Annotated in this window: 43 protein-coding genes, 1 tRNA gene and 1 pseudogene (1 of these 45 running past the window's edge); 17 read left to right on the top strand and 28 right to left on the bottom strand. The window is 70.1% G+C overall.

The features are described 5' to 3' along the window. Window positions 1-722, bottom strand: partial view of a LysR family transcriptional regulator gene (locus NYZ95_RS00230; RefSeq protein WP_262847560.1) — the 5' portion only. 199 nt of this gene lie to the left of the window's left edge; only the first 722 of its 921 coding nucleotides appear in the window; its start codon is at window positions 720-722; its stop codon lies beyond the left edge, outside the window. Between the two features lie 105 nt (window positions 723-827). Here NYZ95_RS00230 and NYZ95_RS00225 point away from each other — a divergent pair, with 105 nt between their 5' ends. Further along, complete coding sequence (locus NYZ95_RS00225) at window positions 828-4268, top strand: bifunctional proline dehydrogenase/L-glutamate gamma-semialdehyde dehydrogenase (RefSeq protein WP_262847559.1); 3441 nt, start codon at window positions 828-830, stop codon at window positions 4266-4268. A gap of 30 nt (window positions 4269-4298) precedes the next feature. Here the strand turns inward: NYZ95_RS00225 and NYZ95_RS00220 are convergent, their stop codons facing one another. Next, on the bottom strand, window positions 4299-4919 hold the full coding sequence (locus NYZ95_RS00220) for an MBL fold metallo-hydrolase (RefSeq protein WP_262847558.1): 621 nt from the start codon (window positions 4917-4919) through the stop codon (window positions 4299-4301). After that, window positions 4919-6004: an S-(hydroxymethyl)mycothiol dehydrogenase gene (locus tag NYZ95_RS00215; RefSeq protein WP_262847556.1), complete on the bottom strand. Its 1086-nt coding sequence runs from the start codon at window positions 6002-6004 to the stop codon at window positions 4919-4921. Before NYZ95_RS00215 ends, NYZ95_RS00220 begins: the two co-directional genes overlap by 1 nt. Before the next feature lie 104 nt (window positions 6005-6108). Between NYZ95_RS00215 and NYZ95_RS00210 the strand changes: the two genes are divergently transcribed. Further along, complete coding sequence (locus tag NYZ95_RS00210; protein WP_262847555.1) at window positions 6109-6507, top strand: VOC family protein; 399 nt, start codon at window positions 6109-6111, stop codon at window positions 6505-6507. A gap of 51 nt (window positions 6508-6558) precedes the next feature. Here the strand turns inward: NYZ95_RS00210 and NYZ95_RS00205 are convergent. Then, window positions 6559-6631 (bottom strand) — tRNA-Arg (locus NYZ95_RS00205). A gap of 184 nt (window positions 6632-6815) precedes the next feature. On the opposite strand from NYZ95_RS00205, the gene NYZ95_RS00200 reads away from it, so the two are divergent. Continuing rightward, complete coding sequence (locus NYZ95_RS00200; protein ID WP_262847554.1) at window positions 6816-8675, top strand: hypothetical protein; 1860 nt, start codon at window positions 6816-6818, stop codon at window positions 8673-8675. 145 nt (window positions 8676-8820) lie between these two features. Here the strand turns inward: NYZ95_RS00200 and NYZ95_RS00195 are convergent, their stop codons facing one another. After that, window positions 8821-17094 carry a choice-of-anchor D domain-containing protein gene (locus tag NYZ95_RS00195; protein WP_262847553.1) on the bottom strand — a complete coding sequence of 2758 codons (8274 nt, stop codon included), beginning with the start codon at window positions 17092-17094 and terminating at the stop codon, window positions 8821-8823. 373 nt (window positions 17095-17467) lie between these two features. Here NYZ95_RS00195 and NYZ95_RS00190 point away from each other — a divergent pair, with 373 nt between their 5' ends. Together NYZ95_RS00190 and NYZ95_RS00185 are read left to right on the top strand one after the other, a co-directional pair. Further along, window positions 17468-19303, top strand: a complete 1836-nt coding sequence (locus NYZ95_RS00190; protein WP_262847551.1) for a phosphoenolpyruvate carboxykinase (GTP) — start codon at window positions 17468-17470, stop codon at window positions 19301-19303. A 140-nt stretch (window positions 19304-19443) separates the two neighbouring features. After that, the gene (locus tag NYZ95_RS00185) at window positions 19444-19974 is read left to right on the top strand and encodes a phosphatase PAP2 family protein (RefSeq protein WP_262847549.1); all 531 of its coding nucleotides are present in this window, start codon (window positions 19444-19446) and stop codon (window positions 19972-19974) included. Window positions 19975-20052: 78 nt separating this feature from the next. Here NYZ95_RS00185 and NYZ95_RS00180 read toward each other — a convergent pair whose 3' ends face one another. After that, window positions 20053-21075 (bottom strand): LLM class flavin-dependent oxidoreductase, encoded by a 1023-nt coding sequence (locus NYZ95_RS00180; protein ID WP_262847547.1) that lies wholly within the window; start codon window positions 21073-21075, stop codon window positions 20053-20055. Between the two features lie 57 nt (window positions 21076-21132). Here NYZ95_RS00180 and ygiD point away from each other — a divergent pair. Beyond that, a pseudogene (gene ygiD / locus NYZ95_RS00175) lies at window positions 21133-21849 on the top strand (4,5-DOPA-extradiol-dioxygenase); the annotation flags it as partial. A 14-nt stretch (window positions 21850-21863) separates the two neighbouring features. Here ygiD and NYZ95_RS00170 read toward each other — a convergent pair. Together NYZ95_RS00170 and NYZ95_RS00165 are read right to left on the bottom strand one after the other, a co-directional pair. Beyond that, window positions 21864-23399 (bottom strand): MFS transporter, encoded by a 1536-nt coding sequence (locus NYZ95_RS00170; protein WP_504923536.1) that lies wholly within the window; start codon window positions 23397-23399, stop codon window positions 21864-21866. A 149-nt stretch (window positions 23400-23548) separates the two neighbouring features. Then, window positions 23549-24754, bottom strand: a complete 1206-nt coding sequence (locus NYZ95_RS00165; protein WP_262847543.1) for an arginine deiminase — start codon at window positions 24752-24754, stop codon at window positions 23549-23551. A 37-nt stretch (window positions 24755-24791) separates the two neighbouring features. Here NYZ95_RS00165 and NYZ95_RS00160 point away from each other — a divergent pair, with 37 nt between their 5' ends. Continuing rightward, window positions 24792-25196: a DUF4446 family protein gene (locus NYZ95_RS00160; RefSeq protein WP_262847541.1), complete on the top strand. Its 405-nt coding sequence runs from the start codon at window positions 24792-24794 to the stop codon at window positions 25194-25196. Here NYZ95_RS00160 and NYZ95_RS00155 read toward each other — a convergent pair. From NYZ95_RS00155 to NYZ95_RS00120, 8 genes are all read right to left on the bottom strand, one after another. Beyond that, window positions 25193-26146 carry a phosphatase PAP2 family protein gene (locus tag NYZ95_RS00155; RefSeq protein ID WP_262847539.1) on the bottom strand — a complete coding sequence of 318 codons (954 nt, stop codon included), beginning with the start codon at window positions 26144-26146 and terminating at the stop codon, window positions 25193-25195. The two genes, NYZ95_RS00160 and NYZ95_RS00155, sit on opposite strands and share 4 nt — an antisense overlap. Window positions 26147-26301: 155 nt before the next feature. Continuing rightward, a complete protein-coding gene (locus NYZ95_RS00150) occupies window positions 26302-26940 on the bottom strand; it encodes a LysE family translocator (protein ID WP_262847537.1) in 639 nt (212 codons plus the stop codon). An 85-nt stretch (window positions 26941-27025) separates the two neighbouring features. Beyond that, window positions 27026-27799 carry an ABC transporter permease gene (locus NYZ95_RS00145; protein WP_262847535.1) on the bottom strand — a complete coding sequence of 258 codons (774 nt, stop codon included), beginning with the start codon at window positions 27797-27799 and terminating at the stop codon, window positions 27026-27028. Then, window positions 27796-28572, bottom strand: a complete 777-nt coding sequence (locus NYZ95_RS00140) for an ABC transporter ATP-binding protein (RefSeq protein WP_262847533.1) — start codon at window positions 28570-28572, stop codon at window positions 27796-27798. The genes NYZ95_RS00145 and NYZ95_RS00140 overlap by 4 nt, the downstream gene beginning before the upstream one ends. Next, on the bottom strand, window positions 28569-28949 hold the full coding sequence (locus NYZ95_RS00135) for a DUF1048 domain-containing protein (protein WP_262847531.1): 381 nt from the start codon (window positions 28947-28949) through the stop codon (window positions 28569-28571). The genes NYZ95_RS00140 and NYZ95_RS00135 overlap by 4 nt, the downstream gene beginning before the upstream one ends. Window position 28950: 1 nt before the next feature. Next, window positions 28951-29304, bottom strand: coding sequence for a PadR family transcriptional regulator (locus tag NYZ95_RS00130; protein ID WP_308212205.1), 354 nt, complete (start codon window positions 29302-29304; stop codon window positions 28951-28953). A 269-nt stretch (window positions 29305-29573) separates the two neighbouring features. Continuing rightward, entirely contained in the window at window positions 29574-30650 is a 1077-nt protein-coding gene (locus NYZ95_RS00125; protein ID WP_279307186.1) for a sensor histidine kinase, read from the bottom strand. A gap of 10 nt (window positions 30651-30660) precedes the next feature. Then, on the bottom strand, window positions 30661-31344 hold the full coding sequence (locus NYZ95_RS00120; RefSeq protein ID WP_262847527.1) for a response regulator transcription factor: 684 nt from the start codon (window positions 31342-31344) through the stop codon (window positions 30661-30663). An 88-nt stretch (window positions 31345-31432) separates the two neighbouring features. Here NYZ95_RS00120 and NYZ95_RS00115 point away from each other — a divergent pair, with 88 nt between their 5' ends. Beyond that, entirely contained in the window at window positions 31433-31933 is a 501-nt protein-coding gene (locus tag NYZ95_RS00115) for a M15 family metallopeptidase (RefSeq protein ID WP_262847525.1), read from the top strand. After that, window positions 31930-32427, top strand: a complete 498-nt coding sequence (locus NYZ95_RS00110) for a VanZ family protein (protein ID WP_262847523.1) — start codon at window positions 31930-31932, stop codon at window positions 32425-32427. The genes NYZ95_RS00115 and NYZ95_RS00110 overlap by 4 nt, the downstream gene beginning before the upstream one ends. Before the next feature lie 165 nt (window positions 32428-32592). Here NYZ95_RS00110 and NYZ95_RS00105 read toward each other — a convergent pair whose 3' ends face one another. Beyond that, on the bottom strand, window positions 32593-34353 hold the full coding sequence (locus tag NYZ95_RS00105; protein ID WP_262847521.1) for a serine hydrolase domain-containing protein: 1761 nt from the start codon (window positions 34351-34353) through the stop codon (window positions 32593-32595). Window positions 34354-34366: 13 nt separating this feature from the next. After that, window positions 34367-35632, bottom strand: coding sequence for an exo-beta-N-acetylmuramidase NamZ family protein (locus NYZ95_RS00100; RefSeq protein WP_262848649.1), 1266 nt, complete (start codon window positions 35630-35632; stop codon window positions 34367-34369). A 228-nt stretch (window positions 35633-35860) separates the two neighbouring features. On the opposite strand from NYZ95_RS00100, the gene NYZ95_RS00095 reads away from it, so the two are divergent. The 3 genes from NYZ95_RS00095 to NYZ95_RS00085 are packed head-to-tail and all read left to right on the top strand — an operon-like array spanning window position 35861 to window position 37340. Then, complete coding sequence (locus tag NYZ95_RS00095; RefSeq protein WP_262847519.1) at window positions 35861-36211, top strand: putative quinol monooxygenase; 351 nt, start codon at window positions 35861-35863, stop codon at window positions 36209-36211. A 27-nt stretch (window positions 36212-36238) separates the two neighbouring features. After that, window positions 36239-36757, top strand: coding sequence for a hypothetical protein (locus NYZ95_RS00090; RefSeq protein WP_262847517.1), 519 nt, complete (start codon window positions 36239-36241; stop codon window positions 36755-36757). Window positions 36758-36770: 13 nt separating this feature from the next. After that, window positions 36771-37340 (top strand): GNAT family N-acetyltransferase, encoded by a 570-nt coding sequence (locus NYZ95_RS00085; protein WP_262847515.1) that lies wholly within the window; start codon window positions 36771-36773, stop codon window positions 37338-37340. Here NYZ95_RS00085 and NYZ95_RS00080 read toward each other — a convergent pair. Then, window positions 37337-37708 carry a PH domain-containing protein gene (locus NYZ95_RS00080; protein ID WP_262847514.1) on the bottom strand — a complete coding sequence of 124 codons (372 nt, stop codon included), beginning with the start codon at window positions 37706-37708 and terminating at the stop codon, window positions 37337-37339. The genes NYZ95_RS00085 and NYZ95_RS00080 overlap by 4 nt on opposite strands. Before the next feature lie 87 nt (window positions 37709-37795). Here NYZ95_RS00080 and NYZ95_RS20230 point away from each other — a divergent pair, with 87 nt between their 5' ends. Then, on the top strand, window positions 37796-38371 hold the full coding sequence (locus NYZ95_RS20230; RefSeq protein ID WP_262847513.1) for an Ltp family lipoprotein: 576 nt from the start codon (window positions 37796-37798) through the stop codon (window positions 38369-38371). Window positions 38372-38381: 10 nt separating this feature from the next. Here NYZ95_RS20230 and NYZ95_RS00070 read toward each other — a convergent pair whose 3' ends face one another. From NYZ95_RS00070 to NYZ95_RS00055, 4 genes are all read right to left on the bottom strand, one after another. Then, window positions 38382-39374, bottom strand: coding sequence for an IS481 family transposase (locus NYZ95_RS00070; RefSeq protein ID WP_262847511.1), 993 nt, complete (start codon window positions 39372-39374; stop codon window positions 38382-38384). 117 nt (window positions 39375-39491) lie between these two features. Further along, entirely contained in the window at window positions 39492-40202 is a 711-nt protein-coding gene (locus NYZ95_RS00065) for a hypothetical protein (protein WP_262847509.1), read from the bottom strand. Beyond that, a complete protein-coding gene (locus NYZ95_RS00060; protein WP_262847507.1) occupies window positions 40199-41005 on the bottom strand; it encodes a helix-turn-helix domain-containing protein in 807 nt (268 codons plus the stop codon). The genes NYZ95_RS00065 and NYZ95_RS00060 overlap by 4 nt, the downstream gene beginning before the upstream one ends. Window positions 41006-41096: 91 nt before the next feature. Further along, a complete protein-coding gene (locus NYZ95_RS00055) occupies window positions 41097-41843 on the bottom strand; it encodes an SDR family oxidoreductase (RefSeq protein WP_262847506.1) in 747 nt (248 codons plus the stop codon). A gap of 97 nt (window positions 41844-41940) precedes the next feature. On the opposite strand from NYZ95_RS00055, the gene NYZ95_RS00050 reads away from it, so the two are divergent. Both NYZ95_RS00050 and NYZ95_RS00045 read left to right on the top strand, forming a co-directional pair. Beyond that, window positions 41941-42543 (top strand): TetR/AcrR family transcriptional regulator, encoded by a 603-nt coding sequence (locus NYZ95_RS00050; RefSeq protein ID WP_262847504.1) that lies wholly within the window; start codon window positions 41941-41943, stop codon window positions 42541-42543. Then, window positions 42540-43208, top strand: coding sequence for an NADPH-dependent F420 reductase (locus NYZ95_RS00045; protein ID WP_262847502.1), 669 nt, complete (start codon window positions 42540-42542; stop codon window positions 43206-43208). The genes NYZ95_RS00050 and NYZ95_RS00045 overlap by 4 nt, the downstream gene beginning before the upstream one ends. Here NYZ95_RS00045 and NYZ95_RS00040 read toward each other — a convergent pair. Both NYZ95_RS00040 and NYZ95_RS19800 read right to left on the bottom strand, forming a co-directional pair. Next, window positions 43205-43657, bottom strand: coding sequence for a cupin domain-containing protein (locus NYZ95_RS00040; protein ID WP_262847500.1), 453 nt, complete (start codon window positions 43655-43657; stop codon window positions 43205-43207). The genes NYZ95_RS00045 and NYZ95_RS00040 overlap by 4 nt on opposite strands. Before the next feature lie 65 nt (window positions 43658-43722). Continuing rightward, window positions 43723-46272, bottom strand: coding sequence for a helix-turn-helix transcriptional regulator (locus NYZ95_RS19800; protein WP_279307185.1), 2550 nt, complete (start codon window positions 46270-46272; stop codon window positions 43723-43725). Between the two features lie 77 nt (window positions 46273-46349). Here NYZ95_RS19800 and NYZ95_RS00025 point away from each other — a divergent pair, with 77 nt between their 5' ends. Beyond that, window positions 46350-47180: an SDR family oxidoreductase gene (locus NYZ95_RS00025; RefSeq protein WP_262847498.1), complete on the top strand. Its 831-nt coding sequence runs from the start codon at window positions 46350-46352 to the stop codon at window positions 47178-47180. 6 nt (window positions 47181-47186) lie between these two features. Here the strand turns inward: NYZ95_RS00025 and NYZ95_RS00020 are convergent, their stop codons facing one another. The 3 genes from NYZ95_RS00020 to NYZ95_RS00010 all read right to left on the bottom strand — a co-directional run bounded on the left by NYZ95_RS00020 (window position 47187) and on the right by NYZ95_RS00010 (window position 54006). Continuing rightward, window positions 47187-47441 carry a type II toxin-antitoxin system RelE family toxin gene (locus NYZ95_RS00020; protein WP_262848648.1) on the bottom strand — a complete coding sequence of 85 codons (255 nt, stop codon included), beginning with the start codon at window positions 47439-47441 and terminating at the stop codon, window positions 47187-47189. 13 nt (window positions 47442-47454) lie between these two features. Further along, the gene (locus NYZ95_RS00015; protein WP_262847496.1) at window positions 47455-47736 is read right to left on the bottom strand and encodes a type II toxin-antitoxin system Phd/YefM family antitoxin; all 282 of its coding nucleotides are present in this window, start codon (window positions 47734-47736) and stop codon (window positions 47455-47457) included. A gap of 63 nt (window positions 47737-47799) precedes the next feature. Continuing rightward, window positions 47800-54006, bottom strand: a complete 6207-nt coding sequence (locus NYZ95_RS00010) for a choice-of-anchor D domain-containing protein (RefSeq protein ID WP_262847494.1) — start codon at window positions 54004-54006, stop codon at window positions 47800-47802. Between the two features lie 407 nt (window positions 54007-54413). Between NYZ95_RS00010 and NYZ95_RS00005 the strand changes: the two genes are divergently transcribed. Beyond that, entirely contained in the window at window positions 54414-56987 is a 2574-nt protein-coding gene (locus tag NYZ95_RS00005; protein ID WP_262847492.1) for a tetratricopeptide repeat protein, read from the top strand. Window positions 56988-57671: the final 684 nt, after the last annotated feature.

Raw genomic sequence — 57671 nt, 5'->3', positions numbered from 1 at the left:
GCGTTGCCGGTCTCGACGAGCGCGACGTGCGCCTGGAGGTCCGCGGTCTCGTAACGGACGTCGGGCTCGAACCCCGCCGTACGGCACATCTGCAGCGCCCAGTGCCGCGACGCCGCCCCCTGCGGCTCCATCACCCACGGCACGTGGGCCGCGTCCTCGATCTTCTCGATCGCCGACCACGGGTCACCGCTCGGCGGCACGGCGAGGCGCAGCGCGTCGGTCGTCAGCGGGTCGCGGTCGAGCTCGGGGTGCCACGGAGCGGCGTGCCCCGGGTACTGCTCGGCGACCACGAGGTCGAACTCGCGCACCCACGTCTCGTACAGCGCGTCCTCCGGCTCGCGCTGGGTCATGGTCACGCGCAGCCGCGGATGACGCACGGCCAGGTCGGCGAGGAGCTGCGGCATGAAGGCGAGCGCCGCCGACTGGAAGACGGCGACCCGCAGGGTGCCGACCGCCTCGTCGCCGAGCGCGCTCACCTCGGACTCCGCCTGCTCGAGGCGTTGGAGGATCACGTCGGTGTGGCTCACGAGCAGCTCCGCAGCCGGCGTGAGCTGGACGCGACGCCCGGCCTTGCGCAGCAGGGGGACGCCGACCTCCCGTTCGAGCTGGGACAGCTGCTGGGACACCGAAGACGGGCTCTGGTGCAGCGCCTCGGCGACCTCGGCGAGGGTCCCGCGGAGGCTGAGCTCGCGGAGGAGACGCAGGCGCCGCACGTCCAGCATCGTTCACTTCCTCTGAGCAGTAATGGTCAGAAAACGTCACTTTACCTTACGAAAAGTCGCGCGGATACTGGCGTCATCCCCACTCCTTCTTTCCTGGGAGAGAGCATGTCCCCGCTGAGCCCCACCCCGTACGACGTCGGTGTCGACGACGAGCTGGTCCGCGAGGTCGAGGGCCTCGTACGACGGTGGCTGGACGTCGCGGCGACCAAGCCCGTCGACCCGGCCGCGCGTCAGCTCGCCGCCGTCCTCAAGGACCCCGCCGGGCTGGACTTCACCGTGGGGTTCGTCGACCGGGTGATCCGCCCCGAGGACCCTCGCGTCGCCGCCCAGAGCCTCCGCGAGCTCGCGCGCACCACGCCCCGCTTCCTCCCGTGGCACCTGCGTGCGGGCGTACGGCTCGGAGCCGCCGTCTCGGCCGTCGCACCCGGCCTCGTGATCCCGGTCGTACGCCGCGTCCTGCGCCACATGGTCGGCCACCTCCTCATCGACGCCACGGACAGCCGCCTTGGCAAGGCGATCGCCCGGCTGCGTCAGCGCGACGTCCGCCTGAACGTCAACCTCCTCGGCGAGGCGGTGCTCGGCGAGAAGGAGGCCGACCGCCGCCTCGAGGGCACGCGCCGGCTCCTGGCGCGTGACGACGTCGACTACGTGTCGATCAAGGTGTCGGCCACCGTGGCACCGCACTCCCCGTGGGCCTTCGACGAGGCCGTCGCGCACATCGAGAAGAGCCTGCTGCCGCTGTTCCAGCTGGCGGCGCAGGCCCCGACGCCGAAGTTCATCAACCTCGACATGGAGGAGTACCGCGACCTCGACCTCACCATCGCGGTCTTCACCCGCCTGCTCGACCGCCCCGAGCTCACCGACCTCGAGGCCGGGATCGTCCTCCAGGCCTACCTCCCCGACGCGTTGGCGGCGATGCAGCACCTGCAGGAGTGGGCGGCGAAGCGGCGAGCGCGCGGGGGCGCGGCGATCAAGGTCCGCGTCGTCAAGGGCGCCAACCTGCCGATGGAGCGGGTCGAGGCGACACTGCACGGCTGGCCGCTCGCGACCTGGTCGACGAAGCAGGAGTCCGACACGAACTACAAGCGCGTCCTCGGCTGGGCCATGACGCCCGAACGGCTCGAGAACGTACGGCTCGGCATCGCTGGGCACAACCTCTTCGACGTCGCGTACGCGTGGGTGCTCGCCGGGCGCCGCGGTGTCCGGGACGGGATCGAGTTCGAGATGCTCCTCGGCATGGCCGAAGGGCAGGCCGCCGCGGTGAAGGAGACCGTCGGCGGGCTCCTCCTCTACACCCCGGTGGTGCACCCGCGGGAGTTCGACGTCGCGATCGCCTACCTCGTACGGAGGCTCGAGGAAGGCGCGAGCCAGGACAACTTCATGTCTGCGGTGTTCGACCTGCACGACGACTCCGGGCTGTTCGCACGCGAGCGCGCCCGGTTCGTGGCGTCGCTCGAAGCCCTCGACGACACGGTCCCGTCGCCGAACCGCACGCAGGACCGCCGGAAGCCGGTCGACGAGACTCCTCCGACGGAGTTCGCCAACACCCCCGACACCGACCCGTCGTTGCCGGGCAACCGCGAGTGGGCGCGCGTGATCACGCAACGCGTCGCGACCTCGACGCGCGGTGACGACCTGGTCGCCGCCCACCTGGTCACGGACGCCGACGCGCTCGACCGGATCGTCGCCGACGCCGCGGCGAGCGGGTGGGGTGACCGTACGGGCGCGGAGCGGGCGGTCATCCTCCGTCGTGCCGTGGTCGAGCTGGAGCGACGGCGTGCCGACCTCCTCGAGGTGATGGCCTCGGAGTGCGGCAAGACCCTCGACCAGGGTGATCCCGAGGTGTCGGAGGCCATCGACTTCGCCGCGTACTACGCCGGCCTCGCCGAGGACCTCGACCGCATCGACGGTGCGGTCGCCCACCCCGTCCGGGTCACCGTCGTCACGCCCCCGTGGAACTTCCCCGTCGCGATCCCCGCCGGCTCCACGCTCGCGGCACTCGCGGCCGGCTCGTCGGTCGTCGTCAAGCCCGCCACCCAGGCCCGCCGCTGCGGCTCGGTCATGGTGGAGGCGCTCTGGGCCGCCGGCGTCCCTCGCGAGGCGCTGCGCCTCGTGCACGTCGAGGAGAGCGACCTCGGCCGGCAGCTCATCGCGCACCCCGCCGTGGACCGGCTGATCCTCACCGGCGCGTTCGAGACCGCCGAGCTCTTCCGCTCGTTCCGCCCCGACCTGCCGCTGATGGCCGAGACCAGCGGCAAGAACGCGCTCGTCGTCACCCCGCACGCCGACCTCGATCTCGCTGTGAAGGACCTCGTCGCCTCCGCGTTCGGGCACGCGGGTCAGAAGTGCTCGGCCGCCTCGCTGGGCATCCTGGTCGGATCGGTCGCGACCTCGCGCAGGTTCCGTGAGCAGCTGGTCGACGCGGTGAGCTCGCTGAAGGTCGGCTACCCGTCCGACCCGACCTCGCAGATGGGGCCGATCATCGAGCCCGCGTCCGGCAAGCTCGCCCGCGCGCTCACCACCCTCGGCCCGGGCGAGCAGTGGCTGGTCGAGCCCCGCCTTCTCGACGCCGACGCACCCGACGGCGGCCGCCTGTGGTCGCCGGGGGTCAAGACCGGCGTACGACGCGGCTCGGAGTACCACCTCACCGAGTACTTCGGTCCCGTCCTCGGCCTGATGACCGCCGAGTCTCTCGAGGAGGCGGTCGCGATCCAGAACGAGGTCGAGTACGGCCTCACTGCGGGCCTGCACTCGTTCGACCGCGACGAGATCGCACAATGGCTCGCGACGGTGGAGGCGGGCAACCTGTACGTCAACCGGGGCATCACCGGTGCGATCGTGCGGCGCCAGCCGTTCGGCGGCTGGAAGAAGAGCTCGGTCGGTGCGGGTACGAAGGCGGGCGGGCCCAGCTATCTCATCGGGCTGAGCGACTGGGCGACCGCGCCAGCCACCACCACCGCGGACGTCGACGGTGCGCCGCAGCGGCTGCTCGCGCACGCACGCGGCTTCCTCGACGAGAAGGACGCCGCATACCTCGCGCGCGCCCTCGGCTCGGACGCCGCGGTGTGGACCGCGGACCTCGGCGTCGCGAAGGACGTCACGGGTCTGGAGATCGAGCGCAACGTGCTGCGCCACCTGCCGGTGCCGGCCTGGATCCGCCTGGAGGCGGGCTCGCCTGCAGAGTTGCTCCGGGTCGTCGGCGCCGGACTGCGTACGGGCGCCCCGATGCGCGTCTCGACCGCTGAGCCGCTGCCCGAGCCGGTGACCGTCGCGCTCCGTGACGTCGGGGTGACGCCGGTCGTCGAGGACGCCGCTGCCTGGCGGGACGCCCTCGCGGGTCTCCCGGCGGGTCGCGTGCGCCTGATCGGTGGTGACCCGGTGGCGTTCGCGACGGCGACCGGCGGGCGCCCCGAGCTCGCGCTGTACGCGCAGCCGGTCGTCGAGGCAGGACGCGTCGAGCTCCTCACGTTCGTCCACGAGCAGGCGGTCGCGGTCACTGCCCACCGCTTCGGGACACCGACGACGCTGGTCGACGGCCTGCTCTGAGCGGGCCGCCGACCAGCGTGGGCGCGGGCGTCAGCCGAGGTTGGCCTTCTCCGCGCCGATCGTCGTGTCGGCCCCGTGCCCGGTGTGCACGACGGTCTCGTCCGGCAGCGCGAACAGCCGCGTACGGATCGAGTCCTCGATCGTCGGGCGGTCCGAGTACGACCGTCCCGTCGCGCCGGGTCCGCCCTCGAAGAGGGTGTCGCCGGTGAAGACGACGCCGAGGTCCGCGACGTACAGGCAGACCGCGCCCGGCGCGTGACCCGGCGTGTGGAGAACCTCGAGAGTCGTGCCGCCGACCGGGATGCGCTGACCGTCCGTCAGGTCGACGTCCCACAGCTCGTCGGCGTGCGTGAGCTCCCACAGCGGCTTGTCGGCAGGATGCAGGAAGATCGGTGCACCGACACGCTCGCGCAGTGCGGGCGCCACCCGTACGTGGTCGTCGTGCGCGTGGGTGCACACGATCGCCTTGACCGTACGGTCGCCGACGACGGCGAGGATGGCGTCGACGTCGTGCGGGGCATCGATCACGACGCACTCCGAGTCGTCACCGACCACCCAGACGTTGTTGTCGACGTCGAACGTCTCACCGTCGAGCGAGAACGTGCCGGCGACGACACCGTGGTCGACACGCGGGCCGGGCGACGTGCTCATCAGAGCACCACCACCGAGCGCAGGACGTCGCCGTGGTGCATCCGCTCGAAGGCCGCCTCCACGTCGCCGATCCCGATCTCCTCGGTGACGAATGCGTCGAGGTCGAGGCGCCCCTGGCGGTAGAGGTCGACGAACATCGGGAAGTCGCGGCTCGGCAGGCAGTCTCCGTACCAGGACGACTTGAGCGCACCCCCGCGGGAGAAGAAGTCGATCAGCGGGATGTCGGGCAGCTCCATGTCCGGCGTGGGGACACCCACGAGGACGACCGTCCCGGCGAGGTCGCGGGCGTAGAACGCCTGCTTCCAGGTCTCCGGACGCCCGACCGCGTCGATGACGACGTCGGCGCCGAACCCGCCCGTCAGCTCCTTGATCGCCTCGACCGCGTCCGTCTCCGACGAGTTGACCGTGTGGGTGGCGCCCAGGCGCGTCGCGGCATCGAGCTTCTTGGCGTCGATGTCGACGGCGATGATCGTCCCGGCGCCGGCGAGCGCGGAGCCCGCGATCGCGGCGACCCCCACGCCGCCGCAGCCGATCACGGCGACGGACTTGCCGCGGCCGACGTTGCCGGTGTTGATCGCCGCGCCGATGCCAGCCATCACGCCGCAGCCCAGCAGGCCGACGGCCGCGGGCCGCGCCTCGGGGTCGACCTTCGTGCACTGCCCAGCGGCGACGAGCGTCTTCTCGGCGAAGGCGCCGATGCCCAGCGCCGGAGTGAGCGGCGTGCCGTCGGCCAGCGTCATCTGCTGGGTCGCGTTGTGGGTGTTGAAGCAGTACTGCGGCTCGCCGCGCTCGCAGGCCCGGCACTCACCGCAAACCGCGCGCCAGTTCAAGACGACGAAGTCGCCGGGAGCAACCGTGGTGACCCCCTCGCCGACGGCCTCGACGATGCCCGCGGCCTCGTGGCCGAGCAGGAACGGGAACTCGTCGTTGATCCCGCCCTCCCGGTAGTGGAGGTCGGTGTGGCAGACGCCGCACGCCTCGATCTTCACCAGCGCCTCGCCCGGACCCGGGTCGGGCACCAGGATCGTCTCCAGGCTCACCGGCTCTCCGACGGCCCTCGCCACGACACCCTTGACCTCGTGCATCCGTTGCCTCACTTCTCGTCGCTGTCTCGCTGCTCGTTCACGCTACCTTCCGGCTCGCAGATGCTCGGTCCGCGCCGGATTCAGGCGGGCCGTAGCGTGACCGGATGCACCTCGACCTCGTCTCGCTGATCGTCCCCGACTACGACGAGGCGATCAGGTTCTTCGTCGACGTCCTCGGATTCGAGCTCGCCGAGGACTCGCCCTCCCAGACCAACGACGGCCGGCCGAAGCGGTGGGTCGTCGTACGTCCGGCGGGTGGCGGCACGGGACTCCTCCTCGCGCGCGCCGACGGCGAACGCCAGGAGCGCGCCGTCGGCGACCAGTTCGCCGGGAGGGTCGGCCTCTTCCTGCGGGTCGACGACTTCGACGCGTGCGTGGACCCGATGAGGGCGGCAGGAGTCCGGTTCCTGTCCGAGCCTCGTACGGAGCCGTACGGGCGCGTCGCGGTGTTCCTCGACCTGGTCGGCAACCGCTGGGACCTGCTCTCGCAGCACCCTGCCTGAACAGCACGAAGGCCGGCCCCCTCGAGAGGGACCGGCCTCGGTGATGATCTGCGCGCTCGAAGGGATTCGAACCCCTAACCTTCTGATCCGTAGTCAGATGCTCTATCCGTTGAGCTACGAGCGCCCGCTGCGCATTCCTGCGAAGCGACCCCTACTCTAGCGGGTCGTCCCAGGAGACCGAAATCGGGGATGCCCCTTCGTGTGCAAACCACCCGCGAGAACCTCTCCTCGCGATAGGTTTCCCTGGCCGGTGGCAGTGTTCTGAACTGCGCCGATGGCCGCAACCCCCGTAGATCCGAGGTACCCCCATGACCCCACCCGTGCGTGCCCGAAGGCGCCCGCTCACGACCGTCGTCGCCCTGACGGCCGTCACCGCCGCGACGCTGGCGATGACGGGCCCCGCGCTCGCCGACACCCCGACGGCTCCCGCCGTCGGCTCTGCGTGCCCCGCCGCCTTCCCCGCTGCCGAGCTCGTCCGCCCGACCAGCACCACCCCCGGCACGACGGTCGAGGGGCTCACGGTCTCCTCCGGCACGACACCGGACACCGTCACCGGCGAGTTCGTCGGGACTCTCGAGGACGGCATCGCCCCCGGCATCGACATGCTGATCTTCAAGATGTCGGGCTCGCGCATCACCAACGCCGCAGGCGCCGTCGACCGCGGGATCTGGTCCGGGATGTCCGGCACCCCGCTGTACGCCGCCGACGGCCGCCTCGTCGGCGCGGTCTCGTACGGGCAGTCGTACGCGCCGAGCGAGTACGCGGGCGTCACCCCGGCCGCCGACCTCTACCGCGCCGGCTCGTACGGTGCCGCCGCGGCAGCGCCGATCACCTCGAAGGTCGCCTCGGCCATGCGGTCGACCGGTGCCTCCGCCGCCGCCACCTCCGGCTCCATGCGCCGCCTCCCGACGCCCGTGGCGCTGCCGGCCGGGCTGTCGACCGCGAAGGCCAACGCCATCGCCAAGAAGGCGCGCCTCAAGGGCGTCACGTTCCGCTCGGGCAGCGCCAGCGGGCGTACGAGCACGCAGAAGATCCCTGTCGCACCGGGCTCGAACGTCGCCGCCTCGTACTCGTACGGGTCGTTCACGCTCGCCGGCGTCGGCACCACGACCGCGGTCTGCGACTCGACCGTCTACGCGTTCGGGCACCCGATGGACTGGAAGGGCAAGACCAAGCTCTCGCTGCACGGCGCCGACGCCGTCTACGTCGAGCGTGACCTCGACGGCTCGTTCAAGCTGGCCAACGTGGGCGCCCCGATCGGCTCTGTGACGCAGGACCGGCTCGCGGCGATCGTCGGCACCGTGGGGGCGGTGCCCACCGGTGCCAAGATCACGACGACCAACCGCTTCGGCACTCGTACGCGCACCTCGTCGAGCACCGCCGTGTCGCCGGACTGGATCTCCACGCTCGCGGCGATGCAGTCGAGCTACGACTCCTGGACGGTCACCGACGGCACGTTCGGCGGCGAGGCCCGCGCCACCCGCACGATCCGCCTGCGCCGCGCGAACGGGCAGATCCTGACCTACCGCCGCAGCGACATCACTGCCGACCGGTCCGACATCACCGCGGGCGCCGCCGATCAGCTCGCCGGCGACATCGAGTCGCTGCTGTCGAACGACTTCGAGCCCGTGACGATCGTCGACGCCACCCAGACGTCGACGGTCAACGAGGGGTACAAGGCGTACTCGGTCGGCCGCGTCCAGGCCAAGCAGTTCGGCCAGTGGACGACGGTCAACGACGAGGACGGCGTGATGGCGCGCCGCGGCGGCTACCTGCGCCTGCGCGTGACGCTGGTGCGCGACAAGGGCGCGGCCGGCCCCGCGCGCAAGGTCGTGAGCCTCAAGGTCAAGGTGCCTCGCAAGAAGCTCAAGAGCCCGATCGGCCTCCTCTCGATCACCGGCGGCGCCGGCATGGGCCAGGACGAGTGGGAGTACTACGAGGAGTACAGCGAGGAGGCGTACGCAGCCGCGGGCGACGCCACCGGGCTGCCGGGCCTCATCCGCGCGATGTCGACCGCGGAGCGCGGCAACGACGTGACCGCGGTGCTGAGCATGGGCTCGGGCCGCCGCGCGGTCGACAAGACGGCCCGCAAGGCGACCGCCACCGTGGTCAGCGGCGGTGTCATGCTCCCCGTGATCCGCTACGGCAAGGCGCCCAAGAAGCGCTGACACCCGCTCGTACGGCCAAGGGCCCGCACCCCCGTTCGGGGTGCGGGCCCTTCCGCTCGCGAGAGGGTGCCGCGTAGATCGCGAGAGACCCCAGACACCCGGGGTCTCTCGCGAGCGGTGCGAAAGTCTCTCGCGAGCGGGCGAGCTAGTTGGCGGTGGAGATGTCGACGTAGCCGATCTTGGTGTTGGTCCCGCCGAGCGCATCGACCGTGAGCCGCCCGTCCTCCACGGTGACCTCGACGGTCGCGGTCTTGTGCCGTGTCGCGCTGCCGGCGCCGCCGCTCGGGACGAACGCGTCGATCGCCCGCGTGCCCTCGACGTTGAGCGTGTGGATCTCCGGGTCGGAGTTCACGTTCGGGTCGCCGACGGCGACGGTGACGTCGTACGACCCGTTGGGCACCGCGATCTCCCACCGGCCGGCCTGGGGCGTGCCGTTGAAGTTCGGCACGTCGTCGGCCTGCATGTGCATGAACGTGTCGAGGCGCAGGTCCGGCTGCGTCGACTGACGCCAGCGCCCGTTGCCAGGCCCGGTCGTCCCGCCGACCGACAGGTTGAGCGGCTGGAGCGTCGTCTCCCCGAGCCACCCGTACGTCAGGCCCGTGCCCTGGTCGGATCGCGTCCGCGCGCCGAACGCCTGCCCGTAGTCCTTCAGGTACCCCGTCGCGAGCGGCGCCGCCTCGTTGCCGAAGTCGACCTTGACGTCCACCTCCTGCGCGGCGGCCGTCGGGGTCGCCGTCGCGGTGCCGTCACCGGAGTTGCCGAGGCCCTTGTAGACGGCGCGCACCACGTAGTAGTACGTCGTGCCGTTCACTGCCGTCGTGTCGGTGAACGTCGTCGCCGTGATCGGGTCGCTCGACGTCGGTCCGCTGATCAGCGACGCGTCGTTCACCGCGAAGCCCGGAGTCGTCCCGCGCCACACCCGGTAGCCGACACCCACGTCGTACGGGTTGCGGCCCCACGAGAGCGTCACCGTGTTGTTGCCCGGGGTGGCGACGACCTGCGGCGTGGTGATGACCTCGGGACGGAGGTTGGTCACCAGGTAGACGTTGTCCTGGTAGTCGTAGTTGATCCCCGCGTAGTCCATCGAGAGCAGGTACGACCCGGGGACGAGCGTGCCGTCGCGGTCCTTGACCGGCCAGAGACGCACGTGCTGCCCGCACGGTGCGACGCAGCCGTTGTCGATGTCGACCTGCGCGTTGTTCTTGGTGTGGTCGCCGTGCTCGCCGTCGACGGCGAATCCGAAGCTCGCACCGGGCGTGAACGACCCCGCGGCCGGCCCGGCGCCCACGTTGTTGGTGACCCGCGGCAGGAGCGACTGCGCGTACTGGCCTCCCATCCCGAACAGCGTCGTCAGGGACCCCGTCTTGTTCTGCCAGCGCAGCGACGCACCGTTGGGATAGGTGTGGAACCCCGCGAGCTGGCGCACCGTCACCGGCTTGGTGGTGTCGACGCGCGACCAGTACGGCGAGAGGACCTCGTCGCCGATCGGCGCGAACTCGCCCTTGCTCGTGAACCCGTTCGGGATGTTGCTGCCGATCCCGAACGCCTTCGCGATCTGCGAGAGGTTCGGTTCCTGCCCGCCCTCGCTCTGCGACTGCCAGAGGCCGCCGAGCTGGATGACCTGCTGCGGGTTGGTCGCCGCGTTCGACTGGACCGTGAGGGTGCCGTTGTGGACCTTCGTCGACTGGGCGACGAACTTCACCGTGAGGTCGCGGGTCGTCCCCGGCGCCACGGTGAACGGCAGCGCCGGCGGGTTCACCAGCTCGAACTGACCCGTGATCGGCAGCCCGGTCACCTGGAACGCGGCGGTCCCAGGGTTGGTGATCTGCACCGTGCCGGTGTCGGCCATCTTCTGGTTGCCGTCGGCCGTCGTCTGCAGCCGGTTGAACGCGATCTGGTCGGCGAACGGGACGGGGTCGGGGTTCACCGCCTTGAGCACGGCACCCTCGACCTCCGACGGCACGTACGGCTTGACGTTGCGGACGAGCAGCACGATGTCCTGGCTGTCGAAGGGCGAGCCCGGCACCTCCTCGGTCGCCACCACGTACGCGTTGGGCTCGACCGAGCCGTCGGCGTTCTTGTACGGGTAGACGCGGATGTGGTGCGGGTAGGTCGCGTCCCAGGTGTTGAGGGCGTCCTCGGTGTACGCCTTGCGGCCGCCGAAGTACGGCCACTCGGAGTAGAACCCGAAGACCGTCTCCTCACCCGGGTCGATGTTCGTCGTCGAGCCGGTGGGGTTGAGCATCAGCCCCTGCGCCTCGGCCGCCTTGATCGAGAACTGCGGGTGGAGCGCGTTCGGCTTGCCCGCCTCGTACCAGCCGACGTGCACCGCCGGGTCGTTGTTCTGCGGCCCGTACGCCGCCAGCGGCGTGATGCTGATCGGCGCGTCGAAGGCGGCCTTCTGGAAGCGCTGCGCCGCGATCTCGTCACCGATCGGCCCCTGCGTCGCGGGCATCGACGCGTTCGCCGGGTCGGGGTCGCCGACGTTGATAGGGATCTGCAGCGTGTCCATGATGCGCTGCAGCGACGGCTCGTTGGCGCCACCGAGCCCGGCCGCCGCCAGACCGCGCAGCGCGACCGTACGCGGGCCGGCGGACGTCGCGACCTGCAGCGTCGCCGCCTTCACGCCGACCGACGTGGGACGGAAGGTGACCGCGATCTGCGCGGACGCGCCGGGCGCGACCGTGATCGGCGCCGCGTTGGGTGTGGTCGTCGCGAACATCGCCGCGTCGGTCCCGGCGAACGTCAGCCCACCGGCCGGGATCGTCAGCGTGTCCGTCCCGGTGTTGGTGACGGTCGCCGACGCCGCCGGGGACGTCGCGTTCACCGGCCCGCTGAGCACCACTCGCGGCGTGACGTCCGCCCCGGGACCGCCGACACCGCCGCGCGGCTTGACGAGCGAGATCGTCCCGTTGCCGAGCTGCGTGACGTACAGGTTGCCGTTGGCCGGGTCCTCGGTCACGTCGAGCGGCTGGTTGAAGCCGGTCAGGCCGGTGGTGCCGACCTTGCGGTTCGACAGCGTGCCGTTGGCCGCGACGTCGAACGTCACGATGTCCTGGCCCTGGCTGTAGCGGACGTAGAGCAGCTTGCCGCGGAGCGCTCCTCCGAAGGCGTTGCTCTTGTACTCGATGACGCCGTTGGCGCTCGCGTGCTGGCCCGCGTCGAACACGCCGGCCAGGTCGTAGTTCGGGTCCGCTGCCGTCCCCACGGGGTAGCGGGCAGTCTCGAACGGATCGGTGCCGGCGGTCGGGTTGCCGTTGTTGAGGATGTACTCGCAGCGGCTCGGGTTCGGGTGGCCGTAGTACTTCCCCTGGCGGACGCGGAAGACGTAGTCGGTCTCCGCGTTCGGGTTGTTGGTGATGCCCGCGATGCCGGTCGGCCCGCTGTAACCCCCGTCGGGGCGCTTGGCGCAGTGCGAAGGCAGCGTCGTCGGGACGGCCGGGACGTTGCCGCCGGCGGCCGAGCCGTTCGTCGGCACGTACAGGCTGCCGTTGCTGTGCCAGACGAGGTCGTACGCGTTGCGGATGCCGCTGCCGTAGACCGTCACCGGCGCGTTCGCGGCGAACGGGTCGTACGCCTCCGGCCGCACGTCCAGCGGCAGCTGGGCCGGCAGCTTCGTCGGGTCGACGCGCAGCGTGGCCGCCGACAGCGGGTGCTCCTCGCGGTTGCCCCACGTCCCGTCGGCCCCGCCCATGGCGTTGTTCGCGCCGACGTTGAAGTAGACGGCGCCGTCGGGTCCGAACGCGACCGAGTTCGCCTCGTGGTCCTTGATCGAGCGTGGCAGGCCCGTCAGCACGGCGGTGTAGGTGCCGAGGTTGGGCCCGGTCAGCTTCGCGAGGCGACCGCTGAGGTCGGGCACGTTGTTCTGGCCGACGTACGGGGCGTTGTCGGTGATCCAGAGGATCGGGTTCGTCGGGGTCGAGGCCGGGTCGAACGCGAGCCCGATGACCGTACGGGTCCCCTTGACGTACGTGTCGCCGCTGGCTGCGCTGTTGGAGTAGTCGCGGACGGTGGTGATCTTGAACCGGTTGGTGAGCTTGCCGTCCGCCGCGATGTCGAAGCGGTAGAGGTCACCCGCCAGCGTCGCGGCGTACATCCGGCCGTCGGGGCCCTTGGTGATGCTCGAGTAGCCCATCTCCGCGCCGGTCGCCGCGGGCGCGCCCGAGTCGGACTTGTCGAACGCGACCGGTCCGCCGCCCCCGGTGGTCTCGCCGGTGGTGAACACGCTCGAGTACGGCAGGAACGCGTGCCCGGCGACGTCCTTGACGGCGTCGGTGACGGTGTAGCGGTAGAGCGTGTTCGCCTCGAGCGCCTGCTTGGGCGAGAGGTTGATGACGTCGGCGCCACCGCTGGTGATGACGTTGGCGTCGACCGTGGTGCCGTCCGACACCTTGGTCAGCGTGACGCTGGCGCCGCTCAGCGAGCCCGGGGCAACGCCGCTGCCGACCAGGTTGAGGTCGTTCACGACGCTGCCCGTGGGCGAGAAGCCGGTGGCGAGGTTGGCCGGCGTCGACGTGCGCACCGAGGGCCGCAGCGACGCACCGGCGACGCTGTCGACCGTCACCCAGTTGATCTTGGTGTTGGTGCCCCCGCTCGGCGAGACCGTCAGCCTGCCGTCGGTCACGTTGACCGTACGGGCGGCCGTGGCGTGCTTCGTCGGCGACCCGGCCGCGCCGGTGGGGACGTACGCGGCGACCGCGTTCTGGTCCTCGACGTTGAGCCAGTGGACGGAGTCGGTCGCCGTGCCGGCGTCACCGACCGAGACCTCGACGCGGTACGCGCCGTTCGGCACCTCCATCTCCCAGTACGCCGGGATCTTCACACCCTGCGACGCGTTCTCCGGCAGCTGCATGTGGATCAGGCCGGCACGCAGCACCGGGGTCCCGACGGGTGCGCCGCCGGCAGCGCCGTCGAGGCGGTTGCGTCCGTTGCCGACGATGCTCAGCGGCTCGACCGTGCCGAGGCGCATCCACCCGTACGCCAGCCCGGTGCCCTGGTCGGCGCCGGTCCGGACGCCGTACGCCTGGCCGAAGTCCTTCAGGTAGCCGGTCGGCGGCGCGCTGGCCTCGTCGGCGAAGCGCACCGCACGGTGCACGTCCGGCTCGGACGGCGCGTCGGTGCTGACGATCGACAGGTGGTTCATCTTGGTGTTGGTGCCGCCGATCGCGTCGACCGTGAGGCGGCCGTCGGTCACGTGGACGACGCTGGTGCCCGTCTCGTACTCCTTCGCGGCCGACGCCTGGAAGCCGCCGACGACGGTGACGCCCTCGGCGCGGATGGTGTGCAGGCTGTCGTACCCGGTGCCGCCCGGCTGGTCACCGACGCTGACGCTGACCTCGTACCAGCCGTCGGGCACCGCCCGCTCGAACGCCCCCGCCGTGAGGGTGCCGTTGTTCGGGTTGGCGTTGGCGATGTCGCCGTACTGCAGGTGGATGAGCCTGTTCTGCAGCGCCGTCACCGGAGCCGTACGGGTGCGGACGCGGGTGTTCTTCGTGAGGTCGAGCGGAACGTGCGTGGCGGTCGCGAGGCTCGCCTGCGTGACCCAGCCGATGCCCGCCGCGTCGGTCCAGGCCGAGCCGTCGTTCTTGGTCCAGCCGGCGGGGACGGCGTTGTCGGCGGTCGTGGTGAAGACGTACTTCTCGTCGACGTCGCCCGGCGGCTCCGGCTCGTCGGTGCTGTCGACCTCGACGTAGTTGAGCTTGGTGTTCGTGCCGCCGACGGCGTCGATCGTGAGCCGGCCGTCGGTGACCTCGACCGTCTTCGTCGCCGTCTCGTACTCCTTGGCGGTGGTGCCCTTGAACGCGTCGATCGCCTTGACGCCCTCGACGTTGACGGTGTGCGTGCTGTCGTAGCCGTTCGCGCCACCGCTCTGGTCGCCGACGGAGACCTTCACGGCGTACCAGCCGTCGGGCACCGCGAGCTCGAACGCGCCCGAGACCGTGTTCTGCCCGCCCTGCAGCGGCGGGGTCGACGTGCCGTACTGGAGGTGGATGAGGCTGTTCTGCAGCGCGGTCACCGGCGCGGTCCGCGTACGGAACCGCGTGTTGGTCGTCATGTCCAGCGGCACGTGCGTGGCGACGCTCAGGCTGTCCTCGCGGACGAAGCCGTTGCCCGCGGCGTCGGTCCACGGGGTGCCGGTGTGCTTGGTGTAGCCGGCGACGCCGGGCCCGGACGCGGGCTGGAACACGAACTTCTCGTGGACCGGCTCCGGCTCGGGCTCGGGTGTGGTGACCTCGACGGTCTCCGACGCGGCCGAGGCGTTGCCCGTCTTGTCGACGGCGACCACCCAGTACGCGTACGCGGTGCCGGGCGCGACGGTCGTGTCGACGTACTCCGAGGCCTCGACCGCGGCGATCGGCGGGTCGTCGGCGAGCGGTGCGGCCGCTCCGACCACGGTCCGGTAGACCGCGTAGTGGTCGAGGTCGGCCTCCGCGTTGTCCGCCCAGTCGAGCGCGACCTGGCCTTCGCTCGCGGTGGCCTTCAGCCCGGTCGGCGCAGCGGGAGGCGTCGCGTCGAGCGGCGTCGCCGACGCGCTGGCCGAGGCAGGAGACCGGTTGCCGTGGCCGTCCACGGCGACCACGACGTAGAAGTAGGTCGTGCCGTTGGTGACGTCCTCGTCGGTGAAGCTCGCCGTCGGCAGGAGGCCCGGGCCGCCGATGCCGTCGCCGGTGGTCGGGACGTCAGCGGTCGTCGCCCGGTACACGCGGTAGCCCGCGAGGTCGACCTCGGGGCCCGCCGTCCAGGTCAGCGCGACCTGGCCGTCGGCAGCGGTCGCGGCGAGGCCCGTCGGCGCGGCCGGAGCCGTCATGTCCGTCGGGGCCGCGTCGACGCCTGCCGACAGCGGCGAGTCGTTGCCGCTCTCGTCGAAGGCCGACAGCGCGTACGTGTAGAGCGTGTCGTTCTCGACGTCGTCGTCGGTGTAGCCGGTCGCACCCGCGCCGAGCGTGGCGATCGCGACGTACGTGCCGGCGCCGGTCTTGCGGAACACGGTGTAGCCGTCGAGGTCGTCCTCGCCGTTGGCGGTCCAGGTCAAGGCGACCTCACCGTCTCCCGCGGTGGCCGCGAGGCCGGTCGGCACGGCCGGCGGCGTCGTGTCGTCCGGCGGGTCGGAGACGGGGGTGGCCGGCACCGCGTTCGACGGGGCCGACTCGTTCCCGGCCTTGTCGCGGGCGCGGATCACGTACAGGTAGTCGATGCCGTTCTCGGCGCTGGTGTCGGTCACGGTGGTGACGCCTGCACCTGCGGTGATCTCGATCGCGATCCCGGTGCCGTCGGCGCGGGTCCGCGTGATCACGTACCCGTCGAGGTCGGGCTCGGTGTTCGCGGTCCAGGTCAGCGTCACCTCGCCGTCACCGGGGGCCGCCTCCAGCCCCTTCGGCGTCGCGGGTGCGCTCTTGTCCAGCGGGGTGGCCGCGACCAGGGCCGGCGAGGAGGAGTTGCCCGAGGTGTCGCGGGCGACGAGGGAGTAGACGTACGCGGTCCCGTTGACGGCGGTGCCGTCGGTGGCCGTGGTCGCGGTCTTGGCGAGGTTCCAGGTCTTCGGGCCGTCGCCGCCGCCGGTGCGGCGAAGGACGTAACCGGCGAGGTCGGCCTCGGTGTTCTTCTTCCAGGTCAGCGTGACCTTGCCGTCACCGGCGTCGGCGACGAGCCCGCTCGGGGTCTTGGGAGCGACCTTGTCGCGCGGCGTCGCACGGACGGCCGCGCTCGGGCGCGAGGCGTTGCGGCGGTGGTCGACCGCCACGACCGCGTACGAGGAGGTGGTCCCGTTGGTCAGCCCGGTGACGGTGTAGCGCGGGGTCGTGACCTCGCGGACGAGGCGACCGTCCCGGTAGATCCGGTAGCCACGCAGGTCGAGCGCGTAGGACGCCTTCCAGCTGAGCGCGACGGCACGGTCACCGGCGACCGCGCGTAAGCCGGTCGGCTTGGGCGGTGCCGTCCGGTCGGGGGCCTTGACGTACTCGGCGCGGACGGCGCCGGCGCCGGACTTCTTCACGTACCGGACCTCGAAGGTGTGCATGCCCTTGCGCAGCTTGCGCACACCCGCGGCGTACCGGCCCTTGGTCGAGGTGGCGACCGTACGCCCGTCGATGCGCAGCACCGCCTTGGCGGTGGCGCGCGCCCGTAGCTCGTACGAGCCCTTCACCTTGCGGGTCGTCGTCCAGCGCACGGAGAACGGCTTGCGCTTGGCCGGGTACGTGGCGGCGACGCGCTTCTCGCAGCGCGTGACGACCGGCTTGCCCTTGAAGGAGGTGCCCTTGTAGTACTGCGCGAGCCAGCGGCCGGACTTGGCGCACTTGCTCGCGCTCGGAGCGGCGGAGGCGGGATCACTGAGGCCCGGTGCGAGAGCGAGCAGCGCGGCGACGAGAGCGAGAGCGAGGACGGCGGCGAGGGGACGGCGGGGCTGAACGACCGTGTTCATGGGCTGCTCCGGGAGGGCCGAGGAAATGAAGAAACCCTAGAAACGCCTTCCGGGCGGTGTCCGGAAAATCTAGAAACCTTACATTTGGGCTACTGCCCCAATTCGGCCGGTCGTCGGGAGTTTTGTCGGGCCGATCAACTTAAAAGCGCAGGTCAGAGCGGGTATGTGATGTAGTTCACTAACGCGACCCCCGAGTAACAAACCTCTCGACGGGGCATACATTGACAGCACGGCGCACGCGATTCGGACCGGTCGAACGGCTGAGACCACGTGCGCCGAGACCACCTATCCACATCAGCTGGCCGGTCACAGGATGACGCGGACAGTGCGATCAACACGCTTGAATCGCGATGCGAGAAGGACAACACACACCATGGCCGCAGACATCACCACCGGCGACCCCCTCACGACCACGTACCGCTCGACGCATGCCGAGCTCCAGGCGTGGGTCGATGAGGTTGCCGCGCTGACCAAGCCCGACTCGATCACCTGGATCGAGGGGACCGCCGACGAGTGGACCCGCCTCACCGACGAGCTCGTCGAAGCCGGCACCTTCGTGCGCCTCGACGAGACCAAGAAGCCCAACTCCTTCTGGTGCGCCTCCGATCCCACCGACGTCGCCCGCGTCGAGGACCGCACCTTCATCTGCAGCGTCGACGAGGCGGACGCAGGCCCCACCAACAACTGGATGGCGCCCGCGGACATGAAGGCCCTCATGACCGAGCTGTACGACGGGTCGATGCGCGGCCGCACCATGTACGTCATCCCGTTCGTCATGGGGCACCTCGACTCGGCGCACCCGATGTTCGGCGTCGAGATCACCGACTCCGCGTACGTCGTGGCGTCGATGACCGTGATGGCGCGCGTCGGCCGCGAGGTCCTCGACAAGATCGAGGCCACCAACGCCTCGTACGTGCCCGCGCTGCACTCCGTCGGCGCCCCGCTCGAGCCCGGCCAGGCGGACGTGCCGTGGCCGTGCAACGACACCAAGTACATCGTGCAGTTCCCCGAGGAGCGCATGATCTGGTCGTACGGGTCCGGCTACGGCGGCAACGCGCTGCTCGGCAAGAAGTGCTACTCGCTCCGCATCGCCTCGGTGATGGGCCGCGACGAGGGCTGGCTCGCCGAGCACATGCTGATCCTCAAGCTGACCTCGCCCGAGAACGAGGTCAAGTACATCGCGGCCGCCTTCCCGAGCGCGTGCGGCAAGACCAACCTCGCGATGGTCGAGCCCACGATCGAGGGCTGGAAGGTCGAGACCCTCGGCGACGACATCGCGTGGATGCGCGTCGGCGCCGACGGCCGTCTGTACGCGGTCAACCCGGAGTTCGGCCTGTTCGGCGTCGCGCCGGGCACCGGCTGGGACACCAACGCCAATGCGATGCGCACCATCGCCAAGGGCAACTCGGTGTTCACCAACGTCGCGCTCACCGACGACGGTGACGTGTGGTGGGAGGGCATGACCGACGAGACGCCCGCGCACCTCACCGACTGGAAGGGCCGCGACTGGACGCCGGAGTCCGGGGAGCTCTCCTCGCACCCCAACAGCCGCTTCTGCACCCCGATCCGTCAGTGCCCGATCCTCGCGCCGGAGTACGACGACCCCAACGGTGTCCCGATCGACGCGATCCTCTTCGGCGGCCGTCGCAAGACGACGATCCCGCTTGTCACCGAGGCCCGCGACTGGACGCATGGCACCTTCATGGGCGCCACGCTCTCGTCGGAGACCACGGCCGCGGCGACCGGTGCGGTCGGTGTCGTCCGTCGTGACCCGATGGCGATGCTGCCGTTCATCGGCTACGACGCCGGTGACTACTTCAGCCACTGGATCTCGATGGCGAAGAACAACGACGAGTCGAAGTTCCCGAAGATCTTCTACGTCAACTGGTTCCGCCGCGACGAGGACGGCTCGTTCCTGTGGCCGGGCTTCGGTGAGAACAGCCGCGTGCTCAAGTACGTCGTCGAGCGCATCGAGGGCAAGGTCGACGCCGTCGAGACGCCGATCGGCCTCGTGCCCGCGCCGGGTGCCCTCGACACCGACGGCCTGGACGTCAGCGACGAGCAGATGGCCAAGGCGCTCGCCGTCGACGTCGACGAGTGGAAGGCCGAGATCCCGCAGATCAACGAGTGGTTCGAGAAGTTCGGCGACAAGCTGCCGGCCGTTCTCTGGACCGAGCTCGACGGCCTGAAGGCTCGCCTGGAGGCCTGAGACCCCCGCACCGACGCCCCGCCGCTCACGCAGCCGGCGGGGCGTCGTGCTGTCTGCGTACGACCGTGGTCGGACGCGCCCTCGCCAGGTCCCGACTCGAGGCTGACGGTTGACGGCGCCCACCGTCGTACGGTCGCGGAGTGCTCATCTCCGACCCTCTGTCACGGTTGATCGCCGAAGCCGGCACCGCTCTCCCGCCCGCGGTCGCGCTCCTGCCCGACGCCGGTCTCGTCGTTCTCGCGCTGCTCCTCGCGGCCGCCTCGTACGGGCGTGGCCCGCGGCCGCTCGCCGTCGGGATCGCCGCAGGTGTCGGCGTCGTCCTCTCGTACGGCGCGAGCGAGCTGCTCAAGCTGGTCGTCCGCGACGAGCGCCCGTGCCGCACCGTCGAGGCGCTCGCCGCCTGCCCGGCGCCGGGTGACTGGGCGTGGCCGAGCAACCACGCGACGATCGCCGCCGCGCTCGCGACGGCGGTGGCGCTGGTGCTGCCGCGTTGGTGGCGGTACGCGGTGCCGGTCGCCGCCGTGGTCGCGCTCGGGCGCGTCGTGATCGGCGTGCACGATCTCGCGGACGTCGCGGCGGGGACCGCGCTCGGGGTCGTCGTCACCGTCGCGATCGCGCGGCTGCTCGCTCCCGCGACCGCGGCCCTCCTCGTACGCCGCCGCGTGCCGTAGGCCCCACGAAGCCACGGTTTCTGGGACCAAGCGCGCCTTGTACGCGTGGCTTCGACCCAGAAACCGTGGCTTCGTCGCTCAGTCCGTGCGCGGCGCCCAGCCGATGGCGGGCAGGACCTCCTCGGTCAGCGCGGCGAGGTGCTCGACGTTGTACGCGACGCCGAGCATGTTCGGCACCGTGATCAGCAGCGTGTCGGCGGCCCGTACGGCGGCGTCGGCGGCGAGCTCCTCGGCGAGCGCGGCCGGCTCACCGACGTACGACTTCCCGAACCGCGCGACGAGGCCGTCGATCATGCCGACCTGGTCGGCGTCGGAGCGCTCGCCGAAGTACGCGCGGTCGGTGTCGTCGAGCAGCGGGACGATGCTGCGACTCACCGAGACGCGCGGTTCGCGCTCCCAGCCCTCCTCGGCCCACGCCTCGCGGAAGCGCGCGATCTGTTCGGCCTGCAGCTGGTCGAACGCCACGCCGGTGTCCTCGGTCAGCAGCGTGGAGGACATGAGGTTCATCTGCTGCTTCGCGGTCCACTCCGCCGTCGCGCGTGTGCCCGAACCCCACCAGATGCGCTCGCGGAGCCCGGGCGACTGCGGCTGGATCGCGAGCGGCACCTGCTGGCCCGTCATCTTCGGGTCGGAGAGCGCCACGCCGGCGCCCTCGATCGCGGCGAGGAACAGCTCGTTGTGCGTCCGCGCCATGTCTGCGTCCGTCTTGCCCTCGGGCGGGACGAACCCGAACGACTCGTAGCCGCGCTGCGCGTTTTCCGGTGACCCGCGGCTGACACCGAGCTGGAGCCGCCCGGCGCTGATCAGGTCGGCGGCCGCCGCCTGCTCCGCCATCGCGAACGGGTTCTCGTACCGCATGTCGATCACGCCGGTGCCGATCTCGATCCGCGACGTCCGTGCCGCGATGGCGGCCAGCAGCGGGAACGGCGAAGCGAGCTGCCGGGCGAAGTGGTGCACCCGTACGTATGCTCCGTCGAGCCCGAGCTTCTCCACCTCGACGGCGAGCTCGATGGACTGCAGCAGCGCGTCCTGCGCCGTACGGACCTGCGAACCGGGGACGGCCTGCCAGTGGCCGAAGGACAGAAAGCCGACGTTCTTCACACCACTGGGGAGCGCGTCGCGGCGGGCCAGTATTCCGGCGGGCGGTCACAATGAGGGATGCCCGATCTGATGCCGGCCGCGTTCATCGGCCACGGCAACCCGATGAACGCCCTCGAGCGCAACCGCTACACCGAGGCCTGGCGGGCGCTCGGTGAGTCGCTGCCGAAGCCGCGCGCGATCCTCGTCGTGTCGGCGCACTGGTACATCAACGCCACCGCGGTCACCGCGATGCGTACGCCGCGGACGATCCACGACTTCTACGGGTTCCCTCAAGAGCTGTTCGACGTGCAGTACCCGGCGCCCGGGATGCCCGAGCTGTACGAGGAGGTCGCCGACGCCGTGCACCCGACGTGGTGCGGCGAGGACAAGGACTCGTGGGGCATCGACCACGGCACCTGGTCGGTGCTCGCCCACGTCTTTCCCGATGCGGACATCCCGGTCGTGCAGCTGAGCATCAACGCCGACAAGGGCCTCGACTACCACCTCGACCTCGGCAAGAAGCTCAACGCGCTGCGCGCCGACGGCGTCCTCGTCCTCGGCAGCGGCAACGTCGTCCACAACCTCCGCGGCATGGACTGGGGGCTCGCGGAGGAGGGGTACGACTGGGCGCACCGCTTCAACGAGTCGGCCAAGGAGCTGATGGCCGCGGAGCCGACGAACATCCCGACGCTCGACGCGCACACGGACTACCGCGCCGCCGTCCCGACGCCGGACCACTTCCTGCCGCTGCTCTACCTCGCAGGGATGGCGGACGACTCGGGCCGGGGAGCGGACGTGCTGATCGACGGCTACACGTACGGGTCCCTGTCGATGACGGCCTTCACGCTCGACCTGGACCGCCCGGCCACCGGCGACGGCACCGCCGGCTCCGATCCCGCGACGCCGGTCGCGCCGCCCGACGGCTCCAACATCTGACGCTCGCCGCCGTCCTCGCGGGCGCGCGACGTGGCCTTCGGGATCGCGAGCGCCACGAGAGCCGCGACGAGCAGGGCAGCGCCGAGGAACAGGAACCCCCCGACGTACGCGGACTCCTTGGGCTCCCCGCCCCGTCCGAGGTGGCCGGTCACGATCGTGGCCATGACGGCGGAGCCGACGGCGCCGCCGATCGTCCGGATGTTGGCGTTCATCCCGGTGGCGACACCCGTCTGCTCCGGCGGCACCGCGGCGACGACCAGGCTGGCGAGGCAGGCGAAGGTGGCGCCGAGCCCGATCCCGAAGAGGCCGCTCGCGACCGCGGTTTGCCACGGGGCGTGGTGGACGAGACCCATCGAGCCGAGGCCGACCGCGCTGATCAGGCAGCCGACGACCACGACCGGCTTGGCGCCACGGATGCGCGTGAGCGGGGCCGACACGAACCCCATGACAAACGTCCCGAGCGCCGACGGCAGCATCAGCAGACCGGACTCTGTGATCGTCGCGCCGAACCCGTACCCGGCGACGCTCGGGTCGGTCTGCAGCAGCCGTGGCGTGAACGCGAACGAGGCATACATGCCGACGCCGACGAGGAACGCGACGAGGTTCGCGGTCCACACGGCGGGCAGCCGCATCATCCGCAGGTCGATGAACGGGACCCGGACGCGACGCTCGACCTGCACCCACCCGACGCACAGCACGAGCGCCGCTGCGAGGAGTCCGAGCACGAGCGGCGAGGCCCACCCGGCCCGCGAGCCTTCGCTGATGCCGATGAGGAGAGCGGTCAGCCAGCCGGCGAAGAGAAGCGTCGGCGCCAACGGGATGCGGCCCGGCGTCCGTACGGGTGACTCGGGAACGAGCAGCCACGCGGCGACCGCCGCCGCACCGGTCACCAGCGCCGGCAGCCAGAACAGCCACGCGTAGCCGAGGGAGTCGACGAGCGGTCCCGCGACGACCGTCCCGAACCCGCCACCCGCGCCCATCAGCGCCGACACGAAGCTGATCGCGCCGGCGATCTTGGGCTCGGGGAACTCGTCGCGGATGATGCCGAAGGCCAACGGCAGAACGCCGCCGCCGATCCCCTGGATCACGCGCGCGGCGATCATGACGGCCACGTTCGGCGCGACGGCCGCGACGACGGACCCGAGGGCGAGCAGCCCGAGGGCGTACACGAGCACGCGTTCCTTCCCGGTCGCGTCACCGAGGCGGCCGGCGAGCGGCGTGAAGATGGAGGCCGAGACGAGGTACGCGGTCACGACCCAGGTCACCGTCGACGGGGTCGTGCCGAGCTCTTCCTGGATGCGCGGGAGGACCGGGATGGTCAGCGACTGGACGAGCGCGAACGACGCGACTCCGACGCTCAGCACGGCGAGCGTGACCCGGTAGTGCGTCCGTCGTGCTGTCCTGATCACCAGGCCCCCTGTCGTAGTTCCGCACAGCAACTAACCACACGGGGTGTCGCGTTCATTCCGCCCCGTCCGCGATTCGGGCGGTTTGCCACCGGATGCGGCGCCGAAACGGTGGAGAAGTGCCCGAATCGGGGACGGGACGGGAGCCGGGCCTAGACAGGGTCGCGGGCGATGGGGCAGGACATGCAGCGCGGGCCGCCACGACCGGTGCCGAGCTCCGAGCCCGGGATCCGGATGACCTCGATGCCGGCCGCCTCCAGACGCGCGTTCGTCTCGACGTTGCGCTCGTACGCCACGGCGAGCCGCGGCGCGATCGCGAGCGTGTTGTTGCCGTCGTCCCACTGCTCGCGCTCGGCGGTGACCGCGTCGAGACCGGTGTCGATGACGCGGATCCGATCGATCTGGAGCGCCTTCGCGGCGGCCTCGAGGAACGGCGCCGGGCCGTCGATGGCGAGGTCGGAGCCGTGCCCGTCGGTGACGGTGTACGCCTGAAGCGTGTCGGCGACCGCCGGATACATGACCACGGCGTCGACGTCGACCATCGTCACGACGGTGTCGAGGTGCATCGTCGCGCGGTCCTGCGCGATGGGGACCGCCAGCACCGTGGTCGCCAGGTCGTGCGCGAAGCACTGCCGCGCGATCCGCTCGAGCCCCGCGGGCGTCGTACGCTCGCCGACACCGACCGCGATGACCCCGTCGCCGAGCACCAGGACGTCACCACCCTCGAGGTGCTCGAGGTGCGGACCGTGGACGCGCGGCACGTGCGAGAACCGCGGGTGGTGCTCGTACACGAGCTGCGTCAGGTGCGACTCGCGCTCGCGCGCCGGCATCGCGAAGCTCGTGAGCGCCACCTCGTCGCGCAGCCACACCGACGAGTCGCGGGTGAAGAGGAGGTTCGGGAGCGGGTCGATGAGGAAGTCGTCGGGCTGCAGCAGCGTCGTCACCACGCTCCGTACGCCGTCGAGCTCGTCGTTGCGCAGCCCTGCCGTCAGCACCTCGGCCAGCGCGTCGGGGTCGTACGTCGAGAGCGCGGCGACGAGGTAGTCGGAGACCGTGTCGCCGAGCCGCAGGTCGCTCGTCACGTCCGACACCGCGGTCGCGTGCGCCGCAGAGTTCTCGAGCGTCTCGACCAGCAGGTCGCGCAGGTAGAGGACCTCGACGCCGCGGTCGGCGAGTGCCGCCGCGAAGACGTCGTGCTCCGCGACCGCCTTGCCCACCCAGGGCAGGCCGTCGAAGAGGAGCGAGTCGTTGTTGCGCGGAGTGAGGCGCTTGAGCTCGGGCCCCGGTCGGTGGAGCATGACCGTACGAAGCCGTCCGACCTCGCTGGCAACTCCGGGGGAGATGACACCGTTGTCCATCCACTCACCCTAGGGTCATGCCGCCTAGGGTGGGGATGTGGCTCTCGCGATCTCGATCCTCGCCCTCGTCACAGCCGCGGGTGCGTTCCTCGTCTCGGCGACGGCCGCGTCGCGCACCAGCAAGCGCCGCGGCCCCGGACGTACCGTCGACCACCTGCCCCGCGACACCGCTGCGTTGCGCCGAGAGGTGGCGGCGCTGTCCGACGCGCAGACGCACACGTTCCGGCACCTGGCGGTCGTGCGGTACGACGCGTTCGGGGACACCGGCGGCGCCCTCTCGTGGTCGCTCGCCCTCCTCGACGACTCCGGCTCCGGCGTCGTCATCACGTCCATCCACGGGCGTACCGAGACCCGTACGTACGCCAAGAGCGTCACCGCGTGGACCAGCGAGCAGACGCTGACGCCGGAGGAGGAGCAGGCGCTGGCCGAAGCCCGCCGCTAGGGACTCCGCTCGGCCGAGCGCGACGCGCGCGCGGCGTACCGGGGTCGCTGACCTCGCCGTCGCTCCCAGGCGTCGCACGCGAGCAGGACCGCTCCGGCGAGCGCGAATCCGGCGATGATGTCGATGACGTAGTGCTCGGCGTAGTAGACGAGCGCGAACGACATGACCAGCGGGTACGCGAGGAGCAGCCACCTCCACGACGAGCGGAGGCGTTGCACCCCGTAGAACGCGATCAGCGCGGCGAGACCCGCGTGCAGCGACGGCATCGCGGCGACCGGGTTGCCGACGTTCGCGAGCGCGAGGTGGAAGCCGCCGAGCCCCATCGTCGACCACCCCCGCCCGGTCAGGCGCGCGACCTCCTCGGAGAGGTAGCCGTCCTGGCTGGCCATCCACGGCGGTGCCATCGGATAGAAGATGTAGATCACGAGGGCGCCGAAGCTGATCGCGAGATAACGGCGCATCCACCGCACCCACTCGCCGCGGCTCATCATCCACAAGATCACGGCGAGCGTCAGACCCGCGACGAAGTGCGTGAAGTAGACGGTCGTGAAGACCACGTCGTACCAGTGCGGCGGGGAGGCGGACGAGCACGGCTGGTCGCAGAGCCAGTCCTGGAGGTGACGCGTCGGCGTGGTGCCGCCGCCGAGCCACTCGTCGAACACGATCGGCTCGGTGACGTGCACCGGCAACGGGAAGAGCTCGTCCGCGAGGCCGCGGCTGTAGAGGTAGACGAGCAGGAACGCGACCGGCCCCCACCAGTCCTTGAGGAAGGAGAGGTGGGCGCTCCATCCTGCGCCGGAGTTCCAGGCGATCGTGAGCACCCACAGCCAGGCGACGATCTGCACCACGTCGGTGGGCAGACCGATGAACACCATCCACAGCACGAACGCCCCGACGAAGACCACCATCGCGGTCGCGCGGCGCTGCCACGAGGTTGCCGGATCGTTCATGGCGACAGGCGGGGCCAACCCATCGGCGCGCGACGGATCGCGGGTCGACTCGTCCACACCGCCCCCTACGTCTCGCGCACGTCCTCCCACCGTAGGACGGTGCGGTGTCAGACGCGACGCGATTAATCCGCGACACCCGCGTCGTACCACGCCGCTCAGGCGGGCTTCGGGGCGTCGACGGCGAGCTTCATGCCGACCAGCCCGAGGAGGCTCCCGCTGACCCGGCGCTGCCACGCCATCCACGACGGACGGCTGGCGAGGAACGCGGCGATCCCGCCGGCGACGAGGATCAGCGTCGCGTTGACCAGCGCGCTCACCGAGATCTGGATGCTGCCGAGCACGAACCCTTGCAGCACCACGTCGCCGCGCGAGAGGTCGACGAACTGCGGGATCAGCGACACGTACATGATCGCCGCCTTCGGGTTGAGCAGGTTGGTCGTCAGCCCCATCGTGAACAGCCGCCGGTGCGAGTCGCGTGGCAGGTCACGCGTCTCGAAGGCCGACAGGCCCCCCGGCCGCAGCGTCTTCCAGGCGAGCCAGAAGAGGTACGCGGCGCCGGCCACCTTGAGCGCCACGTACAGCCACGGGACGACGACGAACACCGCGGCGAGCCCGACGTTCGCCATCACCATGTAGACGCCGAAGCCGACCATCGTGCCGAGGAGCGAGACGAGGCCCGCCGCCGGACCTTGGCTAATGCTGCGCGAGACGAGGTAGATCATGTTCGGCCCGGGCGTGAGCACCATCCCGAGCGCGACGAGGGCGATGCCGACGGCGGCAGCGGTGTCGATCATGGGTCCTCCCCGGATCCGGTCGGTCTCCTCGTGCCGAGAGTGCCACGCCTGGCCAGCGCGCAGCACCCCCTTTAGTGGACAGGCCTCAGGCGATCTTGCGTCGGTAGGTCGCCATCGCGAACCCGTACGCGACGACGAGGATGCCGACGCACCAGGCCAGGGCGATCCAGATGTCGTTGCCGACGGGCTGCTCGGCGAACAGCGCGCGGATCGAGTTGACGATCGGCGTGACCGGCTGGTTCTCGGCGAACCACTGCACCGGGCCGGGCATGCTGTCGGTCGGGACGAACGCCGAGCTGATGAACGGCAGGAAGATCAGCGGGTACGAGAAGCCGCTCGCGCCGTCGATCGTCTTCGCGGTCAGCCCGGGGATGACCGCGAGCCAGGTCAGCGCCAGCGTGAACAGCATGAGCATCCCGAAGACGGCGAGCCAGTCGAGCACGCCCGCGCTCGTACGGAACCCCATCGCGAACGCGACACCGATCACGACCACGACCGAGACCAGGTTCGCGACGAGGGAGGTCAGCACGTGCGCCCAGAGCACCGACGAGCGGGCGATGGGCATCGACTGGAAGCGCTCGAAGATCCCGGTCTGCAGGTCGGTGAAGAGCCGGTACGCGGTGTAGGCGATGCCGGAGGCGATCGTCATCAGCAAGATGCCGGGCAGCAGGTAGTTCACGTACGAGTCGGTGGTGGCGCCGGTGTCGATCGCTCCGCCGAACACGAAGACGAACAGCAGCATCATCGCGATCGGCGTGATCACGGTGGTGATGAGCGTGTCCGGGCTCCGGGTGATGTGGCGCAGCGACCGTCCGGTCAGCGTCGCGGTGTCGGGCAGGAAGTGCGTGGCGGCGGTCATCGTGATCCCTTGCTCTCGGTGCCGACCACGGCGAGGAAGATCTCCTCCAGCGTCGGCTGCTTCTCGACGTACTCGATCTCGGCGGGCGGGAGGAGCTGCTTGAGCTCGGCGAGCGTGCCGTCGGCGATGATCCGACCCTCGTGGAGGATCGCGATCCGGTCGGCGAGCTGCTCGGCCTCGTCGAGGTACTGGGTGGTGAGCAGGACGGTCGTTCCCTGACCGGCGAGCTCCTTCACGACGTCCCAGACCTCCAGGCGCGCCTGCGGGTCGAGACCCGTGGTCGGCTCGTCGAGGAAGATCACCGGCGGGTCGCCGATGAGGCTCATCGCGATGTCGAGCCGTCGGCGCATGCCGCCGGAGTACGTCGACGCCTTGCGGCTGCCGGCGTCGGTCAGCGAGAACCGGGCCAGCAGGTCGTCGGCGATCGCGCCAGGGTCTTTGAGGTGGCGCAGGTTCGCGACCAGGACGAGGTTCTCTCGGCCACTGAGCAGCTCGTCGACGGCGGCGAACTGCCCGGTCAGACTGATCGACGCGCGGACGTCGGCTGCCTGCGTCGCGACGTCGTACCCGGCGACCGACGCCGACCCCGCGTCAGCCCTGAGCAGCGTCGACAGGATGCGGACCAACGTGGTCTTGCCTGCACCGTTGGAGCCGAGCAGGGCGAAGATGCTGCCCGGCGCCACCTCCAGGTCCACGCCGCGCAGGACGTGCAGGTCGTCGAAGGACTTCTCGAGGCCGCTGACGCGGACCGCGGACGTACGGGTGCTGGTCACGACTCCTCCTCGGTGTGCTCGGCGGCGGTCGCCTCGTCGATCGCCTCGCGGAGGCGCTTGCGCTCCTTGTCGATCCACTGCTTGCCGGAGTACGCCGCGGCGAACGTCTCGGCGAACTCGACCGGGTCGTCGCCGACGACCGCGCTCACCGGGGTCTCGTCGACGGCCGCGCGCTCCCACAGGTCGGCGAGGTCGCCGAACATGCGCACCATGGTCTCGCCGTCGGTGATGCCCGAGCTGTACATGAGGTAGCGCTCGACGGCCTTGGCGGTCTTGTCGTACGGGTCCGGCAGGGCCTCGATGCGGGCCCTGTACTGGCGGAACTGCTTCTTCTGCTCGAGGCTCCCGGTGAGGGCTTCGATCCACTTCGCGGCCATCTCAGTTCTCTTCCTTCTCGTGCGTGCTGTCGGTGTCGTGGTGGAGCTGTTCGATGCGCTCGGCCAGGAAGCTCCACGTGCTCCAGAACTCGTCGAGCCGCTCTTGCCCTTCGGCGTTGAGCGTGAAGACCTTGCGCGGCGGGCCCTTCTCGGACGGGACCTTCTCGACGTCCACGAGGCCGCGCTGCTCGATGCGGACCAGCAGGGCGTAGATGGTGCCCTCCGCGATGTCGGAGAACCCCTCCTCACGCAGCCACGCGGTGATCTCGTATCCGTACGCGGGGCGCCGCGACAGGATCGCGAGGACGATGCCCTCCAGGAGTCCCTTGAGCATCTCCGTCATCTGCTTGCCCACGGATCGCGCTCCTTCCAACTACTCAACGTTGCTGACTACCAGTACATAGTAACGCTGACTAGCGCGTACGCAAGAGGTTTCCGCCCACCTGGCTGATCGAGTAGGGGGCGAGGCGCTAGCCGAGCCCCCGTATCGAGATCCCGGTCTCGATACGCCCTCGCCCAGCGGCTCGGCCTACCCGACCACCCACCACTGCCGCTGATCGAGTAGGGGGCGAGGCGCTAGCCGAGCCCCCGTATCGAGATCCCGCCCTCGCCCACCGGCTCGGCCTACTCGACCACCGTCGACGCCGTGAACCGGACCGTCACGCAGAGCCCACCGCCCGGGCGAGGCGCAAGGCTCAGGCTGCCGTCGTGCGCACGGACGATGTGGTCCACGATCGCCAACCCCAGCCCGACACCGGAGTGGTCGGAGTGGATCCGGTCGGTGCCCCGCCGGAACGGCTCCACGAGGGTGGAGACGAGCTGCGGCGTGAGCGTCGCACCGGTGTTCTCCACGGTCAGGAGCACCTCGGCGCCTCGGACTCCCGTCACCACCCACACGCTGCCGTCGTCGCCGACGTTGTGGACGATCGCGTTGTGCACGAGGTTCGTCGTCATCTGCAGCAGCAGCGAGGGCGAGCCGCTGGTCGTGGCGATGTCACCCGACGTCGTGAGCGTGACACCGCGCTGCTCCGCGAGCGGGAGCAGCGTCTCCGCGACCTCCTCGGCGAGCAGCGACAGGTCGACCTGCTCTCGGCTGAACGCGCCCTGCTCGGCACGGCTGAGCAGGAGCAGTGCCTCGGTGAGGTCGATGGCGCGGGCGTTGACCGCGTACAGACGGTCGACGAGCTCGGCCGGGTCGCGGCTCGTGTCCTTGCGGGCGAGGTCGAGGAGCGTCTGCGTCACCGCCAGCGGCGTACGGAGCTCGTGGGACGCGTTGGCGGCGAACCGTCGCTGCTCGTCGACGTGCGCCTCCAACCGCGCGAGCATCGCGTCGAACGAGTCGGCGAGCTCGCGGAACTCGTCGCGCCGGCCCTCCAGCTCGATCCGGTGTGACAGCGACCCGGTCGCGGCACGGCGGGTCGCGTGGGTGATGCGGCTCAGCGGCGCCAGCATCCGTCCCGCAAGGAACCATCCCCCGACCAGACCCAAGACGAGCAGGAACGCCAGCGCCTGCGCGGCCCGGGGAGCGAAGGCGTCCAGGAGGTCCGACCGACTCGGCATGAACGGGCCGGGGCCGACCCCGCCCCTGGCCTGGTCGGGCACGTAGCGCAGCAGGAACACCCACACGGTGGCGAGCAGCAGCGCACCAGCCGCCATGAGGAAGCCGGCGTAGCTGAGGGTGAGCTTGAGGCGCACGCTCATCCCCGGCGCTCTATCCACGGTCGACCCCGTCCGACGGCGTGTCGATCCGGTAGCCGACGCCCGGCACCGTCGCGATCAGGCGGGGCTCGCCGAGGCGTTTGCGCAGGGCGGAGACGGTGATGCGTACGGCGTTGGTGAACGGGTCTGCGTTCTCGTCCCACGCCCGTTCGAGCAGCTCCTCGGCACTGATCACGCCGCCCTCCGCAGCGACGAGCACCTCGAGCACCGCGAACTGCTTGCGAGTGAGGGCGATGTAGCGGCCGTCGCGGAAGACCTCGCGGCGGAACGGGTCGAGCCGCAACCCGGCGATCTCTCGTACGGGCGGACGGTGGTGGGCGCGCCGACGGTCCAGCGCCCGCAGCCGCAGGACGAGCTCGCGCAGCGCGAAGGGCTTGGTGAGGTAGTCGTCCGCGCCGAGCCCGAAGCCCGAAGCCAGGTCGTCGATCCGGTCGGCGGCGGTGAGCATCAGGATCGGCGTGCCGGACCCCGAGGCGACGATCCGCCGTGCAATCTCGTCGCCGGGTGGGCCGGGGATGTCGCGGTCGAGCACGGCGATGTCGTACGAGTTGATGCTCAGCAGCTCGAGCGCGGTGTCGCCGTCGCCGGCCAGGTCCGCGGCGATCGCCTCGAGGCGCAGGCCGTCGCGGATGGCCTCCGCCAGCAGCGGCTCGTCCTCGACGACCAGTACGCGCATCCTCCGATGGTAGGGAGCCGACCCGTTTCGTCGGCGTATCGAAAACTGCGAACGCGGCAGCAACACCGCCATCCGTTGACTCGGGCCCATGTTCAGACACTCCTCACGAGCACGGACGGCCGCCAGCGCCGCGCTGGCCGCGGCCGCCCTGTCCGCGTGCGTCGTCGGCGCGGCGGACAGCGACGTCGCGACGGCCGACGGCACCCTCGATCCCGACCTCGCCGCCGCGCTGCAGGAAGCCGCATCGGATCTGGCCGATCACGGGATCACCCTGCAGATCACAAGTGGGTGGCGCTCGTCCTCGCACCAAGAGCGGCTCTTCGAGGACGCGGTGACGACGTACGGCTCGACCACGGAGGCGCAGCGCTGGGTCGCCCGCCCCGGCACGTCGAGCCACGAGACCGGCGACGCGGTCGACGTCGCTCCCCGCTCGGCGGCCCGATGGCTGGCCGAGCACGGCGCCTCGTACGGGTTGTGCCGCGTCTACGACAACGAGCCGTGGCACTTCGAGCGACGCAGCGACGCGATCACCGAGGGCTGCCCGCCCACGTACGCCGATCCGTCGCAGGACCCGAGGACGGTGCGGTGATCGCCGGCAGGTACGGCTCCGTCGGCCTCGTCGTCCTGGCCTTGCTCCCGATTGCGGCACTGGCCGCGTGGGTGCTGGCGCGTGGGCGGTTACGTGCAGGTCTCGCGCAGGCGACGGCATGGCGTACGGCGGTGGCCGAGGTCGGCATCGTGTACGGGACGGCACCGTGGGTGTGGCTCACGATGGAACCAGGCAGCAAGGACGGGGTGAACTTCTCGCTCCTACGGGACCTCGTCGGCATGCCGCCGTACCAGGTCGTCGGCAACCTGCTGGTCTTCGCGGCCTTCGGGTTCTTCGCGCCCCTGCGGTTCCCGGCGCTCGCCTCGGTGCCGCGCGTCCTTGCTGCGGCGGCTGTCGGCTCGCTCGTCATCGAGACTCTCCAGTACGTCCTCCCGATGGGGCGGGTGTCTTCCGTCGACGACGTCCTGCTCAACAGCGCTGGCGCCGGCCTCGCCGCTCTCGCCTCCCGCCGCTGGTGGCGCCACCCTGGCTGATCGAGTAGGGCGGAGCGCCAGCCCCCGGCTGATCGAGTAGGGCGGAGCGCTAGCGGAGCCCGTATCGAGATCCCGGTCTCGATACGTCCTCGCCTAGCGGCTCGGACTACTCGACCACCCAGGGGAGGCGCGGCTCGGGCTACCTGGACCACCCAAGCGGACGAGTCAGTTCGTGGACTCCGTCCAGCCCACAGGTACGAAGTCGCCCTCGCGGAGGAGCAGGCCGCGGCGGTCCACGGCCAGCACCCCGTCGACGTACACACCCCTCCCGCGCGACGGCGTCGTACGCAGGCCGGTGTAGCTCCAGCGCACATGGGTCGCGCCCGGCGGCAGCGCCGCATCGGCCTTCAGCCACTGACGGCCCGAGAACCCGGAGAACGTGCCGTCGCTCGTCCACCGGTGGCGATCCGCCTTGAGGTCGAACGGCACCAGCTGCCACGTCGTACCCCCGTCGGTCGAGGCCTCGAGCCGCCCGACGTCGTAGTCCTCCTCCGTGTCGTACCAGAGCCGGAACGCCAGCCGCGCCCACTCGCTCGCCGGTCGCGCGAGCGACGCCGTCAGCGTGTGCGTGGTGTTGTCGGGCCGCTCGGAGAACCACGCCGTACGACCGACGGCGGGCTTCACCGGGATGGCGCGGCCGAGGTTGCGGGTGACGGACTGCCGCGCGCCGTTGTTCGAGCCCCACGCCCGGTTGGGGTGGACGCGGTTGGTGAGCAGGATCGCGAGCGACTTCGACAGCGGGTCGATCACCAGCGACGTGCCGGTGAAGCCGGTGTGGCCGAACGTCACGGGCGAGTCGAGCGACGCCATGTAGTACGGCTGGTGCAGCTCGAACCCGAGCCCGCGGCGGGACGTGATCGCGGGCGGGATGCCGACGTTCTGGTCGGTGATCGCCTCGCGCATGATCTCGTCGGACAGGATCTCGTGCTTGCCGTACTGCCCGCCGTTGAGCAGCATCTGGCCGAACACGGCGAGGTCCCGCGCAGTCGAGAACAGACCGGCGTGCCCGGCGACGCCGCCGAGCGACCAGGCGTTCTCGTCGTGGACCACGCCGTGGACCATGCCGCGCCCGATCGACGACATGTCCTCCGTCGCAGCGATCCGCGGGAGCAGCGACGCCGGCGGGTTGAACATCGTGTCGGTCATCCCCAGCGGCTCGGTGATGCGGTCGGCGACGAGCGCGTCGAGAGGCTGGCCGGTGACCCGCTCGGCGAGCTTGCCGAGGACGATCAGGCCGAGGTCGGAGTAAACGTACTGCGCGCCCGGCGGAGTCACGAGCGGCCGCGCGTAGACGGCGGCGATGCGGGCCTCCGGCGTCGGGTACGCGGAGTAGAGGTTGATCCAGGCCGGGAGGCCCGAGGTGTGCGTCAGCAGGTGCCGGATCGTGACGGCTTCCTTGCCGGCCTGGCCGAACTCGGGCAGGTACTGCGCGGCAGGCGCGTCCAGGTCGAGGACGCCCTGGTCGACGAGCTGGAGCACCACGACGACGGTGAACAGCTTCGTCACCGAGGCGAGGTCGAAAAGCGTGTCCTCCCTCATCGGGATCTGCTCGGACTCCGGCAGCTCGGTGCCGTCGGCACGCGCGTACCGTACGGCGTCGCCCACCGCGCCGTGCTCGACCACGACCCCGTCCTTGGCCACGAGCGCGACCGCACCGGCGTACATCGGGTACGTGGGGTTCTCCGGCGTGGTGCCGAGGTACTTCGCGAGGTCCGGCATGATCCGGGCGATGTGCTCGGGCAGGAGGCCCGCGTCCTGCGGGGAGCCCTCGCGGAGCGTGCGGTCGGGCGAGAATCTCACGTCCTCTCCCGTGACGGTCGGCGGTCCGGTCTCGTGGCCTGGCGAGTCCACGGCTTCTGCCGGTACGGCGAGCGCCCCGACGACGGCCATCCCCGCGAGTGCGGCACCCCAGCTCGTACGACGCATGGCTCTCCTCCCCCTAGTGCCTGCCACCCCGCATGCGGCGGTAGATGAGGTACTTGTCGCGGGTCCGCCGGAACTCGGCGAGGTCGTCCTGCCAGCCGGCGACGATCTCGTCGACGTCCCCGCCGGCGTCGATGACCAGGCGCGCACGGCTGGTCCCGGTGAGCTTGTCGAGCCAGAACGAGGTGACGTCCTGGCTGCGCCAGCGGTACTGGGGGAACTCCTGCCGCTGGGTGACGATCATCGTGAGACCGGTGCGGATCGCGTCGAACGCGTCGCGGTCCTCGACGTACACCTGGACGCCGCCGCAGACCTTGTTGGCCTGCTTGGAGATCGTGGGGGTGAAGTACGCCTCGCGGAACCGTACGCCGGGCAGGTTGCGGGCGTTCAGCGCCTCGGCCCAGCGGTGGTCGATGTCCGGTGCGCCGATCAGCTCGAACGGCCGGGTCGTCCCGCGGCCTTCGGACAGGGCCGTCGCCTCGAACAGCGCGGTGCCGGGATAGACGACGGCGGTGTCCACGGTCGGCATGTTCGGCGACGGGAGCACCCACGGGAGCCCGGTCTCCTCGAACCACATGTCACGGAACCAGTTGCGCATCGGGACGACCGTCAGGTCGACCTGCTTGCCGATCGCCTCGGGGAGGAACTCGCCGTTGAACAGCTGCGCCAGCTCGCCGACCGTCATGCCGTGCTGCTGGGCGATCGGCTTCAACCCGACGAACGTGGAGTGCTCCGGGTGGAGGACCGGCCCTTCGGCCTCGACGCCCGTGATCGGGTTGGGCCGGTCGAGGACGACGAAGCGCAGGCCGAGCTCGGCCGCGGCCTCCATCGCGAGGTACATCGTCCAGATGTAGGTGTAGAAGCGGGCGCCGACGTCCTGGATGTCGAAGACCACGGTATCGATGCCCGCCTCGGCGAACTGGTCGGACATCCGCGCGGCGTCGTTGTACGCGTTGTAGACGGGGAGGCCGGTCTTGGCGTCGATGAAGAACGGCTGACCCTGGCCGGCCTGAGATACGCCACGGAAACCGTGCTCGGGCCCGAACACCGCGACGATGTTCACCTCGGGGGTCGCGGCGAGCACGTCGACCTCGTGGGTGAGGTCGCGCAGCACGCCGGTCGGGTTGGAGATCATGCCGATGCGCTGGCCGCGCAGCTCCTCGAACCCTGCCGCGGCCAGTGTTTCGAAGCCTGTACGGACCTGCGGGCCCTTGCCGTACGCCCCGGGGTCGGCCGCGGCGGGCCTCCCACCGAGGACCGGCACGGCGGCCACGCCCAACATCCCTGCGAGAACTTCCCTACGTCGCATGGTTTCTCCCCGAAGTGGTGGGTGATGAGGAAACGTTTTGCATCATGCGGTGCCAGGCGGAAAAGCATCTGCTTCTGCGTGACCGTAGTAGGCGGTTTGTCGCGGGGTCAAGGGTCGCGATGTCGTCGCGATGTCGACAAGGCGGCTTCGGCTCCGTTCCCCTGGTGAAGGCACCCCACCCGTACGAAGGGATCCACCACCATGAGCGAGCTGATCGGTATCGCACGGTTCGACTTCCGCGGCGGCGACGTCGAGGAGTTCAAGCGCCTGTCGGAGCAGGCGATGGAGATCGTCCGGGCGAAGGAACCCGGCACTCTCGAGTACAGCGTCTCCTTCAACGCCGACGAGAGCGAGGCGATCGTCATCGAGCGCTACCGCGACTCCGACGCCCTCCTCGCGCACGGGGAGAACCTCGCCCACCTGATGGAGCCGGTGATCGCGACCGCGGCCTCGGTGCACGGCGAGCTGCTCGGCGACCCGAGCCCTGCCCTCCGCGCGAACTTCGCCGAAGGCGGCCCCGTCCAGCTGTTCAAGCCCTGGATCTCGCGGTGATCCTCTGGGAGGAAGTAGATTCACCGGGTGACGCGCGGGAAGGCAGCGAAGCTCCGCTCGGGCGTGCTGGCAGTTCTCTCGCTCGCCCTCGGGGCGACCGCGTGCGGCACGTACGACGGCGACCCTGAGATTGTGAGGACCCGGGCGATCCAGGTTCTCGATCCGCACGACCCCGAAGAACTGGTCAGCTTCTCGGACGAGGTCTTCGTCGGGCGCGTCATCACCGAAGGACGCACCTCCTACGAGCGCGACGACGTCCCTGTGACCGTCTACTCCGTCGAGGTGCTTGATCCGATCAAGGGCGCGCCCGACCGAACCACCGAAGTCGGCCTCGACGGCGGGATCTCGAAGGACGGCAGGCGTCTCTTCCTCATGCAGGGCGACAGCTTGCTCGTCGAAGGGCAGGAGTACGTCTTCGCCGGGAGAAGGGACGCTGAGGGCATTCTCGACCTGGTCGCTGCCAAAGGCAGCGAACCCGTCGACCTCGGCACCGCACGGGCAGCGGAAGCGATCGACGACCTCAAGGCCGCCGCGAAATCGCGTTGACGAACAACCCCGCATGGCGGACCGTTCACTCGTGATGATCCGACGCGAGCTCCCGGCCGACATCGACGCGATCCGGGCGGTGACGGCGGCGGCATTCCGTACGGCCCCGCACAGCGCACCGCCCGTCGAGCCGAACGGTGACCCGGGCGAGGCGACGCTGGTGTCGTGGCTGCGCGACGACGACAGCTGGGTGCCGCAGCTGTCGCTGGTCGCGGTCGAGGACGACGTCGTGGCCGGTCACGTCGTCGCCACGCGCGCGTACGTGGACGCCGAGCCGGCCCTCGGCGTGGGGCCGCTGAGCGTGCTGCCGAACCACCAGAGATCCGGGATCGGCACCGCGCTCATGCACGCCGTGCTCGGCGCTGCCGACGCGCTCGACGAGCCGCTGGTCGGACTGCTCGGCGACCCCGCGTACTACCGGCGGTTCGGCTTCGTCCCTGCGCGCCCGCTCGGGGTGAGCGCCCCAGATCCGGCGTGGGGCGACGCCTTCCAGGTACGGAGGCTGACCTCGTACGCCGGCGCGACCGGCACGTTCCGGTTCGCCGCGCCCTTCGACCGCCTCTCAGCCGAGGCCGTGAGCTAGGCGTTCCCGAGGACCGCCCACGCGATGAGGCTGTCGATCCGCCGGACGTCCGCGCCCTTCGCGAGCTTGATCTTGATGTGCCCGGCGCGCGTCCAGAGCTCGATCTCGGAGCTGAAGTCGAGGCGGCCCGCGTTCTCGGACGACCACATGTTGATCGCGCTGTACGGCAGGGAGTAGATCTCGACCTTCTTGCCGGTGAGCCCTTGCGCGTCACGCACGATCAGCCGCTTCGACGTGAACACCGCGCTGTCGCGGAACGTCTTGAACGCCGCGACCGGCTGCTCGCCGGGCGTGAGCAGCGGCATCACGTCCTCCGGGATCGGGATCTCGTTCTGGAGGGTCCAGCTGGCGATGACGGAGGCTTCCACGTACGTGCTCCTGAGCTCGGCGCCGCTCAGGGCGCGGTTTGTCTGCTTCTCGCTTACGTTGCCGAGAGGGCTACGTCAGGAGGGTACGTGTCGAACGCACCACCACCAGAGCCGAGGGACAGTGCCCGCGATCCGCTGGCCCAGGACCCCGGGCCCAAGCGCCCTTGGTACAAGAGGGCCGCCTTCCTCGTCGTCCTCCTGTTCGCCGGGATCGTCCTCGTCGTGTGGCTCGCCGGCATCGGCGGCGACGACGAGCAGAAGGAGGACGAGGCGGAGAACGCGAAGGACCCGGGGACGTCCCAGTCGATCGAGACGCCAGGGGCGACCGAGTCACCCGCGTCCGACGAGGAGTCGTGGACCGAGAGCCAGAAGGAAGCCGTCCAGGCTGCCGAGGACTATGTCGCCGTGACGGCCGTCTCCCGGACCGGCCTCATCCGCCACCTCGTCACCTTGAAGGGCGGCACCGTCAGCGAGGCGGACGCGACGTTCGCAGCAGACCACGTCGACGCCGACTGGAACGCCGAGGCTGTCGAGGCCGCGGAGGGGTACATGGAGCAGGGCGGCTTCGACCGCCAGAGCCTGATCCGGCAGCTCACGGCACCGAGCGGGGACGCGTTCACCCAGGCCCAGGCCGAGTACGCCGCGGACAAGGTCGGGGTCTGACGCTGATCGCCTAGATGTGATGTCCGGGGAGGTTGGTCAGTCGGGTGATCGGGGGCTTGCCTCCGATGGCGGAGTGGGCGCGGTGGTGATTGTAGAAGTGCAGCCAGTCTGGGAGGACGGCGTTGCGCTCGGCTGTTGACTGGTACATGCGGGCGTAGGCCCAGCCGTCGGCCAGGGTGCGGTGGAAGCGTTCGATCTTGCCGTTGGTCTGTGGACGGTAGGGCCGGGTGCGCTTGTGGACGACGGCGAGCTGTTTGCAGGCATCGCTCCAGGCGTAGGACCGGTAGCAGCTGCCGTTGTCGGACAGCACGCGTTCGATGGTGACGCCGTGGTCGGCGAACCACGCTACGGCCCGCTGGAGGACGCCGATGGCGGTGTCGGCTTTCTCGTCGGTGCAGATCTCGGCGTAGGCGACGCGGGAGTGGTCGTCGATGACGGTGTGCAGGAACGCGGTGCCGGTGCGTGGCTTGTGGTCCTTGCCTCGGGGTAGTCCGGGCGTGGCTGCTTGGTTGGTGTAGCCCTGTTGGCGGCCGACGAACCGGTGGCCGCCGCCGTCGGGGATGTTGGCGAACTTGGTGACGTCGACGTGGATCAGTGAGCCGGGGTGTGGGTGCTCGTAGCGGCGCAGGGGTTCGCCGGTGACACGGTCGAGGTGGGTGAGTCGGTTGATCCGACAGCGGACCAGGACGGCGTGGACGGTGGAGGCGTGCATGCCGAGTCGGCGGGCGATCTGGACCGGTCCGAGCCGCTGACGCCATCGCAGTCGAACGATCTGACGCACGATCTGGGGGTGGGTCTTGGTCGGGCTGGTGTGTGGCCGCGAGCTGCGGTCGACCATCCCGGCCGGGCCTTCGAGCCGGTAGCGGTCGGCCCACTTCTTCGCGGTGCGGGGGGCGACCATGAACATCCTGGCTGCCGCTGCGTAGGTCCAGTCGTGGTCGACGACGAGACGAGCCAGACGCAAGCGGGTGATTGGGGTCAAGACAGCGTTAGCGTGGGACACGAGGGCCTCCGGTCAGTGAAGCGGTTGAACTAGACAGCTCCACTTCACAACCGGAGGCCTTCGTCTGTCAGGCAGACTCACCGACGCCGAGCGGGACAACCTCCCCGGACATCACACCTAGAGCAGCGTTTCAAGACGGTCGAGGCGACGAGCTGCCGCTGGGTTCTGCTCCATCGCCTGGGTCGACGCGCGAGTCAGGGCGATCATCGCGCGCAGGCGCTTCTTGTCCTTCCGCTGGAGAACGAACGCGGTCGTGTCCTGGGCGGCCATCATGGCGGCGAGCGCAGCGAAGTCGAGACAGTGACGCTCCCGCGCAGCCCCGTTCGTCTCGAGTCGCGCTGCAGCCTTCAGGATCATGGCGCTGAGCAGCACCGGCCGCCGAACAGCACCGACCCGACCGGCCACCTGCACCTCGACCGCCTCGCTCCTCGCGAGCGCCTGCGTCCCGCCTGGCGCCGGCACGGTCGGGAATCCGCTCGCACTCTTCCGTGACGCGGATCGCTCGCCTGCGCCCTCGGGAATGAGTACGTCCAGGACGGCCGCGTCGCGAACCCAACGATGCTGGACGCCATCGGCGCTCGGCTCCGCGGCGAAACCCATGGCGACCAGAGTCGCCGTCACCGCACCCAGCAGGCCAGGCTCTCGAACGTTGACGACGGCGTCCGCATCAGTTGTCGGCCGCGACGGCTCGTACTCGCGCTCGGCACAGTAGAGGTGGACCATCTGCCCACCGATCAAGGTCCAACCGTCGGAGTGCCGTTCGTGCAGGTCGAGCAACGCGTGCCACGCCTGCACCTGGGCATCACCCATCTCCGGAAGCACGATCATGCGACCACCTCATCTGCCGCCGGATCGTCCGGGACGCCAGAAAGGAGCGCGTCGATGGCCTCGTCGAGGAGCTCACGGGCGCGCTGGCGCTCGCGCGGCCCACCGTGCTCGGCGAGGTCGGCGGCGAGCAGCAGGGCGTCCGCGCGGGGCGGACGGACCGGCGCGACATGAAGAACGACGTTGGGTCGTTCGTCGACCACAGGCTTGTCGAGCCAGTAGTCGCCGACGAGGCCGTCGACGTCCGCTGCACCGACGTACGCCTCGACGATGCGCGGGTCCTCGACTCCCGAGCGGCCGTGCGAGACTCCCGAGAGGACGAGTCTGATGTCCGCCCGGAGAGCGGGCAGGTCGGCGGGCGAGGCCACGTACGCGACCCGCGCCGCGCGACCGCGCAACCACGACAAGAGCGCTTTGTGATCTCGTCCCTCAAGCGCGCCTGCAAGTCGACGCACCGCCCGGCCGCGGGTAGACCGCCCGAGCCTCATCGCCTCTGCTGCAACCTCGGAGGAGTCACTGTCGACGAGCTCGAGCTCTGCGTCACGCATGCGGTCGAGGAGCGACTCCCCATCCCGGAGGCGGGCACCCACCCTCGCCGCCTCGGCACACTCGAGCGACCACCACACAGACAGTGGCGAGACGGGGCGACCGCGCTGCGGAGGCTCGGCGTGCGATGCATCGAGGTCGACCAACCAGCGACCGCCGATCTTCTCCGCCACCAGGGAGCCGTCATCGACGCGCTGACGGACGCGCGCCGAGGTGACGCCCAGCCGCTTGGCCGCTTGCGGAACCGACAACTTGCTCATGCCCATAATGCTAGCGATTTCGCAAGCATTATGGAAATACGTTCTCCCCAGGCCTGGCGGAGGTCCCCCGCCCCTCCCGCCAAGGGCTCGGTCACGCGGCGAAGCCGCCGTCGATGTCGAGGCTCGCACCGTTGATGAACGCCGCCTCCGGGCCGGCGAGGTACGACACGAGGGCGCCGATCTCGGCCGTCGTACCGAACCGGTCGCTCGCCATGACCTCCAGCATGTGCCCGGCGAGCGGGCCATCAGCCGGGTTGGCGTCGGTGTCGCTCGGGCCTGGCTGGATGTTGTTGATGGTGATCCCGCGCGGCGCCAGCTCGCGCGCGAGGCCGCGGGTCAGGCTCGCCAACGCGCCCTTGGTCAGCGCATAGACCGACTGACCTGGGAACGGTGTGCGGTCGGCGTTGATGCTGCCGATGTTGACGATGCGGCCGCCGTCGCCCAGGTGCGCGAGCGACTCGCGGATCGCGACGACCGCGGAACGGACGTTGATGGTGAGCATCGCGTCGATGTCGGCCATGGCCAGCTCGGTGATCGGGCCGAAGCTGCCGACCGCCGCGTTGTTGACCAGGATGTCGAGCCCGCCGAACTGCTCGACGGTCCGCGCGACGGCCGACTCGACGTCCTGCTCGCACCGGCTGTCGGCGTGGATCGCGAGCGCCGTCCCGCCGGCCGCGGTGACGCCATCTGCGACGCCCTCGGCGCGCTCCTTGGCGTTGGCGTAGGTGAACGCCACCCTCGCCCCGTCGGCCGCGAGGCGCGCGACGATGCCGGCGCCGACTCCTCGCGATCCGCCGGTCACCAGTGCGGTCTTGGCCTCGAGCGGTCGTGTCGTCATGGGGGTCCTTCCAGTTATTGAGTGGATGATCAAGAAACCACCATGGGAGCGCGGAGTCATATTTGAGTGCTCGATCAATAACCCGTACGCTCAGCCCATGCCCAGGCCACGGAAGTTCGACGAGCAGGACGTCCTCGAAGCCGCCCGGGATGCCTTCTGGCGCGACGGCTACGCCGGCACCTCGGTGCAGGACCTGACCGAGGCGACAGGGTTGAAGACGCAGAGCCTGTACGGGGCGTTCGGGAGCAAGCACGACCTCTTCCTGCGGGTCCTCGACGAGTACGGCACACGCCAGGCGGCCGGCCTCGAGTCCGCCGTGGCGACCGACTCGAGTCCGTGGCACGGGCTCAAGGCGGCTGTGACGTTCGAGGACGGCGGTCGCCTCGACCTGCCGCAGCAGGGCTGCCTGATGGCCAACAGCACCGCTGCCTTGAGCGCTCAGGACGAGGAGGTACGCACCCGCGCCTGCCAGGCGTACGAGGGGACTCTTGCGCTGTTCTCCCGACAGATCACCGCGGCGCAGGAGCGTGGCGAGATCGACGGCGACCTCGATGCGGACCAGACCGCGCGCGCGTTGATCGCGGTGATGCAGGGCATCGAGTTCCTCCACAAGTCCGGGATCGGCGACGATGAGCTCCGCCTCGCGAAGGACGCCGTCCTGCACCTGATCGGGCGCGCCGCGGGGGAGGCCGACGCATGAGCACGGTCGTCAAGACGATCGGCATCATCGGCGCCGGCGAGGTCGGGAGCCAGATCGCGCGGGCAGCACTGAAGGTCGGGTACGACGTCGTCCTCGCCAACTCGCGCGGCCCCGAGACGCTGACCGCGCTGATCGACGAGCTCGGGCCGGGCGCCCGCGCGGCGACTGCGGCCGCTGCTGCTGCCGCCGGAGACATCGTCGTCGTGGCCGCGCCGCTGACGCTCGACAACAATCTGCCCGTCGACGAGCTGGCCGGGAAGATCGTGCTCGACACGAACAACTACATGGCGTGGCGCGACGGGCACTACCCGATGGTCGACTCGGGCGAGAAGACCGAGCACGAGCTGCGCCAGGAGCACCTCCCGCACTCGAAGGTCGCCAAGGCGTTCACACACATCCAGGCGCCGAGGCTGTTCTTGTCGGCGAGCCCGGCAGGTACGCCGAGGCGGCACGCGCTGTCCGTGTCGAGCGACTTCCCTGAGGCGGTGGAGGTGGTGACGCGGTTGTACGACGAGTTCGGGTTCGACACCGTCGACAACAGTCCGCTGAGCGAGTCGTGGCGCAGCGGTCCCGGCCAGCCCGCCTGGAACGCGCACGCCCACCAGACCCGCGAGGAGCTGGCCGCCAACCTCGCCGCAGCGAAGCACGGCATCCCCCGGCCTTAGCGCTGGGGCTCCGCCACCGCCACTCCGTGCCGCTGTGTCACGGACAGGATCGCCGCCATCGACTCCTCCACCGGCTGACCCGCTGGCACCGACTGCGAGAAATCCGCGAAGAACTTCCCCGCCCCGTCACCCGACGTGATCGCCACGAACCGCGCCGACTCCCCGACCACCCCGAACGTGCTCGGCGTCCCCGCCGGGAAGACGACCACCCCGCCAGGCTCCACCTCGTACGAGGTGCCGTCGACGATCGCGGTGACCCGCCCTTCGAGCAGGAACAGCACGCCCGTCCACGGCGAGACGTGCGGCGGCGCCATCGGCGCGGCCGGCGCGACGACCTCGAACACCTCGAACGCCCCGCAGTCGTCGCGTACGGCGACCTTCGCGACGTGGTCGCCGTCGATCATCGGATAGTGCCGCCCCTCTCCGGGCGGGATGTGCACCGTACTCATGGCTCCTCCTCTGCCTTCGTACGCCCAGCGTCGGGCGGTCACGCAGCGTGGGAGCGAGTAGTCGGTTACTCGACTCCGAGGATGTCCGCCATCGCGGCCCGGTCGGAGACGCCGAGCTTCTGCCCGGCGCGATAGAGGTGACCCTCCACCGTCCGTACGGACAGGGTCAGCCGCTCGGCGATCTCCTTGTTCGACAGGCCGCGGGCAGCCAACGCGGCGATCTCCCGCTCGCGCGCAGTCAGCGGCAAGGGGCGGGCGGCGACCGCGAGCGCCGGCGTACGAGCTCCGGAGCGGCGGGCCAGCTTCTCGGCGACGGCCGCCGCAGACAGCGCCGAGCCCTGCCGGCCGTGCTGGCGATGCTGCTCCGCAGCCTGAGCCGCCGCGTCCCCGGCCGCGACGAGATCGCCGAGCCGGGCCCACGCGTCGGCCACGTCCAGTAGCTCGGCGCCGTCTCCGTCGGCCAGGGCCTGCGCGTGGGCGCACGCCGTCGTCGCCCGAGGACTGAGCCCGGCCAACGCTGCGAGGCGGGGCGCTGCCGCCGTCGCGTCGCCGAGCTGGACCGCGGTTTGCCACGCCAGCGCCTCGTACGCGGGTTCGCCCGCCTCCCGGGCGAGGTCGGCCGCAGCGACGGCGTGACCGACCGCCTCCGTCGTCGCCCCCGCGGCCGCCGCTCCCCAGGCGCGCGCCAGGAGGTCGTCGGAGAGGAGGAGCCGGTACGCGGGGTGCTGCCCGGCGGCGATCTCGGCGCACAGCGGCGCCGCTTCCTCGGCGAGGCCCGCCTGGCCGAGCGCGGCAGCCAGCAACGTACGACACCGGAACCGGAACTCGTGACCCGACTCCGCCAGCCCCGCCCACGCCTCCCGCAGCGCGACCAGCGCATCACCGACGCGACCGGCGGCGAGCGCCGCGTGCCCCGCGACGACCAGCCCCATCAGCCGCGCGGGTCCGGGAAGGTCCGCCGACGCGGCCTGCATCCGGCGCGCCTGGTCCTCGGCAACGTCGGGCGTCCCGGCGAGGCGGTGCCCGAGGACCTGCAGATCGGCCAGCCCGAATCCGGGGATGCCCGTGGGCACGCGGTCGGCCGTGAGCCCGCCGACCGCTGCGGCCTCGTCGAGCAGCGCGCGGTCGCCGGTGACGGCCGCCGCCGCGGACACGGCAGACCCGACGAGGATGCGGGCCAGGTCGTCGGGCAGCTCCGTACGCAGCAGCGCTGGGCCGCGTGCGAGGACCGGCTCGATCTCACCGACCGCGGCCGCGAGGGCGAGTGACATCGCGCCGACGTAGAGCGGAGCCGCGCCGGTCGCTTCGGCTGCGGCCAGCGCCTCGCGGGCCTTGTCAGGACTCGCCATGGTCCACAGCAGGTTGCCCGTGCGGTGCAGCTGTGCCATGGCACGCGTCCCCTCGTCCGGCGCGCTCGCGGCGAGGTCGGCGAGGATCGCTTCGGCCTCGTCGCCGCGGCTGAGCCAGGACAGCGCCCCGGCGTGGACGAGCCGAGCGAGCGGGTCGCCCGTCGCGGCGGCAGCGCGGGCCAACCGCTCGGCCAGCGGCAGGTCGTACATCCGCGTCGCCGCCTCCGCGGCCTGCAGGAACAGCGCCGGGTCTGGCGACAGGTCCGAGTCGAGGGTGAGGACGGCGCGCGGGATCGGATCGGGTGACGCGTCGAGCGTCCGCGCGACCTGGCCCCGAAGGCGGCGCGCGCGCAGCGTTCCCATCACGGCACGGCGGACCTCCCCGTACAGGGGGTGCGCGAGCCTGGCGATGAGTCCGTTGGTGCGTACGAGTCCGCGCCCCTCGGCCCGCTCGACATCCGCAGGCGAGGTCAGCGTGCACAGCGTCGGCACGGTCACGGGCTCGGCCAGCGCGACCATGTCGACGACGTCCTGTACGCCCGCCGGCAGGGCGCCGATCTCGCGTTCGAGGAGGTCGGTGAGCTCGGGAGAGATCGCGAGCTCGCGGGTCCACCGCCAGATCCCCGTCGTCGGGGCGAACCGTCCCGCCGCCACCTCCCCGGCCAACAGATGCCGGAGGAACAGCGGGCTGCCCTGGGTCAACGCCCACAACCGCTGGGCGGATGCCGAGTCGACCGGCCCACCGAGCACGCGGGCGACCAGGCCGGTGGTCTCAGAGACGTCGAGCGGTGTCAGGTCGAGGCGTGGGAGATGGTCGTCCTTCCACAGGGACGTCACCGTGTCGGGGGCGGGCTCCCCGGTCCGGAGGGTGACGACGACCGGGGCCAGCCGTCGTACGACCAGGCGGTGCAGCACGATCGCGGAGTGCTCGTCGAGCAGGTGCGCGTCGTCGACGGCCAGCACCAGCGGCTGTCGCTGAGCGAGCTGTTCGAGCGCGCGGCCGATGGTCTCGGCGGCGTCACCTGCCGGGATGTCGAGGACACCAGCGAACGCCCCCAGCGGGTACGGCCGGGCGGCGGCGCTGCCATGAGCCCACAGAACCGTGGCGCCACGACCCCGCGGACCGGCCAGCGCCTCACGGGCGAGCCGGGTCTTGCCCATCCCCGCCGGGCCCGCCACCACGATCCCCGCCCTACCAGGCCGGATCGCCGCCGCGATCCTGCGCAGCTCCTCGTCCCGACCGGTCAGCGGCCACAGCCGCTCCATGTCATCAGGCTAGCGACGCGCGATTCGAGTACCGGACTACTTGCACCGCCTGGGCCGGTCCGCGCGAACGTCGATGGATGAGCACTCGTACCGTCCTCGTCACCGGTGCCGGTCGCGGCATCGGCCGCGCCACCGCCGTACGCCTGGCCGGCTCGGGCTGGCAGGTGTACGGCGGCGTCCGCACCGACCTTGCCGCGAAGGAGCTCGCCGCGGAGTCCGACCGGATCACGCCGGTCGAGCTCGACGTCACCGTGCCCGAGCACGTGGCGGCGCTCGACCGCGATCTCCCTGAGCGACTCGACGCGTTGGTCAACAACGCCGGCATCGCCGTCGCCGGGCCGGTGGAGACGCTGTCGCGGGAGGCTATGCACCGCCAGTTCGACGTGAACCTGATCGGGCCGCTGGCGGTGATGCGGGCGATGCTGCCGCGGCTGCGGGCGGCGCGCGGGCGGATCGTGTTCCTCTCGTCGATCAACGGGCGGGTGTCGTTCCCGTTCACGGGGATGTACAACGCATCGAAGTACGCCGTCGAGGCGGTGGCGGACTGCCTGCGCGTCGAGCTGTGTCCGTTCGGCGTGCAGGTCGGGCTGATCGAGCCGGGCGTCATCGACACCGAACCGTGGCACGAGATGGATCAGGTCCTCGACGGGCTCGAGGCGGGGCTCGGCGCGGAGTATCGGGACCTGTACGCGGCGCACTTCGCCGGCGAGCGGGAGCTGGTCGCGAAGATCCGCAAGAACGCGAAGCCGCCTGACCAGGTTGCGGCGGTCGTCGAGCGCGAGCTGAGCCGGCGGCGGATGCGCACACGGACGCTCGTCGGCGGAGATGCGCGAGCGATCGTGGCGATGAAGGCAGTGCTGCCAGCGCGTGGCCTCGACGCTGTGTGGGGCCGAGGGCTTGGAGGCTAAGCGGGCTCAGCGCGGTCGGTAGACGTCAGCACGGTGCGCGAGCCGGGTGACGATGATGCGGTCGAGATCATCCTCGATGCGGTAGAGCACGCGATAGCTGCCGCGTCGCGCGCTCCACTCGCCATCGAAGTCATCGCGCAGCGGCTTGCCCACGCGTCGAGGCTCGTTCGCCAACGGTCCGAAGAGAAACTCGATCACCGCCGGCACAACCCGGGGAGGTAGTCGGTCCATGTCCCGGATCGCCGATCCGGACAACTTCACCGACCACGAGCGGTCAGCGGTCACCGCGGTTCACGCCGTACCGCTCGCGCACCGCTTCCTCGTCCCACAGCTCATCGGCCGCTGCTTCCTCGCGACTCGTCTCGAGGTCGTCACGCACGCCCGGCTGTGCCTGCCAGTAGAGCGTCTCCTCGATCGCCTCAAGGTCATCGACGCTGATGAGCACCACAGCCGGGCGGCCATGCTTGGTGATCGTCACGCGTTCGTGCGTCGACACGGCCTCGTCGACGAGCTCGTTGAGGCGTGTCTTGGCCTCCGTCAGCGGGATTGTCGGCATGGCGCCATCGTACGTCGAAAAGAGATCCGAATAAAGGTCCGTTTCCTTCGGTGCAGCCGCCGCTCATGGCAGGACGGCCACCCCGTCGATGCGGACCGGCTTCCGCTTCGTCACCACCTTGAGCGTGATCGGCCCCGCGAACGCCCGCCGCGGGAGCACGACGACCTGGCGGTGACGCGTCGCCGTCGAGCGGAGGCTCACCCGCGCAACGCGCCGCGACCCGACGAGCACGTCGACGCTGCCGCAGCCCTTGCACCGCGTGACGACAAGCGCGATCGCCCCACCACGAGTCGCGGCGCTCCTCAGCGTCGCGCCCTTGCGAGTGCTCGTGGAGATCGTGCGCTGCAGGTACGCCGCGCCCTTCGTCCGCTTCCATCCGGCCGAGGCCTTGAGCGCACGGTCGTCGTACGGAGCACTCGTGCACACCGCAGGGCTCCACCCGGAAACATTGCCTGCCCGGTCACGCGACCGCGTTGAGAAGCACGCCGTCGTCCCCGCCGCCACGGCACGTGTGAGCGTCGTCGTCCGCGACGCCTGCCAGCCCTTCGGCACGGACCATCCGGACGTCGCTCCCGAGCGGGCGACCGTACGGACGCGGGTGTCGTACGACGCCACGCCGGACCCGATGTCCGTGCCCGACACCCGTACGACGGCCTTGCCGTCGAGCGTCACCGCAGCACCGCGCGCGGCCTTCGCGGAAGGCGCCCGCTTGTCGACGCGCACCCCGCGTACGGGTCCGGCCGTGGCGCAGTTGCCGGCCTTGTCGCAGACGCGCCGCGTACCGGTCGCCGCGTTCGCGCTCGCCGTCCCCGCGGCCACGGACGTCTTCAGCACGAATGTCCCGTCCGCGGCGTTCGCCAGCCCGCTGCCAGCGTCGGTTGCCGTGCACGCGATCGACACGTCGGTCCGGGACCATGTCCCCGGCGCCGTCGCGCACCGGACCACCGGCGCGGCGTCGTCGGGCACTATCCCCTCACCGCGCAGCGGCACCGTCACGTCCCCGCTCGACGCCGGCACCACGAGCGTCGCCGTACGCGAGCCGGCCGCCGTCGGCGCGAACCTCACCGACACCTCGGCGGACTCGCCGGCCGCGAGCGTACGGGGCAGCGTCCCGGGGTCGGCCTCGAAGTCCGCCGCATCTGCGCCCTCGAGGCGCGGCGCCTCGACCTCGACCGGGCCCGGCGATCCGTTCGTCAGCGTCACCGCCTGCGCACCGGAGCTCGTCCCCACCCGGACCACGCCGACGTCGACGCTGCCCGGATCTGCCGTGAGCCGCGCCGCGCGCGCACCCACACCCGGCCGCGCGACGAACAGGCGCGGCTCCCCGCGATACACGCCCGACCCGACGATCGCCCCGTCGTCCGCGATGTCCGTCGCGTCGTGCAGCAGCCCCCAGTCCTGTCCGGGCGCGAGCAGCGACTCCAGGCTCCGGGCCTTGCCGTTCGTATGCAGGAAGGCCCGCAGATCCTGCGTCCGCCCGACGAAGTCGCCGTACGCGTTCACCGACTCCGCCCGTCCCGGGCTCTCCTCGATCGTCGTGCGGGCGTTGCCCACCATGCGCAGCGGGCGGGACATCAGCTGACCGGCGACCGCACCGGTGGAACCGACGCCGAGGGCCAGCGACGCGTCGCCCGCGGGCATGCCCATCGAGTCGATCACGCCGTCGACCCACCGGACCGCGTTCTCCCGACCGAACCGCGAGATCGAGTAGCCGACGATCAACCCGTCGTCGTTGATCGCGGTCGCGACGCCGCCGGCTCCCGGATGGGTCGGGTCGAGGTCCGCGAGGTGCGTGACGGTGCCGTCGACCCACGTCGCGGCCTTGTTGTACGACCGGCCGACGACCGTGCCCGCGTCGTTGATCCCCGAGGCGACGAAGTTGTCCGGCAGCCGCACCGACGTGCCGCCACGCCACACGTACGACACGTCACCGATCCAGTACACGACGTCGCCGTGCGCGTTGACGGCCTGGAGGTTGAGGTTGTCCGACGCCATCGGCAGCGTCGTCGTACGGCCTGCGTGCTCGAGCGTGATCCGCTTCGTGCCCGCGCTGTCGCGGTGCAGCGTCGCCATCGTCGCGCCGTCGCGGACCGCGCCGATGACGTCCTTCGGCAACGCCTCGAGCGTGTAGACGAGCTTCGCCCGTACGGCCGCCGACGCAAGGTCGTCCTCGAGCGGATCCGCGTTGTCGGGCACCGAGTCGCGGTCGTCCTCGCCGGCCGCGACCACCTCGGCCTCGACGTCGAGGTCCACCTCGGCCCGCGTCGCGCGCACCGCCAGGTCGAGCGTGGCGGACGAGCGTTTCGCCAGCGACGGGAGGGTCCACGTGCCCGAGCTCTGGTCGTACGACCCGTGGCTGGGCGTCGCGGACACGGGCGTGAGGCCCTCGGGCACCCGTACCGCGATCTCGAGATCCGTCGCCGCGAGCGGGAAGGAGTTCGACGCGGACACCCGCACCGTCGCCGGCGACCCGACCGGCGGCTCCTCGGTCGGCGCCGTGACCGTCAGCGACACGTCGCGGTCGGTGATGTCGTCGACGCACGCGTCCCCGATGCCGTCGGCGTCCTCGTCCTTCTGCGCAGGGTCGGCCTTGAGGACACACACGTCTGCCGCGTTGGGGACGCCGTCGTCGTCGCTGTCCGAGAGCGTCGACAGCGCCGTAGCGTCCTCGACGTCCTGCCCCGCCCGCTCGGCGCCGGCACGCGCGGCGCCCTGCGCGGACACGCCCTCGGTCCGGTATCCGCCCGAGCTGCGCAGGTCGTACCGGATGTTCGCCCAGTCGTCGTGCCCCTCCAGCGCGATCGGCCGGATCGTCTGGCACGCGGTGCCGCCGCGCCCGTCGGCGGCGATGCCGGCCCGGACACCGGTCTGCGCCGCGCCGCCGACCTGGTTCCAGTCGATGGCCCAGACCGGCGACCCGCTGCGCCAGACGCACTCGCCCTGCACGGCGTCGTACCAGCTGAACGCGGTGGCGGACCAACGCTTCGTGATCTCGGCCTTCGTCGCGGCCGACTCGTTCGCGGCGATCCCGGCGACCTCGTCGAGGTTGTTCTCGTGCAGCGTCGGGAGCTTCCACCGCGAGTAGTCGAGCGGGCGGGTGGGCGTCGAGGCGAGGAACTGGAACGTGTAGTTCATGACGCTCAGGTAGTTCGGCTTGTTGTGGACGCCGTCCGCGCCGCCGTGGTTTAGCCCCATCGCGTGGCCGAGCTCGTGCATGAAGGTGCCGGCCTCGATCTCGCTCTTGCAGTGCTCGACGGTGACGCAGCGGCTGAGCGTGCCGCCGGTCCGGATGACATCGTCGTCGTCCCAGCTGCCGAGGCTGATGAGGACGTCCTGACCGCCGAGGTCCGCGACGCCGGAGGTCTTGGGGGCCTCGTCGAAGCGGTGGGTGAACAGCGCGTACCGGTAGATCAGCCGCTTCGCCCCGAGCACCGCGTGGCAGCGCGGTCCCGACCGGTCGGCCTTGGTACCGAACGCCCCGTCGCAGAGGTCACCCGGCTTGCCGTCCTTGAGGTCCCAGTAGTCGTCCTCGTCGCCCGAGCCGCGCGCCATCACCAAGATGTCACCGCTGTGCTCGACCGCATCGTCGACGCGACCGGCGGACCCGGGCGAGAGGTGGAGGTTGATGCCGCCGTTCGGCGCGAACTCGTACGCCTTGATGACCCGCTCCAGCGCCAGTGCGGACGGGCGGTCGCTGTGCAGCGAGCCCTCCATGTAGTCGACGTCCACGTACACATCGGGCTTGGTCGGGTCGGCCCCGTACGGCGCTGCGTTGAGCGGAAGGTCGATGGTGCGGTCCCCGTCGTAGTCGATACCGTCCCGCTCCCAGCTGTCGCAGATGGCGTCGCCGTCGTCGTCCAGCGTCCCGTCGCCGTCGGTGTCCAGGCAGACCATCGACACCTCAGAGGTCGAGCCGTCGGCACCGGTCGCGGTCGCCGAGTAGGTGGCGTTCCTCGTCTGGTCGCCGGGCAGCTCGAGGACGAAGTGCCCGCCGGTGGCGGTCGGGTGGAGGGTCGCCGTGCCGACCCACTCCTTCGCCGCGCCGAATCCGCTGACCGGCCCAGGGCCCGCCGCCTTGTAGACGTCGACGACCGTGCCCTTCGGGTCGGGTGTCGCGAGGACACCGGTGACGAACGTCTTCGTCTGGACCTTGTCGTACGACGCAGAGACACCGACCGGGAAGTTGAGCAGGCCGTTGGGACCGGTGTCGGCGTCCTTGGCGTCGTTAGGGGTCGGGTCGCTCGCACCGAGGTCGATCGGAATGCCGGTGTTCTTGTCGATCACGTTGCCGCGGATCGTGATGCCACTGGTGGCCGCGCCGTCGACGCCGATGCCGGCTCCCGCGTTGGCGCTGACCGTGTTGCAGGCTCCGGTACAGCTGCCGGCGGGAATCGCATCGGCGGGCTTGAAGCCGATCGTCACCTGCGTCGCGCCCCCGTCGACCTTGATGCCCTGGTTGCGATTGGGGGCGTTGCCTCCGCCGGGGAGGACACCGACGGTGTTGGCCGCGACAGAGACGCCCGACGCACCGCGTACAAGGATGCCGTTGCTGTTGGCGACCACCACGTTGCCGTGGCCCGGGGTGCCGACGACGTGACCGCTGCCCTTCTCGACCCAGATGCCGACCCCCTGGTTGCGGAGGGCGCCGGTCCTGGCGAGATTCGCGCCGACGGTGTTGTCCGTAACGGTGCTCGCCGCGACGCCGTGCGCGACCACGATGCCGTCGCCATCGTTGCCGGAGACGAGGTTGCTGCGGACATCCCCGTACGCGCCGGCGGTCGGCGCTGACGGCTCGGCGGTGAGCTTGATGCCGCCGACCTTGTTCGGGACGGCCCACACGCCGGTGCCGTCGGTGCCGACCTTGTTGCTGAGGAGCTCGAGCGGCTCGCCCGCGTGGCCCCCGACGGCGAAGATGCCGCCGCCGTCGTTGCCGGAGACGACGTTGTGGCGCACCGACGACCGCTTGTCGTGGGAGAGGAGGATGCCGACGCCCTTGTTGGCGATCCGGGTGGCGCCGCCGCCCTTGGCGAGGCCGATGGTGTTGGTGCTGATGTCGTTTCGGCCACTGTCGGCCGTACGGATGCCGTCGCGCCCGTTGCCGGAGACGGTGTTGCCGGTGATCTTCGCGAACGCGGCGGGGGTGCTGAAGTCGGTCGGCCCCGACAGGCGGATCCCGTCGGAGGTGTTGCCGAGGGCTGCCGTGCCGGCTGCGTTCGTCCCGACGAGGTTGTCGGTGATCTCGTGGGCGTCGGAGCCCGCGATGCCGTACGCCCACACGCCGGTCTCGCCGTTCCCGGAGATGACGTTGGCGTGGAGGGTCGTCTTGGCGGCGCTGATGGCGACGACGCCTTGCATGCGGTTCGGCAATGCGGCGGTGCCGGCGGCGTCGGTGCCGATGCGGTTGCGGGAGACGACGGTGCCCTTCGCCGCTTGGGCGACCTCGACGCCGTGACTGACGTTGCCCGAGAGGAGGTTCCCGTCGGCGTCGGTGGTGCCGCCGATGCGGGTGTCGAGGGCGCCGTCGAGGACGGTGATGCCGAGGAGATTCGCGACGGTGGCGGTCCCGGTGGCGTTGGTGCCGATGCGGTTGCCGGCGATCTCGTTGTCCTTCGCCGCCGCTCCGGTGACCGTGATGCCTGCCTTGGCGTTGCCGGAGATCACGTTGCGGCTGGCGGAGGTGCCGATGACGTTGTCGGGCGACTTGTCGATGACGATCCCGTACGAGTTGCCGCGCGCGGTCGTGCCGTCCGTGGCAATCCCGATGTAGTTGCCGGTGACGAGGTTGCCGCCCGGGCCGGAGATGAAGATCGCGACGTCGAACTTGGAGAAGACAAGGCCGGAGACCGAGCTCGTGCCGGCTGCGAGACGCAGGCCGTCGCCGTTCACGCCGACGGTGTCGCCAGCGAGGTGGACGATCGGGGTGGTCCCGGCGCCGGGCTGGGTGAAGCCGTCGATCGTCACCGGCTCGGTAATCAGCGGGAGCTCGGACGTCGGCGAGATCGTGACCGGGCCGGAGCCGATGGCGAAGCGGATCGTGTCCGCGCCGCCGCCCGCGTTGGCCTCCTGGATCGCGGCGCGCAACGTGCAGACCGCGCCGGTCGCTGCGCTCGTACGGCACTGGCCGTCGCCCGGTGTCGCGTCGGTGTAGTCGGCGGCGGACGTCACGACGTACGGGCTCGCCGCGGCGGCCGGTGCCGTGGCCGCGAGTGTTCCGGCGACAGCCGTCGTGGTGGCGAGCATGAGCGCAGCCGTGCGCGCAGCGCTAAGCATCCTGGTGTTCCCCCGTGTGTGCGATCCGCCGAGCGCGGATTGGTCATCCCGGGCCGTTCCGAGAGGCCGGGCGTTGGACGACCGTACGAGCGCGGGGGTTCAGCGGGGTGCAAGTTTGCGAGGAGCGGGGACGCTTGCCCCACCAGTCGTTACGGGCGTGCTTGATACGTCCCTAGCTTGACTGTCTGCCGACGGCGGAGCCACCTGTGTCAACCGGGCGCCCGAGATTACGCCGAAGGCAGTGGACCCGAAGAAATTGTCAGGTTCGCACGTGATCAGATTTGGCAGGTGGCAGAGTGTGTACGGGCCGACGACGGTTGGGCGGCGAGCATGAAGAAGAGTTCCGAGAGGAAGGCTCAGCATTGAGTGAAGAGCAGGTTCGCCTTCCATTAGTTCCAGTCGAAAGAATGAGGGAGCGCACCCGCCTGGCGCGGGACGAGTCCGACACGTCGTACTTCTTTGATCTCCTCTACATGGGAGAGATGCTTTTGAAAATCGTCGTTGCTGATCTGGTTGCCGCAGTCGACGACGACCGAGACCACAATCGGTATGCCCTTGAATGCAGACTCGTCCGCGCTGATGGAATCGGCGAGTGGGCGGAGGTGCTCGAGGAGGTTCTCGCGGGACCACCGAGCCAACTCCTCAACCCCGCCGCGCGGGAGACCCAGCGGGAGCTGAGCATGAACGTCGGCACGGGGAACGACAGTTGGCAGAGGCGAGCGGTAGATCGGCTCAACGAGGCCTGCCATTACCTCGACGCGGATATCCCCATGACAACGAGACAGAAGACATCGTTTCGTCAGTGGGGGCGAAGGTTTGCATGGCTACGCAATAGGACGCGTGGCCATGGAGCTCCGAAGGCCGGCACCCTTTCGAGGGTCTGTCCAGCCCTAGCAGATTCGCTGGATTCACTCATCGAAGGAGCACCGACCTTTGCGCGGGACTGGGTGCATCTCTCGCAGACGTTGTCTGGGAAGTACCGCGTCAGTTGTTTCGGCGGCAGCCGCGAAACCTTCTCCTACCTAGCGCGAGAAGCCGGCCATTCGTTTCACGACGGCGTCTACATCGCACTTCCGGAACCGCGACCCGTCGCGTTGGTTCGTACTGACGCCGACCTGAGCGATTTCTTCCTGCCGAACGGCAACTACCGAAAGCAGCGCTTTGAGGCGATCTCGTACATCACGGATGAGACCCGGGGCGAGGATGGTGCCGCGTGGGCAATGCCGATCGAGGCGCGGCCCCGGAGCGAAACCACCGCGCAACCCGACCTCGATGTCGTGGGCCAGGTCTTCTCCAATATGCCACCCAAGCGCGAGGGCTACGTGCCGCGACCTGTTCTTGAAAACGATCTTAGGGCCGTGCTGATTGATGAACGAAATCCTGTCATCACGCTGCAAGGCAGGGGTGGGGTAGGAAAGACATCACTCGCCCTCGAGGTTCTCCACGAACTCTCGAACACGCAGGAGTTCTTCGCAGTTGTGTGGTTCAGCGCACGGGACATCGATCTACTTCAGGACGGACCAAAGGTCGTCCGTGCCGACATCCTCTCGACCGAGGATGTTGCCAAAGAGTTCGCTGGACTCATGCGACCGAAGGAGAAGCTAAACAACGCGGGGGCTCTGCAATACTTCACGGATTGTCTCGCAGGCCAGGCGCCCGACGGGCCATTTCTGTTCGTTTTCGACAATTTTGAGACCATCCGAGAACAGGTGAGCCTGTACGAGTACTTCAATAACGCGATCCGATTGCCGAACAAGGTCCTGATCACCACTCGAACCCGGGACTTCAAAGCCGATTACCCCATCGGCGTCGCGGGCATGGCTCGCGACGAGTATCACGCTCTGGTCAGGGAGACTGCCTCCAGCTTGGGAGTCCTCGAGCTCGTTTCGGAGGCCTACGAAGACCAGCTGTACGAGGAGTCCGACGGACATCCGTACATAACTAAGGTTCTCCTCGGTGAAAGCGCTCGCGGAAATCGGAAGGTATCCCTAAAAAGCGTCGTCGCTACGAAGGATGCACTACTCGACGCCCTCTTCGACCGTTCTTTTTCTTCGTTGTCACTGGCGGGACAGCGGGTGTTTCTCACGCTATGCAGTTGGAGATCATATGTTCCGAGGCTGGGACTCGAGGCTGTACTTCTCCGGCCTGGGAACGAGCGACTCGACGTTGACGGCTCCATCGCAGAACTCGAGCGTGCTTCACTCGTCGAGGTCGTCGAGGATTCGGAGGGGCAGACCCCCTTCGTCTCGGTTCCATTGGCTGCGGCCCTCTTCGGTAAGCGCAAACTGGTGACGTCCCCGCTCAAGGTCGCGATTGATGCCGACCTGGAACTCGTTCGTCACTTTGGGCCGGTCAGAGCAGCTGACGTTGCCCTCGGTCTCGCCCCGCGGCTTGACCGCCTTACTCGAGCCGTTGCGAAGCGCCAAGCTGATGGTGGAGATGTCGACCAAGAGATCGCAGTCCTTGAGTACATCGCATCCGGATACGCGCCAGCATGGCTCAATCTTGCCCGCCTGCAGCAGGAGACGGGCGCCACCCAGGAAGCGCTTGCTTCAATCAATCGATACCTCGAATCAGCGCCCCAAGACGGTGGCGCGTGGCGATCTCTGGTCGCTCTCTACCGAAGGGTCGGTGACCCGTTGGGTGAGATGCACGCTCGTCTCCAGCTTGCCGAGTTACTCGACTCTGACTTCGAGGATCTGAGCAGCGCTGCTGCGCGACTCAATGGCCTAATCTCCCGTCGCGAGATCTCCCTGGACGCCGACGAGCGCCGACTGATGTGTCAGCGGCTTCGACGACTGATGGAGTCAAGGTCCGCTGAAGCCGACGCCACGGATCTGTCGCGGCTCGCCTGGCTCTGCATGAACCTTCAGGACGTCGAAGCGGCTACCGCCTGGGTCAACGCGGGCCTAGCCATCGACGAGACCAACGGGCATTGCGCTAGCTTGCACGACCGCCTAGTTCGGGAGGCAGAGGCTTGATGACTAGTCGCATCGGAATGGTGCCCATTTTGAGACCGATGGGTGCCGTGGTTCTTCGCTGTTCCTAGACGTGGTGAGGAGCGCTGGCCTGCGCGAACCATCTGCTGGCTGGTCGACCAAGTCAATTGGGGACGAGGTTCGGCAGGACTGAGACGAAGCCTCTGCAGTGAAGAGCGGAGCAACCACGCGCCCAGGTCCGCCCCGGAGGTCCGAGGGTTCTTCGCCGCGCGTGGAATCACCGCCAAGGCGGTGCGCACCGACAGCGGCGCCTGCGGCCAGCTGGCCAAGCACCGCCGAACCCGGTCCTATCGACCCGTACACCGACTCTTCGACTCTCTGCGTGATGCGGTCCTGATGTAGGCGCTGGTGGCCCTGCGGCAGGGTGGGTGTTCTCAGGCATCTATCCAGAACAGGGACCACGAGCGTGTCTTAGCCTACGGATGGCGCCGCCTCTTCGGCTGTGTCGGTATTGTTCAACCTGCCCGGCTACGAGGTCCTCAAGGTGAGCGGCGACGACGACGGTGCTCGAACGGTCGTGATCGCTACCGCTCTCGGTATGAACCACCCCGGCGTGTCCGGAGACTTTCTAGTTTGAGACTCCGACCGTTGTCGGGGTCTGGTGGTGAGCGTAGTGAGCGGCCTCGGCTTCGACGGGTGTGAGGTCGTCGCAGTACTCGAAGGGTC

The organism is Mumia quercus, from assembly GCF_025506335.1.
Lineage (GTDB): Bacteria > Actinomycetota > Actinomycetes > Propionibacteriales > Nocardioidaceae > Mumia > Mumia quercus.
This window is presented reverse-complemented; position numbering and strand designations above follow the sequence as displayed.

Bases quoted from the DNA above. Each gene is read 5' to 3' on its own strand.
- NYZ95_RS00225 (WP_262847559.1), top strand. From the start codon at position 828: ATGTCCCCGCTGAGCCCCACCCCGTACGACGTCGGTGTCGACGACGAG.
- NYZ95_RS00220 (WP_262847558.1), bottom strand. From the start codon at position 4,919: ATGAGCACGTCGCCCGGCCCGCGTGTCGACCACGGTGTCGTCGCCGGC.
- NYZ95_RS00215 (WP_262847556.1), bottom strand. From the start codon at position 6,004: ATGCACGAGGTCAAGGGTGTCGTGGCGAGGGCCGTCGGAGAGCCGGTG.
- NYZ95_RS00210 (WP_262847555.1), top strand. From the start codon at position 6,109: ATGCACCTCGACCTCGTCTCGCTGATCGTCCCCGACTACGACGAGGCG.
- NYZ95_RS00200 (WP_262847554.1), top strand. From the start codon at position 6,816: ATGACCCCACCCGTGCGTGCCCGAAGGCGCCCGCTCACGACCGTCGTC.
- NYZ95_RS00195 (WP_262847553.1), bottom strand. From the start codon at position 17,094: ATGAACACGGTCGTTCAGCCCCGCCGTCCCCTCGCCGCCGTCCTCGCT.
- NYZ95_RS00190 (WP_262847551.1), top strand. From the start codon at position 17,468: ATGGCCGCAGACATCACCACCGGCGACCCCCTCACGACCACGTACCGC.
- NYZ95_RS00165 (WP_262847543.1), bottom strand. From the start codon at position 24,754: ATGGACAACGGTGTCATCTCCCCCGGAGTTGCCAGCGAGGTCGGACGG.
- NYZ95_RS00155 (WP_262847539.1), bottom strand. From the start codon at position 26,146: ATGAACGATCCGGCAACCTCGTGGCAGCGCCGCGCGACCGCGATGGTG.
- NYZ95_RS00150 (WP_262847537.1), bottom strand. From the start codon at position 26,940: ATGATCGACACCGCTGCCGCCGTCGGCATCGCCCTCGTCGCGCTCGGG.
- NYZ95_RS00145 (WP_262847535.1), bottom strand. From the start codon at position 27,799: ATGACCGCCGCCACGCACTTCCTGCCCGACACCGCGACGCTGACCGGA.
- NYZ95_RS00135 (WP_262847531.1), bottom strand. From the start codon at position 28,949: ATGGCCGCGAAGTGGATCGAAGCCCTCACCGGGAGCCTCGAGCAGAAG.
- NYZ95_RS00125 (WP_279307186.1), bottom strand. From the start codon at position 30,650: ATGAGCGTGCGCCTCAAGCTCACCCTCAGCTACGCCGGCTTCCTCATG.
- NYZ95_RS00120 (WP_262847527.1), bottom strand. From the start codon at position 31,344: ATGCGCGTACTGGTCGTCGAGGACGAGCCGCTGCTGGCGGAGGCCATC.
- NYZ95_RS00115 (WP_262847525.1), top strand. From the start codon at position 31,433: ATGTTCAGACACTCCTCACGAGCACGGACGGCCGCCAGCGCCGCGCTG.
- NYZ95_RS00105 (WP_262847521.1), bottom strand. From the start codon at position 34,353: ATGCGTCGTACGAGCTGGGGTGCCGCACTCGCGGGGATGGCCGTCGTC.
- NYZ95_RS00100 (WP_262848649.1), bottom strand. From the start codon at position 35,632: ATGTTGGGCGTGGCCGCCGTGCCGGTCCTCGGTGGGAGGCCCGCCGCG.
- NYZ95_RS00095 (WP_262847519.1), top strand. From the start codon at position 35,861: ATGAGCGAGCTGATCGGTATCGCACGGTTCGACTTCCGCGGCGGCGAC.
- NYZ95_RS00085 (WP_262847515.1), top strand. From the start codon at position 36,771: ATGGCGGACCGTTCACTCGTGATGATCCGACGCGAGCTCCCGGCCGAC.
- NYZ95_RS00065 (WP_262847509.1), bottom strand. From the start codon at position 40,202: ATGATCGTGCTTCCGGAGATGGGTGATGCCCAGGTGCAGGCGTGGCAC.
- NYZ95_RS00060 (WP_262847507.1), bottom strand. From the start codon at position 41,005: ATGAGCAAGTTGTCGGTTCCGCAAGCGGCCAAGCGGCTGGGCGTCACC.
- NYZ95_RS00055 (WP_262847506.1), bottom strand. From the start codon at position 41,843: ATGACGACACGACCGCTCGAGGCCAAGACCGCACTGGTGACCGGCGGA.
- NYZ95_RS00050 (WP_262847504.1), top strand. From the start codon at position 41,941: ATGCCCAGGCCACGGAAGTTCGACGAGCAGGACGTCCTCGAAGCCGCC.
- NYZ95_RS00045 (WP_262847502.1), top strand. From the start codon at position 42,540: ATGAGCACGGTCGTCAAGACGATCGGCATCATCGGCGCCGGCGAGGTC.
- NYZ95_RS00040 (WP_262847500.1), bottom strand. From the start codon at position 43,657: ATGAGTACGGTGCACATCCCGCCCGGAGAGGGGCGGCACTATCCGATG.
- NYZ95_RS19800 (WP_279307185.1), bottom strand. From the start codon at position 46,272: ATGGAGCGGCTGTGGCCGCTGACCGGTCGGGACGAGGAGCTGCGCAGG.
- NYZ95_RS00025 (WP_262847498.1), top strand. From the start codon at position 46,350: ATGAGCACTCGTACCGTCCTCGTCACCGGTGCCGGTCGCGGCATCGGC.
- NYZ95_RS00015 (WP_262847496.1), bottom strand. From the start codon at position 47,736: ATGCCGACAATCCCGCTGACGGAGGCCAAGACACGCCTCAACGAGCTC.
- NYZ95_RS00010 (WP_262847494.1), bottom strand. From the start codon at position 54,006: ATGCTTAGCGCTGCGCGCACGGCTGCGCTCATGCTCGCCACCACGACG.
- NYZ95_RS00005 (WP_262847492.1), top strand. From the start codon at position 54,414: ATGAGGGAGCGCACCCGCCTGGCGCGGGACGAGTCCGACACGTCGTAC.